Source organism: Dyadobacter ginsengisoli DSM 21015, assembly GCF_059568735.1.
In genome coordinates, this window is the sequence record NZ_JCANTY010000004.1 from 576,715 (window position 1) to 634,385 (window position 57,671).

The following is a 57,671-nucleotide window of genomic DNA, read 5'->3' on the forward strand; positions in this document are numbered from 1 at the left end:
CAGATCCGAGAAAGTGGGTCCCAGGTAGGATCCGCGCATCGCGTCCGCCTTCCAGGTAATGTTTCTCTCTTGTCCGAAAAAGATATGGTATGCGGCTTGAGCGGCACCCAATGCACCGCCGGCATCACCTGCTGCGGGCTGAATGAAAATATCTTTGAATATATTGGCTTTCTGCAATTTCCCGTTCGAAACGCAATTCAATGCAACCCCACCTGCCATGCATAGGTAATCGGCACCGGTAAGGCGTTTAGCTTCTTTCGCCATTCTCACCACCGCCTCTTCCGTAATATTTTGGATTGCAAGTCCCAGGTTACAATGAACAGCTTCCAGGGCATCCTCCGGTCTTCTGGTTTTAAAGCCGAACAGAGCCTCCCATTTATGCTCGTTCACCATTTTCAGGCCCGTTGCATAATCGAAATAATCCTGATCAAGCCACACCGATCCATCTTCCTTCAGATCGATGAGATCTTTCAGAATAATCTCCTCGTAACGCTTGATGTCGGGCGAAGTGGGGTCTCCGTACGGCGCGAGACCCATGAGTTTGTATTCTCCCGAATTCACCCTGAAGCCCAGGAAGTAGGTGAATGCCGAATAAAGGAGTCCCAGCGAATGCGGGAAACGAAGTTCTTTTAAAATACTGATATCTTTTCCTTCACCCAGGCAGATCGAAGCCGTGGCCCATTCACCCACACCATCGATGGTCAGAATTGCGGATTTCTCAAAAGGAGAAGGATAGAATGCACTCGCTGCGTGTGACAGGTGGTGCTCCGGGAAGAGCATTTTCACCTTTTTCTTCTTTTTATCGTAACCCAGCTTTTCGAGTTCCTCGTTAATCAATCTTTTGAGAAACATCTTTTCCTTGATCCAGACCGGCATGGCCGTCAGGAAGGATCTTACACCCCTTGGGGCAAAAGCGTAGTAGGTTTCAAGCAATCTTTCAAACTTAAGGAGCGGTTTGTCATAGAAAACAATCGCGTCGAGCTCGTTTAGAGAAAGTCCGCCGTATTCCAGACAAAATTTCACTGCATTAGAGGGAAAACCGGGATCGTGTTTTTTGCGGGTGAAGCGCTCTTCCTGGGCTGCCGCAACTATTTCTCCGTTGTCGATGAGAGCCGCGGCCGAATCATGATAGAAAGCCGAGATACCTAAAATTTTCATTAAAGCGTATTTATATAAATATGTATAGCTTTTCGACCTACACTGTTCAAAAGGCGTGCAAGTTAAGCATTTTGGGCAACCCTGCAATCGAACCCCGCTACCGAGCACCTTAGATTTGTTATCAAACGGCTCGAAATCAGTCAAATGTCAGCCAGGAATAATGAAATGTTAACACAGGGCCTAAATTCAACTACCCTAAATAACTAATTCTGAATCACTTCCAGGAAACGTGAGCCTTATTCCAGTAATTTATGCCGTACGATAAATTCGGTAATCTCATGTGCAAGGCGTTGTGCCCCAGGCCCGCTCAAATGGCAGACATCGCAAAACAGTTCCGGGTCTCTCGGCATCCGACGCTCCATGTCAAGAAATAACGTGTTGTGCTTGTTAACCAGCCCCTTTAAAACCTGGTTATGTATGGCTATACCTTTTTTGACATTCTCCGGCCTGCCCCACATCACGACAGGCGTAGCAACAAATCTGTTGCATCCCGCAAAATGCTGCATATCCTTTTCCTCACCGGTCAGCAAAACGTTTTCGGGAAAAAAGGATGCATAGCTCACCAGCAAAAGCTTGTCACCCCGCTTTTTGGCAATGGTTATAATCTCCTCCAAATTTCGGCGATAGGGTTCTTCTGTCTTGATATCCGAACCATATTGCGCGAACTGCGGGTCGACCTCCCCATGGCTAATGTAGACGCGATGTTCCAGGCGGTCTTTAACGTTACCCATCACCTTGTCGAGCACATAAGGTATTACTGTAATGTTAATCTCCGGATGAGATTGCAGAAGGTAGATATCGTGATACCAGCGCATGTGTGAATAATCCTGGCGAAAGTCTTGCGCCGGAACATTGTTAGCCCTGTTTTCGTTGATCGCTTCATAGTAAAGTACGAGGTCAAAGCGCTTCTCTCCTAGCAAACTGTATTTCAACGCATTGTCCCTGGAAGTATGACCAGCATCCGCCACATTATAAAAAGCGTACCGTGCTCTTTTTCCATAATGCTTTTGCAAAATCGTGTCCAGCCTGCTTTCCATATGTGTCCAAGCCGTACTTACCACTGAACCGCCCAGGATAAGCACATTTTTAACTTCACCTCCCCGTCGAATCTCATTGGAACTGACTTCCTTCATGTTAGCGTAAAACCCGGAATAAAGGTAGTCGGATGGCCGAAAGAATGGATAACCGAAGAACAGCAATCCCAGGCGAAGCAGAATCTCTGACACGATATAAAGGAAAAGAACAAAGATACCTGAGAAGATAAAAGAGCGTGATTTCATGAAGCAGGATGCCGATACAGATGGAACAGTCCCTTCAATATCACCTTCTGCTCATTTTTTTTGTTTTCTGATGAATAACCGGCTGATAAAATTACCCTTCGGGCACTGCTTATATGATCCTTGTAGGTTTGTGATTTTCGTCAAGCGCCACGAAAGTAAAAATCCCCGTCACCGCCTTCTCCCGGCTCTCTTCATACATCTTCTCTACAAAAATATCTACCCTGACCTTCATACTGGTATTACCAACGGTTTCAACGCGCCCCACGAGCTCAATAATGGTCCCGGCTGGGATTGGATGCGTAAAATCAATGCGGTCGGATGAAACGGTTACGCAGCGTAATCTCGAAAAGCGCGTTGCGGCAATAAATGCTACCTCGTCCATCATCGATAATGCGGTTCCCCCGAAGAGGGTGTCGTAGTGGTTGGTGTTATTGGGAAATACGGTTTTAAAAACGCGGGTTTCCGAAGCGGTAATTTTTTCTGCTACTGTCAAAACCTTAGAAAATAGTGATGAGAACTGGAATAATAATAAGTTGGGTGTGGCCATCTGCGACCACACCCAATTGCTATCCGGCAACTTCCACCGATTCGCGCAGCAAGTTAGCCGCAGAAATCATATTCCGCAAAGCGGCCTCCGTTTCCGGCCATTTCCGGGTTTTAAGCCCGCAGTCGGGATTTACCCACAAATTGCGGGCAGGGATGACCTTTAATGCCTTTTCCAGGAGCAGAACCATTTCCTCCACGGTGGGTACTCTCGGGGAATGGATGTCGTATACGCCCGGTCCTATTTCATTGGGATAGTTGAATGCAGCGAACGCGTCGAGGAGCTCCATTTGCGAACGCGAGGTTTCGATCGTGATCACGTCGGCGTCCAGGGCAGCGATAGAATCGATAATGTCATTAAACTCCGCGTAGCACATGTGCGTGTGGATCTGCGTCTGGTCCGCGACACCTGCCGCGCTCAGGCGGAAGGCGTCCACGGCCCATCGCAGATAGGTATTCCATGCGTGCTTACGCAAGGGAAGTCCCTCACGAATTGCCGGCTCGTCGATCTGGATCACACGGATACCAGCTTTCTCGAGGTCTACTACTTCGTCGCGGATAGCCAATGCGATCTGGAAAGCTGTATCTTTCTTTGGCTGATCATCCCGCACAAACGACCATTGAAGAATAGTGACGGGACCTGTCAGCATTCCTTTCACCAGTTTTTCGGAATTAGCTTGCGCAAACGACGACCATTTCACCGTCATCGCTTCAGGCCGCTCTACGTCACCATATATCACCGGCGGCTTTACGCAACGGCTGCCATAGCTCTGTACCCAACCATTCTGAGTAAAAACAAATCCCGACAAACGCTCTCCGAAGTACTCGACCATGTCGTTGCGTTCAAATTCGCCGTGCACCAGCACATCTATACCCAGCCGTTCCTGCCAGCGCAGAGAGTCTACTATCTCCTCCCGGATGCGTGCCTCGTATTCGTCTATTGACAAGGCGCCTTTTTTCAACTGCGCGCGGAGTTGCCGCACCTCGTCCGTTTGCGGAAATGAGCCGATCGTAGTCGAGGGGAATAGCGGTAATTTTAATTTTTCAAGCTGAATACTCTGGCGTACCGCAAAACCATTCGACCGCTCAAAGTCTTTTTCATGAATAGCTGCAACGCGCTGCTTTACTTGCGGTTTATGGATCAATGCAGAGGTACGGCGACTGTCAATAGCTTGCTGATTAACCACAAATGCCCGATCCAATTGCCATTCCGTTCCGGAAAGCCTCGCCAGAGTTGCCACTTCATTCAATTTTTGTTTCGCAAATGCCATCCAGTTTTTAATCTCGGGTGTCAGCACCTGCTCGTTTTTTTCGAGATCCAGATCGAACGGGCTATGCAACAAAGAGCAGGATGGTGCGATCATCACCCGGCTTTCTCCGAGCACATTCACAGCCTTTCTGATCAGCTCCAGTGATGGCCCGAAATCATTTTTCCAGATATTACGCCCATCCACTACTCCCAGAGACAGTTTTTTGGAAGAACCGATGAACGACGCGTTGTTCAGCATCACATCCAGGCTTTCCAGCCCCCTGGTGATATCGATATGCAATGCATCCACGGGTAAGCTCACAGTCACGTCCGCATTGTCCTCCAATGCCCCGAAATAGGTCGTAACCAATATTTGTAGGGAGGGTAATTCTTCACGGATCTGCTGGTAAGCACGCTCAAATGCAAGCCTATGCTTCTCCGACAGATCGAGTACTAATGCCGGCTCGTCCAGTTGCACCCATTTGGCCCCACGCGCGGCCAATTCTTTTAAAACAGATAGATAAACCGGTAAAAGGTTGTCCAGCAAATCGATTTTCTCAAACCCCTCTTCTTTTTCCTTCCCTAACAACAAATAAGTGACCGGGCCCAGAAAAACCGGCTTTGTGAGAATTCCTTTATGCAATGCATCCTCGAATTCGATAAGTGCTTTGTCGGAGTACCGCCTGAATTTTTGATCTTTCACAAACTCCGGTACCAGGTAATGGTAATTGGTATCAAACCATTTGGTCATTTCCATTGCCTTGATATCCAGGCCGTTCTTCTGGTATCCCCTCGCCATGGCAAAATACAGTTCAAGTTCTTTGTTCGATTTGCCGTCGAGCAGCTGGTGATAACGCCGGGGAATCGCTCCTACCATGAGGGACATATCCAAAACGTGGTCGTAAAGGGAGAAATCGTTCGATGGGATCAGCTCAATACCCGCACGCTGCTGGGTATCCCAGTTCTGGTGACGGATCTGCTGGGCTACCTTTTGCAACGCATCCCGATCGATAGTTCCGGCCCAGAATTGCTCATTGGCCTTTTTGAGTTCACGATGGCTCCCCACACGCGGATAGCCGAGGTTGTGTGACAACATAATTTTTGTGTTTAAAGAGTTTGAAAAAACCCTGTGAAAACACCCACCCATCCCGGCGACATCGCTGCCCCGGTACATCATACGCTCCCGTTCACCGCCCTGGCCGCAGAAAATGTGCAGACATGCCTCCCTGAATATATCCAGGAGCGCGGCTTCGGGGTTAAATATGTGGTAAATCAATACTTGGCCATTCCCCGATCGTGAGAGAATAGTCATTGAGGATGACGGCAAGTCTCCTGGCTTATATCATTTTTACCGCCCTTCTCGCTGTTTCGGCTTTCCTGAAAGCCTGACTGCAATGGGTCACGAGGGTAAAAAACCGCATCCATGTGATGCAGATACTTACAGTAGCACGACTGCCCGTGATTTGCACACGGTTCCTTTTTTCTTTTGCTGTATTTTGGCTGAGGGATCCAAAAGCAAAACCATCATCCCGATTGACGGGTGTTCACAAAGAACAGCTCAAATTTAAAAGGAATGGAGATTGGCCCGGAAATGGGCTATTGAATTAAGTGACGCGAAGAGAAATTAATGTTTTGGCAGGATAAAATATCTGTTTTTGAATCGAAACAGCCCCCTCAAAAGTGATTTTGATATCCCGATTTCGTGACCAGCTATGAAACCGGGGCAGCTGCGTCCCCGTCGAGGATAAATTCCGCATTCAAATGGTTTTGCAATACCGTAGCAGGAAAATCTCTGGAAACGGGGAATGCCATTGCCCGTTGAATGATTGCCGCTTTGGGCCTCCCGGAAGCGAGCAGGATCGCGGCTTTGGCTTCCAGAATATGTTTGATGCCCACCGTCAATCCCTTCGTAAGTTCAGTTGGCTGATGAAAATACTTTTGTCCTACTTCTTTGGTAATGGTTTCCAACTCCGAAATATGGGCATAAGTATCCCAGGAGGTACCCGGTTCATTCAACGCAAGATGTCCGTTCATCCCCACACCCAGCACGATCAGATCGAGACCACCCAGACTGGCCAGAGCCTTATTAACACGATCGCATTCATCCTGCGGGTTCAACGCCCTTCCATTAAAAAATATGATTTGACTGTCGCGAAGGCCAATCGGTTTCAAAAAATCCCTGTCCAGCAGGTCCCGGCAACTCCCGTCGTCGCCTGCTCCCATTCCTATCCACTCGTCGAGTCCGATAAATGTGCATTGTGAAAAATCAACCCGGCCGTTATGGTGTGCCGCCACCAGCGCTTGGAACATCCCTTTGGGCGTACTTCCCGATGGGAAACATACGACCGCGCGAGGCTTGTTGATCAACAAAGCGATTACACGTTCCGCAGCCGCAAAGCTCATCGTAGTATAATCCGGGTAGATACTGATTTTAGGAGTCATAATAAAGGCGGTATTCGGGATCAGGTCTCACCAATCTAAACATTCTTTTCCCGTCCTTAAACATTTGTCCTTAAAAAACACCAAAAACTGCAAGTCCGCCCCTAACTTTACCGCTTAGTACGCATTGTTCAATTACATTATCATTCTACTTAAAAATGGAATACCGTATAGAAAAAGACACCATGGGCGAAGTGCAGGTTCCTGCCCATGTATACTGGGGTGCCCAGACGCAACGCTCGATCCAGAACTTCCCTATCGCCCAGGATATCAACAAGATGCCTAAAGAAATTATCAAGGCATTTGCATACCTGAAAAAAGCCGCAGCCATCACCAACTATGAGGCCGGTACGCTCCCGAAAGAGAAAAGCGACCTGATCGGGCAGGTATGCGACGAAATCCTGGCTGGCCAGCTCGACGACCAATTTCCGCTCGTGGTATGGCAAACCGGCTCGGGAACACAGTCCAACATGAACTGCAATGAAGTAATCGCCTATCGTGGACATGTATTGCAAGGCGGGGACCTGGCCGACAAAGCCAAATTCCTCCACCCGAACGATGACGTTAACAAGTCGCAGTCATCCAACGACACCTATCCGACCGCTATGCACATTGCAGCTTATAAAATCCTGGTGGATATAACGATCCCCGGCATTACGAAGCTGCGCGACACATTGAAGGCCAAAGCGCAAGCGTTCAAGAATGTGGTTAAAATCGGCCGTACACACTTTATGGACGCCACGCCGCTGACTCTGGGACAGGAATTTTCGGGCTATGCTTCCCAGCTGGATCACGGCTTGAAAGCGATCCAAAATACCCTCGCGCACCTTTCGGAGCTCGCATTGGGCGGAACCGCAGTGGGAACAGGCATTAACACACCTCCCGGATACTCTGAAAACGTGGCGAGGCACATCGCCACACTCACGGCGCTGCCATTTATCACAGCCGAAAACAAATTCGAAGCGCTCGCGGCACACGATGCGATCGTAGAAGCCCATGGCGCATTGAAAACCGTAGCTGTAAGTCTGATGAAGATCGGAAACGACATCCGTATGCTCTCATCGGGGCCACGCTCGGGAATCGGCGAAATCCACATTCCGGATAATGAGCCAGGTAGCTCCATCATGCCGGGAAAGGTAAATCCAACCCAATGCGAAGCGATGACCATGGTCGCAGCGCAGGTAATGGGTAACGATGTAGCGATCAGCATAGGAGGCTCCAACGGCCATTTCGAATTAAATGTGTTCAAACCACTGATGGCCTATAACTTCCTGCATTCGGCACGTCTGATCGGCGATGTCTGCGTTTCATTCAATGACAATTGTGCAGTAGGCATCGAACCGCTGCACGACAATATTAAGAAGCATGTGAATAATTCGCTGATGCTTGTAACTGCATTGAATACTAAAATCGGTTATTACAAAGCGGCAGAAATAGCGCAAACTGCACACAAAAACGGCTCTACCCTGAAAGAAACGGCCGTGGCACTCGGTTATCTGACGCCAGACGAGTTTGATGCGTGGGTAAAACCGGAAGATATGGTTGGAGAGATTAATTAATTGACACCCAATCCTTATAACTTGGCAAATGCTCCGCGGTGACGCGGGGCATTTACTTTTAAACATCGGCCGCCATGAACATCAAAAATGAACTGCTGGCAGATCCTTTTCAATCCAAACGTAAAGCGACCGAGGTGGCCAATTACGCCTGCACCTCGCCGGAGGCATTCAGGCAACTGATGCACTGCTTTCTGTCCGACGAGACCCGCCTCGCGCAGCGCGCTGCGTATAGCGTAAGTATTGCGGCCCATTCTCACTCTGAACTGATCGAGCCATATATCGGTGTGCTGATCAGCCAACTTAAGCGCACAGACATCCATGACGCCGTGATCCGGAACAGCGCACGCATTTTACAGGATTCGAATATCCCCGACGAATTCCACGGCGAGTTGATGGATGCCAGCTTTGAATTAATACAAAATCGCCAGGTTCCGATTGCGATCCGCGCATTCTGCCTGACTATTCTTTATAACCTGTCCGGTGTGTATCCCGAGATCAAAAAGGAATTGCGGGTGATCATCGAAGAATTAATAGATTACGAAAAACCTGCATTCCGGTCGAGAGGTAAGAAAATTCTGATGTTGATTTAAGTAACCAGCGCTTCATCAATTCCCTTGGAGGAAAACTTCTTCCTTTACGAAAACAACCGGATGTACCTTCTGGCAAAAGCGGCATTTTCGTGGTCTGGTGAAGGGAAAATCCAGTTAATTCGTCTTACCTTGCTTCTTTAAACAAAACCTATCGATGATCATATACTGCCATTCCTTACTCGATGAAACGCTCAATGCGAAACTGAGCGAAGCCTTATCGCCCCGGCATCAGATCTTTTTCCGCACGGAGACAGCCAGTAATGAAGAGCTAAAATCCTGGTTTGCAAGCGCCAACTATATTCTCGGCAACCCACCGGTGGCATGGTTCGACCAAACTCCCCCGCAATTGCAGTTCTGGCAACTCGACTCCGCCGGATTTGATCAATATTCGACCGTGCCACTACCTGGCCCTATTCGTGCGGCCAACATGGGCGATTGGTTCGCACGCCCTTGCGCGGAGTCCATCGTAGGAGGCATACTGGCATTGTATCGTGGCCTGGATCGCCTCACCCTTCTCAAGCAAAAAACGGAGTGGATCGGAACACCGCTCAGAGCGGAATTAAAAATCCTCTATAAACAGAATGTGATCGTGCTGGGAGCAGGAACCATCGGGCAATCGGTGAATGCAATCCTGAAAGGACTGGGTTGCATTACGCACCTTATGGCACGCACTTCACAGGAGGCTGACCTCCGCAGTATAGAAGACCTTTTCAATGAACTACCGCACGCCGACCTTGTGATCAACACTTTACCGGGCACAGCACATCACTTTGTAAATGCAGAATTCCTTTCAGCGATGAAGGATCAGAGTGTATACGCAAGTGTAGGCCGCGGCAGTACCACGGATGAAGAAGCGTTGATCGCAGCATTACGATCAGGAAAACTGGACGGAGCGGTATTAGATGTTACCGAAATAGAGCCGTTGCCTGCCGATAGTCCGTTGTGGGGAATGGATAATGTGATCCTGACTCAACATACCGGCGGCGGACACAAAAATGAGCACATGGGTAAAGTAGATTTATTTCTCAACAACATTTTTGCAATGGAAAACGGCGGCGCCATCGCCAATGAAGTGAACCTTGTAAAAGGATATTAATAACCGAAACTAAAAATGCTAGCAACAGAAGCTGATATCGCAGAGGGTATCCAGGATAAATATTTTTTAAAATTTGGTACCGGTAGCCGTGAGCAGGTGCGCGTATTCCGTTCACCGGGAAGGATTAACCTCATCGGAGAGCATACCGACTATAATAATGGCTTTGTACTGCCTGCCAGTGTGGATAAGGCGGTTTACTTCGTCATCGCTCCCCGGGAGGATGATCAGGTGATCCTCTACGCAGCCGACCTGAACCAGACGTACTCTTTTACATTAGACGACCTTTCCAAACCTGAAAAGTCGTGGTCGCATTATCAGATTGGTATTGTAGATCAAATCCAGAAAAAAGGATTGCAGATAGGCGGCTTTCAGGCCGCATTCGGAGGTAATGTGCCGGTTGGCGCCGGACTTTCCTCATCGGCGGCACTCGAATGCTGCCTGCTGTTTGCATTGAATGAAATATACGGGCTCAACCTGGACCGTTTAGGCATCGTCAAAATGTCTCAAAAGGCCGAGAATGAATATGTAGGCGTGCAATGTGGTATCATGGACCAATTTGCTTCGGCATTTGGAAAAGAAGAGTCGGTAATCCGCCTCGACTGCCGCTCGCTGGAATATGAGTACTTCCCCTTTCCGATGGACGATTACCTGATCGTCCTTTGCGATACCAGCGTAAAACATTCCCTGGCCAGCTCCGAGTACAATACCCGCCGCCAGGAATGCGAAAAAGGCACGGCTATTCTGCAACAATACGATCCCCATGTTCTGAGCCTTCGGGATGCTACCCCTGCCCTGGTAGAAACACATAAAGACGAGATGGGCGATGTGGTGTACCGTCGCTGCAAATTCATTACCGAGGAGATTCAGCGTGTACAGGACGCCTGCGACCTGCTGGTTCAGGGTAATCTGCCGGATTTTGGCAAAAAAATGTATGAAACCCATTTCGGCCTACAAAACGAGTACGAAGTGAGCTGCCCGGAACTCGACTTTCTGGTCGCGCAAACGGCGGATGACGACACCGTGTTGGGCGCTCGGATGATGGGTGGTGGTTTTGGTGGCTGCACGATCAATTTGGTGAGAAAGGAAGAAGTCGAGGCTTTTGAGATAAAAATGAAGCAAGCTTACCAAGAAAAATATCAGATCGACCTGCCCTGCTATCGCGTAAAAATCACCGATGGTACCGAGGAAGTCGCTTTGGCGTAACCTGACCATTTATACAAACTCTTAACCTTTGACTATGAGAAGAATCCCTTTTTTACTCACCGCACTGACCGGACTGTTCCTTTTCAGCTGCTCAAAAACCAAGAATGACGAAAAAATGATCAGTACTATTTCCAAAGAGGCATTTGGCCAACTTCCCGATGGGCAGACTGCCGACCTGTACACACTTACCAATGCCAACGGCATGACGGTCAACATTACCAACTATGGCGGGATCGTCACCAAACTCACAGCGCCTGATAAGAAGGGTGAATGGGCGGACGTCGTCCTGGGTTTTGATTCACTGGCACCTTATCTGAGCGGACATCCTTTCTTCGGTGCGTTGGTAGGGCGTTATGGCAACCGCATTGCCAAGGGGAAATTCAAACTGGACGGCCAGGAATATTCACTGGCTATCAACAACGGTCCGAACGCATTGCATGGCGGAACAAAAGGTTTTGATAAAGTACTCTGGAAAGCCACCGAGGTCAAAGGCGATTCGACTGTGGGGTTACAGCTTGAATACACCAGCAAAGACATGGAAGAAGGTTACCCCGGCAACCTGACAGTGAAAGTGGTTTACACATTGGATAATGACAATGCATTGACCATCGATTATACCGCCAACACCGACAAGGCAACCGTTATTAACCTCACCAACCACTCCTATTTCAACCTCACCGGGCTGAAAAGGGACATATTGGATCATGAAGTAACCATTTTGTCCGACAGCATTGTACCCGTCGATACCACATTAATACCAACCGGAAAGCTGCGGGCAGTAGAAGGAACGCCATTCGATTTCCGGAAGGCCACCAAAGTCGGTGCTGGCATAGACAAAACGGAAGACGAGCAGATCAAGGCCGGCGGTGGTTACGACCATTGCTGGGTCATCAAGCGGAGTGAACCGGGCCTGATACCATTTGCAACCGTGAAAGATCCGGAAAGCGGCCGTGTAATGGAAGTATCCACGACAGAACCGGGCGTGCAGCTCTATACCGGCAATTTCCTCGACGGCAAACTGACTGGCAAAAACGCGACCTATTCGAAACGTTTTGGCCTTTGCCTCGAAACCGAGCACTATCCGGATTCACCGAATCAGCCCCAATTCCCGACCACTACATTGAAGCCGGGCGACACGTATCATACGACAACGAAGTACAGGTTCTCGGCAAAGTAAATAGCTTTGCCATTCGATTAGACGGGTGTTACCGGCTGCTATTGGCCGGCAACACCCGTATTTTTGTCAAACTGTATGCTAGCCAGCCAGCGTTGAATATCCCTTACCAGGCATCCTCATCCTTCATACAACAAGTATCGCGGTCGCAGGCCTTTCGCAAAATTCAAAATCGAATGAGATAATGTCGTCTGGGAAAGGCCTGCGACGTCATTTTCCCGGTTGAACAGGCCCATTCGGGAAAGATTGATTGATTGTAGCGGGTTTTGCCTAATTTTGCCGTATTATTTTTTAAACATCCGGATAACGATCCGCATTTGCACATTCCCAATGCTTACTAAAACCGTAAAAATCAGCAACGTTACCAACCTTTCCGATGCGCGTTACTGCGCCGGAATGGGTGTCGAAATGCTCGGTTTTTCCATTGACGAAGATTCGCCTCATTACATATCTCCTAAAAAATTTGAAGATATCTGCTCATGGCTGGCTGGTGTCACACTGGTAGCCGAGACGGGGAAGACGGATCCGGATGCAATCCTGCGTGCGCTCGCGGAGTATCCTGTGCACGCTATACAGGTCAATGACCCGGGAATGCTGAATTACCTGCGTGGAGAATTGAACCTGCCATTGCTGCTGCGGGTTAGCGTGGACCTCTACGACGCCGAAGAGATCATTCCGATTCTAAGCCGCTACGAGGGAGAAGTCACTCACTTCCTGCTGGAAAGTGATGAAAATGCCGAACTATCTGAGGCCTGGATGCAGGTTTTGAGCAAAATAGATCCGGAATATCCCATCCTGATCGGGTTTGGCCTCGATAACGAGTATACCGTCACCGCCCTGACCGAACTATTCCCGCATGTAGGCATCGCATTGCGCGGAAGCGAAGAAATCCGGCCTGGCTACAAGGATTTTGGCTCGATGATGGACATTCTGGAAGCATTGGAAGAGCAATAGCCCCTTTTTTCATCCATTTTAAATACATTCTCCTCAAAAATATCCGTTTAACACGCCCTTCCGCCGATAATAATTTTCCGGTTTACAGTATCTTGCATTACCTACTACCTTTGATTACAAATAAACACTAAACTAATCATGGAAAAGAAATTGCATCGTATACCTGACCAGGCAGTTTTTGGAGGAGTTTGCGCGGGAATCGCTCATTATCTGCAAATTGACGTGGTAATCGTACGCGTGATCTTTGTCGTTATGGCGCTGCCGATACTGCCTCCCGGCTTTGGGATGACGGGATTGTTGTACATTATCCTCTGGGCAGTGCTGCCGATTGGTTCGGCAGGGGACGTGTACACCGCACACACTACATTCAGCGCGGAACCCTCCAGGTCATCCGAGCCGCTCGATAAAAAAAGAGCCGATCAAACGATGATGATCCTCGGTGGCGTGCTGATTTTCTTTGGTGCCTTGATGCTGATCGATGATTTCCCGGTTTGGTACCAGTTTAAAAAATACTTCTGGCCCATCGCTCTGATTGCCATCGGAGCTTTTCTGATCCTTCGCCAGCGCGACAAGCAGCAAGAAAACAATTCGACCGTGTACCCGACAACGCCTCCGCCCGCGGAACCGGTGGCTCCTGGTCCCGACCCGGAGCCGTACACGCCTTTCTCTCCTGCTTCTTCAACAGGGACGCATTTCCCGGAAGACCCTGAATTGAAAAAACCCGACCATGGTGATGACGATGTTATCAAAGTCAACTAACCTTCCCGGATTTACCAAAAACCATATAGCCATGAATTTCAAAAACATTTTCTGGGGTGTAATCCTCATCGTCATCGGTTCGCTGTTCCTGGTGGAAGAACTGACTGCCTTCGATTTCGGGCGCTTCTTCTGGCCGATTATCCTGATAGTAACCGGTGGGTTGCTGCTGTTGCGCAACTTCCTGAATTCCGACAGTGCTAACCGATCAAACATCTAAGATCATGAAAAACTCGCGTGGTATCGTTTGGGGTGGTTTACTGATCATTCTTGGGATGATCTGGCTGCTCAGGAGTATGAATTTACTGAATATCGACTGGGATGCGATACTCCCCTACTGGCCTGTGCTCCTGATACTTGCAGGGGCCTTATTGCTGGCAACAGGCAACCAGCGAGGCTCTGGCGGCGTAGTCGCATTGCTCATCACACTGGCTGTCCTTGGCGGTGTCGTTAATAAAACGCACGAGGCATTTGACAATCATGGCGACAACTGGCATTTCGGATGGGACGACAATGATGATGACCACGAATACGGCTATCATCACGAAGATCATGACGATGGTGATCAAAACGACCAGGACGATGACCGGGACGACGACTACGAGAACGATCGTCGTGGCAACCGGCCGATCAACGGCTCATACAATTATGAAATGGCGGATTTTATCCAGAAAGCCAATTTCAACCTCGAAGGCGGCGCCGGCTCATTCTCTCTGAATGGCAATACAGCCAAGCTTTTCGAAGCGGATACTAAAAGTACGATGGTCGGTTTCCGGTCGAATACTTCGGTGAACAAGCTGGACAATTCGGCGACGGTTACTTTAAAAATGGAGGAAGGCAATGTCAAAATCAAAAACGGTGAGATTTCGAATCAGGCGAACATTCATTTGAATGAAAGGCCCGTCTGGAACATCGATCTCGGTATCGGTGCCGGCAAGGGAGATTTTGATTTTAGTAACTATAAAGTTGAAAAACTGAAAGTAAGCACCGGTGTCGCTGACATGGATATCCGGCTCGGCGATAAAATGCCGACTACTAACGTGGATATCGAAGCTGGCGTAGCATCGGTAACCCTCGAAATACCAACGTCCGTTGGCTGTGAAATGCACATGGATGGTGCGCTGAATGCCAAGAGTATGCAAGATCTCGACAAGGTGGGCGACGGGCTGTACCGCTCGGCAAATTTCAGCACCGCCGCAAAAAAAGTGATTATACGCTACGAAGGCGGTCTCACCAGCATCAATATCAAACGATACTAGGGCAACCGATTCTATCCGTTCAAAAAAGAATATCTTTGCAACCATTGCAGAGATATTCTTTTTTATGTTCAAAACCACACTAAACCTGCTGCTGGCCGCACTACCGGCGTTTCAAAGCAGCGCCCAGTCCTCCCGGCCGCTTCCGGCCATCGAACAGAAAATGGTTGATAAAGGACTTGTCGATATACAAAAGTTGGATCCCGAAATTTTGGTAGAACTCAAATATTCAACTACCGACAATTTCATAGGCAGAGATGTGTACGGCGACCTTACCCGCGCCTACCTGCAACCGGAAATGGCCAAAAGGCTTGCCAGCGCGAATGCGCTCCTGAGGCGATTGAAACCTGGTTATAAGCTGCTCGTTTACGACGCTGCTCGTCCTAACTCGGCACAATATGATCTTTGGAATGCACTGGATGGCCTCAAAATCCCTCCACGTAGTAAGACCCAGTACGTGGCCGATCCCAAAATCGGTTCCAATCACAATTTCGGATGTGCAGTGGATCTCACTATTACGGACGAAAAAGGCACCTCCCTGGATATGGGCACCCAATTCGACTTTTTTGGGCCTTTGGCATATCCGCGTTCGGAACAGGAAATGCTAAAGAAAGGAAAGCTGACGGTCAAACAGATCGAAAACCGTCAGCTTTTACGAAAAGTGATGACCCAGGTGGGATTCAAGGTCAATACCACGGAATGGTGGCATTTCGATGGCATGTCGAAAGCGCAGGCCCGGGCTAAATATGGAATGATCCCCTAAGAAAACTAGTCAGCGCGGACACTACTCCCACCAGAAACCTCCTTTTCGACCTTGGGGTTGCCACGATAACGTACACTGCTCGCACCACTCGCCTTCACATCCAGCAGGCGTGTAACCCACACGTTCGCATGACTGGCTCCCGAAATATCCAGATCGGATTCTTCGGCTGACAAATCAAACGCATTCAGTTGTGATGCGCCCGAAGCTTCACCGTCCAGAAATTTCATTTTACCATACACACTAAGCTCGGACGCTCCATTGATATCAAATTTCAATGTGGTGCCCGAACCATCGAAATTGCATTTAGATGCACCCGAAAGGTCAATCTCAATGCTGGGTAAATTTTCGAAATTACCGATCGTCGCGTTGACGGCTCCTGAAAAATCTACCGAAGCGAGATCCGGCATTGTAATATCGATATCCATTCTACGACGGCTCTTCCATGAATTATTATAACGAGCAGTCAGTTTTCCGTCTTGTACAAAAATATTCAGATCGTCAAGGTCATTCCGCTCACCGGTCGCGGAAACCTCAAAAGAAGGGCCTGGCGTTACATGTACATAAAATGCATTCCCCATTTCGAGCTCGTCAAAGTTGCGAAAATCGAATGTACGGGTCGTTTCACCTCTTGGCGGGATGTCTTCATCTTTGTTAATGCAAACACAGGACTGAGAAATCGCGACAATACTGAGTGTTAGGGATAGTTTAAGGAAGAATTGTTTCATGGCTAAAAGATTTTTGGGACTATGACAACTCTCCCCTTAGTCCCCCCTATGAATAAAAAATATTTTTTATTCATAGGGGTAATGCAGCCGGTAGTTGTCATGTTCAAAAGGAAATTCAAACGTGTCAACGACCGCTCTTCTATATCAGGAACCGCTAATCGAAAGAGATTATCTATTTTTGACCGAAAATCAAAAACAGATAACGGTGTACTCTTCCGACCCAGAAATAGTCAGCGCAATACGGCGGGGCGATGAACAGGCCTTTGAGCGGACCTTCCGTACCTACTATCCACGGCTGTGCAATTACGCCTGCACGATGCTCAAAGACGAAGAAGAATCGGAAGAAGTCGTTCAGACCGTCTTCCTGACTATCTGGGAAAAGCGGGAAGACCTTGAAATCACGCTCTCATTGAAATCCTATTTGTACAGGGCCGTACACAACCATTGTCTCAATCGTTTCAAACATTCCACCGTGCGGGAGGCGCACAAAGACTATACACTGAACTTCACAAGCCAGTCTTACGATTCGGTGACGGAGGTGATCCATGCTAGTGAATTGGAAGAGCGCATTGAACGGGCAGTAAGTACATTACCCGAACAATGCCAGAAAGCATTCAGATTAAGCCGCTTTGAGGAGTTGAAATATCAGGAAATAGCAGATCAGTTGGGTATATCCATCAAAACGGTTGAAAACCAGATCGGGAAGGCGCTGAAAATACTACGGACAGAACTGGCAGACTATCTGCCTGTTACGCTGTGGCTTTGTTGTACCATTGTTGAACAGTTAATCAGATCGTAACCATGAACTCATCTCATGCAAACATATCGGAGGAACTGTTAGCACGTTACCTGGCAGACACCGCCTCGGAATCCGAACGAAATGAAGTAGAAGCATGGCTGGCCGAATCGGAAGACAATGCCCGCGAACTGGCCACTTACCGGGTGATCTGGGATCACACAGCATCCATGCCGAAAACGCGCATGACCATAGACACGGACGCGGCGTGGAACAAAATGAAGGCTAAAATGGGTGAGCGTCCGGCCCCAGCCGCGAAACCGGAGGCCAGGACCATCGACTTCCGGCCTGGGGTCCGCAAACGCCGCTTACCGGTAACGGTTTGGGCAGCGGCAATGATTGCCGTCCTGGTGATGGCATTCGGATGGTTTTTCCTGATTTCCGAGAAAACACCCGGGTCACTGAACATCGCGACCACAAACAATACCACAGAGCAAATCCTGCCGGACGGAACCAAAGTGTTTCTCAACTATAATTCAACGCTGACTTATCCCGAGCATTTTAGTGGCGATCTCCGGACAGTTTCCCTGCACGGAGAAGCATTTTTTGATGTAAAACCCGATGCCTCCCACCCGTTTGTGATTCAGGCCAATGGCACCGAAATCCGGGTTCTGGGAACTTCTTTCAATGTAAAAGCTTACAAGGAGGCTCCTGTACGGGTGGATGTCGCGACCGGGAAGGTACGCGTAAGCAAAGATTCCCACCGCGTGGATCTCGTTAAAGGACAAAGTGCAGAAGTACTTCCCGACTCAATCAGAAGCCTGCAAGCCAACCTAAACATCATGAGCTATCGCACACAGGTGTACGACTTCAATGCTGCGGATCTGGAAGATGTTGTCAATTCGATTCGCGACGGGTACCATGTGGATGTTCGCCTCTCCAGTGACAAAATAGCGCAATGCAGACTGACCATCCGTTTCGAAAAAGAACCTGTGGATGCGACGCTGTCGGTCATCGCGGAAACACTCGATCTCAGTCTTCGCAAAGATGGTAAAGTGTACTGGCTGGACGGAAAAGGCTGTCAATAGTAACTACAAGATATCCTGCTTTGAAACTGAAACACTACAGGTCTGCTTTTTGGTGTATATGCCTTTGTCTGCTTGCGGGCCATACAGAGGCGCAGGAATTACTGGAAAGACGCATTACGATCAAGGTAACGAATCTACCGCTGGACGAAACGCTCCAGAAGATCGGTGACCTGGGCAATTTCAGCTTCTCATACAGCCCCGATCAGATCGATGCCAAAACAAGGGTATCGATTCAGGCAAGCAATCTCAGTGTCAGAGAAATACTTACAACCATTTTTAAAGACAAGGTCACATTCAAGGAAAGGCGCAAGTACATCATCCTTCAAAAAAACACGACAACTGAACAGCCTCAAAAACCTGAAAATTTTGACCTTAACGGTTACATTATTGATAACAAAACAGGTAAAAGGCTTGCCAATGCGAGTATTTACGAATCCGTAACACTGGCTTCGGCCGTCAGTAATCAATACGGCTATTACAAAATTCGGCTGCCGGCAGCACGGCCTTCACTCCGTCTGGAAGTAAGAAAGGAAGATTATATCGGCAAATCCATCCCCATTCCCATACGGAAGGATACGTATTTTCAGATTTCACTCAATCCGGATACACTGAAACCCATTTCCGGTAAAATGGCTTCAAGGAGTTCGGTGCAAGTGGATTCATTGCATCACAAAGTAGCCATTCCACAATTCCAGGTCGCCGCCAAAGAAACTGCCCCACAGGATAGCATCATTACCGATAGCACCACCAGTCAGCGCCTCGCGGGTATGCCTGATTACCCAAAGCTGCGGAGAACCTATCGAAACGTTCAGAATAAATTCGTTTCTGCATTTGCTTCGGCCAAGCAGGCCATTCACACGCGAAACATCCAGGACACGCTGTACAGTCCTTTTCAGGCTTCCATACTTCCTTTTTTAGGAACCAATCATGGGCTGAGCGGGAATATCATAAATGACTATTCCATCAACCTGATCGCCGGGTATTCGCTCGGTGTCGCCAAACTGGAAGTGGGTAGCTTAATAAACGTAGTGAGAGGGAACGTAACGGGTTTCCAGCTCGGCGGCGTTGCAAACGTCGTCGGGAACAACGTAGCAGGCTTTCAGTACGCGAATGTACTGAACATGACACTGGGTAATGTGAACGGATTCCAGGGAACCAACTTTATTAACTATATCGGTCGAGATCTTACGGGTTTTCAGGTGGCGGGTGTTGGCAATGTGGTGGTCGGCACACTTCGGGGCTACCAGCTGTCGGCCGGGTACAACTATGCGCACACTGTAAAAGAAGGGCATCAGATCGGCTTTGTGAATTATGCTGACTCCACTGCTAAAATCCCTTTCGGCTTGTTCAGCTGGGTGCATAGTAACGGTTACCGGCGTTACGAGTTTTCTACAGATGAATTCAATTATTTCAATACCGCATTTAAGACGGGCGTCAGCCGGTTCTATAATATTTTCAACCTGGGGTTCAACGGGCTGGCTGCTGACAAGCCACTCATTACCATCGGTTACGGTTTAGGAACCGCTCAGAATCTGGGCAGAGGTTGGATGGCCAATGCCGACCTCACGGGAAGCTTTGTCATTCCCGATCACGAATCCGCCGAAGCTTTGGGACAGGGTTTGTTCAAATTTGCATTGGGTATGGAAAAGAAATTCGGCTCCCGATTTGCTCTTTTCGTGGGTCCATCGGTAAACATGTTTACCTCCAAAGACTCAGGTGTTATCAATGCAGCTGAAAACAAAGGGTTCTCTCCCATCTGGATCGGAAGAAAGCCCGACAATACAACCAAGATCTATGGTTGGGTCGGGTTCCAGGCAGGAATCAGGTTTTGCAATAAGATCTGAGCCGATCTGCCACTTAAAATCCGATGCGTTTCCTCCCGCTCTGCACGGCTGCACCATTCACGTAAGACCTGAGTTCCATCAATTCTTTTTCGAATCCGCCCGACAGAATCGGGAAGCGGCACCACGAGCGAGGGTCAAGGTTACGGTCGTCCAGGTGAAATGAAGGTGCATAGCGTTCACGTTTCCATTGGTTCCGGCTCCATAGCTTGAAAAACCGTTCAGTCCACCCCAACAGTTGCTCCGCACTGTAAGTATCTTTGTACCGCACATACAAACGCCGGTATGATTCCACCGGCGACTTTTTGTCCCTGATCGCCAGTCCTTCCAGGTCGTTGAGAAACTCATAAGGCATTAAATCAGCCTCATCCGTTTGCGTTTGTGCCAATGGCCGCAACTCAGCTGTCGGTTGCAGGCTATTCACCTTTTTCAAACCTTCTATCCGGATATGTCTTCCCTTCACTTCACAGCCTACCGTTTCAAGCCAGCGGAGCCATTGCCGCAGATAATATTTGTCGATGCCTGCCAAGGGACTGATACTTCCCGACGTGTCGCCGTCCATCGTGGCATACCCCACTGCCGCTTCCGAACGGTTAGAAGTCGCCAGCAACAGATGGTTAGCTATATTGGTCAGTAACCACACGCCCGGAGCGCGTACCCGCGCCTGGATATTTTGCAATGCGATATCATCTTTCTCCCATGTGAGCTTTCTTCCTATCTGCCCTTCTATCAAATCCTTATAGGTTTCGACCAATCCGTTGATGTTCACATTGTAAAATGTAGAGCCGATTGATTCCGCCAGCGATTGTGCGGATTCGAGTGTGTCGACAGAACTGTTCTCCGTTCCCTGATAAATATTATGGATCAGCACTTTGGCTAGTTCTTCCTCCGTTTTGGCCGATTGAATATCCCTGATGTATGAAAGCTTCTGTTTGAAACGATCCATACCGATGCTTTCGTCAGCCAGCCGGATCATCAGCCCGCACAGCGCGGTACATGCACAGGAGTCGGCACCGCCGGATAATGATATCGTGTAGCCATTTGACCTGCTTTTTCGAAGGTAATCAAACAATGCAAGGCATTCTGCACGCGCAAACTCCTCTTCTTTCAATGCGCCTCCTTTTTCAAAGGGTTCAATATCCGGCACCTGCGTTAAGACAGGCTCTATTTCTGGGAAATCAAACCGCGCCGAAATACGCCAGGTCCTCTCCTTGGCCGGGACTGCAATTTTACTTTGCACCTGGCTCAACCGCGTGTATTCCGTATCAATTACCGCTGTCGTAATCACGTAGTCTTCATAGCTGAATCTGGGGCTCGACGCCAACAAGTCACCATTGGAGGCAATCATAGCATCACCATCATAAATGGCCCTCCCCGCCTCGTTACCCAGCAAATTGGTATAGATATAACTGCAAGAAAATGACCTGGAGGCGTCTACTACCAGCTTTTCCCGCACCATAAATTTATTGAATGCGAAATGGCTTGCGCTTGGATTGAGAATGATGTCTACGCCCCGTTCATAATGTCGTCTGGCCGGACGGTTGGCTACCCACCCGTCTTCACAAATTTCAAAGGCTATTTTTACTCCGTGAGAACCTCCCAGGACCGGCCCGGGGGCAACATCAAAGATCAGGTCTCCGATCGGATAAAACATCTGATTCACTTCAATACTCTCCACCACACCCGGTTGCCAGGGTTTAAACCAACGCGCCTCATAATGAATACCGTTGTTCGCCAGATTTTGTTTGCAGTAAAAACCGACGATCTGCTTGTTGGCGATCAGACAGGCTGTATTGTACAAGCTACCGTTATGCCTCATTGGCAAACCCACAGCCACAATCATTCCCGCTGTTTCGTCGGCTATTTCCAACAGGCAACGCTGCGACTGCTCCACCATATCCGGAGCAAAGAAGTAATCGTCGCAACCATATCCTGAAATACACAGTTCGGGCAAACACAGCAGGCTAACCTGCTGCTTTCTGGCCTCTGCGATTGCATCGATAATATTTCTGGTATTGGCCTCCCAGGCCATGGGTGTCTGGTTTACGACTCCGGAAGCAACTTTGATCAATGGCATGGATCGGATATGTTTTTCTGACGCGCTCTATCTTCGTTCTAAATCAAGACAGGCAACTTAATAAAAAAAAGCCTTTTTCGAAGCGCTTATGTTTTTTCCTATTTTTGTCAACAACTAATTTAAAGAACAGATTCCTCTTGCAATTTCCCTCATTCATCGCCAAACGGATTCGCCATAACGAAGCAGGATCATTTTCTGCAACGGTTTCACGGATCGGTGTGGCCAGTATCGCGATTGGTATTGCGGTGGGGATTATCGCTTTCGCTGTTCTGCTGGGTTTCAAGCAAACTATCCAGCAAAAAATATTCCTTTTTGGCGCGCATATCAATGTCAATGCGTTTTCCCAGGGCAACACCTATGAGGAAGGCCCTTTGCCTTCCAAAAACCCGGTTACAGAGGTGCTCCCAGGCATTCCTGAAGTGAAACGCTGGCAAGCGGTGGCCCACAAATCGGGTATTCTTAAAACACCCGACGAAATTAAAGGCGTTATCTTGAAAGGCGTTGGAAAGGATTATGATTGGGAAACTTTCAGAAGCAACCTTGTGGACGGTAAGCTTATCGAGCGCAATGATTCCTCTTCCATCCGTTACGGGTATTCTTCACAGATCCTGATCAGCAAAAAGATCGCGTCCCAGTTACGGCTCAAGACCGGTGATGAAGTGATCATGTACTCGCTGCAAAATCCGCCGCGACCTCGTAAACTCATTATCAATGGAATTTACGAAACGGAAATGGAGGAGTTTGACAACAACCTCATTATCGGAGACATCGGTCTCGTACAACGGCTCAATGGCTGGGGTGCCGATTCGGTCGGTACTTATGAAATCTATCTTAAAGATTTCCGGGACCTCGACATGGTTACGCACGAGTTACGCCGTGTATTGCCACCCGGTTTGTATCTTCAAAAGGTGACCAGCCTTTTTCCGCAAATTTTCGACTGGCTCATCCTGCTGGACCGCAATACAGCTGTTTTCCTCACGCTGATCCTTTTTGTAGCCTGCTTCAATATGATTTCGATCCTGCTGGTGATGATCATGGAAAGAACGCCGCTGATCGGCCTGTTAAAAACATTAGGAAGCCCTAACCGCCAAATCAGAATGATCTTTTTCCGCGTGGGTCTGGATATGGTGAGGAAAGGCCTCCTGATCGGCAATGTCGCCGGCCTGTTTCTTTGCTGGCTGCAGTATCAGTTCAAACTCATTCCCCTCGATCCGGTCAATTATTACATGGACACTGTTCCCATTGTATTTGACTGGGGAATTTTTGCGTTGGTCAATGTAATAACGGTGATCATCACTGCACTGATTCTCTTAATCCCCACCCTGATCATTACCCGCATTCAACCCATTAAGGCTTTGCTCTTCAAGAAATAGCCGGTTACCGGGTAATCAGTCTGGTCAGCAGTCTCAGATCCGTTGTAAAATCAACCGGAGGAAGAAATTCTACTTTACCGAAATCGCCCGCAAGCGGGTTTAATATGATGTTCCGTTCAGTTGGGACAATTGCAGAAGGAACTGTAAAAGCAATAATGGAAGGGTCACTCAATATCTGTTCGCCAATCCACTGAGTGTAAGTAATGTCATCTGTCCAGTTCTTTTTAAGCAGATTTTCGTCTGTGTGGAATAGCAGCTTGGCATCATCCGGAACCCGGATCCGTAACAAAGCCAGTCGCTCCATATTCTCCCGGTACTCGGCATGAACAAATTTTTCAAGCAAAGCGAGCGAAAGATGCGTACTGGCATAAATACACGGCAATCCCACTGAATTCCACCGTCCGCCAAACAACTTTGCGCCCGAACCTGTCAAATCACCTATATACGCCCTGGCTGCGATGCGGTAGGCGGTCATATATAAACACCATGTTCCATACGCCCGAGCTCATTACAGATCAGCTTTACTCCCCAGAACGACCTCAAAGTCGAAAAATCCTGCACCTCTCCCAAAACCTCCCGGGATGTCCGCAACCATGCCTCCAGCGATTTGGAATTACCAAATACAAGCAGACCAAGATCGGCCATATTTTCGAGCTGATAAAGATGCTCGGCATACAATCCCTCGAAGTGCTTTCCATCTTTCAGATATCTATGCAGGGTTCTGTCGCTGATATGGAGAATATCAGCCCATTCAAGCTGTGTAAATGGCAGTTTCTCGATAAGGCTTTGAAACCTTGAAACGGGAAATTCTCCGATTTTCTTCCTTGCCATATACAAAACTTCCGGCTCTGCAGCGATACGTAAAGGAATGGTTTCTTCCGGTATCTGATATAAGATCTTTTTCATACTTACCGAACTTTGTCTTGTCAAGATACGACTTTTTTCAGCAATAGTTTAAGCACTTTACTAGGCTCTGGTTGCCTCTTACCAAATGGCTTTGTTCAGTAATTCAGCGGCTCTAAAAAGTGTCTCATCGTTCTTAGCAAAACAAAAACGCAATGTTTTGTAATCCGTCTCGTGTGCGTAAAATGCCGAAACCGGGATCGATGCCACGCCCGCTTCTCTCGTCAGCCGCTCCGCCAAAGCCAGGTCATTTTCATCGGACAAATTCGCGTAGGACACATTCTGAAAAAAGCTTCCTTCCGAAGGCTTCATCAAAAAACCGATGTCCCTGATCGAGTCTATAAACAGGTTTCGCTTGCGCTCATAAAATGCCGACAGCTCCAGATAATGCGCCGGCTCTTCCAGGTATTCTGCCACGGCAAACTGGAACGGCGTCACAACGCTGAACACCAGAAACTGGTGGATCTTACGGAATTCGGCCGTCAGTTCGGCGGGAGCCAGGCAATAGCCCAGTTTCCAGCCCGTGGTATGAAATGTTTTACCAAACGAGCCACAGAGAAAGGTCCGCTCGGCCAATGCAGGAACCGATGCGATGGAAATGTGCTCCCGGCCATCGAAAACGATGTGTTCATAAACTTCGTCGCTAATGACAATCAAATCGTGCTGCTCTGCCAAAGCCGCCAGTTGCTGCAAATCACCCGCTTTCCACACTTTACCTGTGGGATTATGAGGTGTATTGATGATGATAGCGCTTGTCTTCTCTGTGATCCGGCTCCGTACAATGTCCCAGTCGATGGTTTCATACTGGGGGTCGAGCGTTACAAAAACGGGAATCCCGCCGCTCAGTTCAATGGCAGGCACATAGCTGTCGTAAGCAGGTTCGAATACAATCACCTCATCGCCAGGATACACCACGGCGCTGATCGCCACAAACAATGCTTCGGTAGCGCCACTGGTAATGGTAATTTCCGTAACCGGATGGTATTCCCTTCCCGATGCCGCAAATGTCTTGCGCGAAATGGCCTCTCGCAATGGTAATACGCCCGGCATGGGCGCGTATTGATTTTTGCCAGACCTTATATACTTATCCACCAATCGCTGCAAATCCGGCGCGCAATCAAACTCCGGGAATCCCTGAGCGAGGTTGAAAGCACGGTATTCTTCAGCCAGCGCCGACATCCTGGTAAAAATAGTAGTGCCTACATTCGGAAGTTTGGACCTCAGCCCCTTTTTCAATAACATATCCATTGATTTTTCAATACAAATACCGCATCAGCCATCGCCCAGCCAAATATAACAGATGACTGGCAAGCTCATGCGGTATCGGCAATTCTTACAGCTAGATTTGCATTACCGGCCCTGATAAACCGCCTTTAACACAGATTTGATATCAGGCGTATTGTCAAAGTTTTCGTCAACAAAAGAATATCCGATCCGCCTGTCTTTTCTCAGCACAAACAACGACGGCGTAAACACTTCCTCGGAAATGCCCGCGATACGGTCCCAGATCGGCGATGTTTCCGAAAACACGCCATATGACCTGGCTACATTGTAATTTTTGTCATGGTATATGGGTACATCAGGCCCAAGTTGCCTGGTAAGACGCAAGATCTCCTTTTGCGTCTCATTGGTGAGGATCAGCAGCTGACCGCCAAAAGCTTCAACCTGCGGGGCCAGCGATTTGACGGCCTCCAAATGCCGCGGTGCATAACTTCCCCAGCAATTGCAGTAGAAACTCAAAACCAAAGGTTTGAAACGCACAAGGTCTAAAACAGATTTTGTTTCATGGACTTCCGATAGGCCACTTAGTGATGTGACGGGAAGGCCATCTTCATTTCTGAGATAGAAAAGCGGGGCCATTTCACCGCTTCCCGGCGGCACTATTTGTTCCGCTGCTTCTTTTTTTCTGATCCGGAGAGTCGACACATTACCTACCTCGTCTTCAATTTCGTAGTACATCATTGCCAGGGGAGTTTCTGATTTGACCCAAATTTATTATTAATCTATATATCCTACAAATTTAATAGACTTATTTTTTAAGTAAGTGAATTAGTATAAAAATCAGTCATACACTTATAATGCTGATCCTAACCTTGATCTCTTATGAAATCCGTTACCCGGTTCACCATCTTTATCATCTTATTTTTTACGCAATCAGCGCTTCTCGCTCAAAGTATTCAATGGAAGGAAATATATCCGGGCATCTGGAAAGGTGTCGCCGGTAAACCCGACAGCTACGATCTGCTCAAGGCAGCGGACGTCACTCCTTCTCCTGCACTAAATGCCCTTGAGAAGGCCGCTTTTCCACTCGATAAGGCCAATATCTCCTTCCAGCTCAATGGAGGTAAAACGTATCTGCGTTTACCACTCGAAAGGAATGAACAACTCTACGGGTTTGGTCTGAATTTCCAGACTATCCATCAGCGTGGTCGTATCATGCAACTCCATGCCGATCATTACGGTAAGTCCGATAATGGGAGAACACACGCTCCCGTTCCGTTCTATGTATCGTCCCTCGGTTATGGTGTTTTTGTCAACTCAGCCAAGTATATCGATGTATATGCGGGTTCGGGAGTCAGAAAGGATAGTAAGAATCCGCCCAGGACCATGGACAGGAATACCGACAAAAACTGGGAAGCACATCCCTACTCCGATGCAGTGGAAATGCTCATTCCGTCAGAAGGCATTGAGATTTACGTCTTCGCCGGCCCTAAACCGTTGAATGCCATCGAGCGATTCAACCTGCTGAACGGGGGCGGTTGCCTGCCGCCGCGCTGGGGCCTCGGCTTTACGCAACGCGTACACCGGCTTTACACCGCCGATCAGGTAATGCAGGAGGCAAAAGCTTTCGAAGAAAAGGGCTACCCTCTCGATTTCATCGGCCTCGAACCGGGCTGGCAAACCAAATCATATCCCTGTACATTCGAATGGGACCGCTCCCGATTCCCCGATCCGGCTGGATTTATCAAAGGAATGGGTCAAATGGGTGTAAAAGTGAACCTATGGACCAATCCTTACGTGTCGCCCGATGCATCCATTTACAAAGCCATATCCCCTTACACGGGCACGCATACGGTCTGGAACGGCCTTGTACCAGACCTATCCATGCCACAGGCCCAAAAGATCCTGTTCGACCAGTTTGACAAAGAGCATGTAAAAATCGGGGTGAGCGGATATAAGATCGACGAGGTAGACGGCTTTGATTCCTACCTCTGGCCCGATGTCGCAACATTTCCCTCCGGACATTCTTCCGAACAAATCAGACAGACTTACGGGCTGCTCGTCCAGAAGCACAGCTTCGAAGTTTTTCGTAAAAACAATTCCCGTACATACGGGCTCGTGCGTGCGTCCAACGCAGGAGGTTCGTCGTTCCCTTACGTAATCTACAATGACAATTACAGTCACGAAGATTTCATTACTGCCTTGATCAACAGCGGTTATGCCGGCGTGCTGTGGACGCCCGAAGTGCGTGCTTCGAAAACGGCGGAGGAATGGCTGAGGCGTTTTCAAACCGTTTGCTTCTCACCCATGGCGATGATCAATGCATGGGCGAGCAGCATGCAACCCTGGACCTTTCCTGAAGTAGCGCCACAAATCAAAGCCCTGGCACAGCTCAGGATGCAGATGATGCCGTACTGGTACTCCGAGTTTGCCAAATACCACTACAATGGCACCCCTCCTTTCCGCGGAATGAACCTGGAAGAAGGATTTGGAATGGACATCAAAAAGGAGAAAACAGAGCACAACCTGCAAGAGAACCCCTATGAAGAGGCGGTTACCAGAGAAGTGAAAGACCAGTACATGGCAGGAGCGTTTTTACTCGTAGCGCCGCTGTTCACCGGTCAGACTTCCCGCAAGGTGATCCTGCCGAAAGGGAAATGGTACGATTTCTACACCGGAAAGCTGGCGGGCGACGGTGAAGTAATTACGATTACGCCCGGTATAGATCGCATACCGGTTTTTGTAAAGGATGGCGGCATTATTCCAATGATGCCCACCATGCTCCACGCACCGAAGACTGGCGAGAAAACCGATCTCGAAGTCCGGCATTACGGACAGAAAATCGGAGATTACAAGTTGTATGATGATGACGGTGAATCATTTGCCTATGAAAAAGGCATCTTTTCCTGGCGCAACATCCGGGTAGAACGCCAGGCTGATGGCAAGCTCAAAGGCAGTATTTCTCAGGCAGAAGCCGGTAAGCCCAACACAGTAGGCAACGTTACGTGGCGATTCATGACGGAATAGCACTGATGCTATCGAGGTCCCGGAAGTCTGACGTAAAATTTCCGGGACTGAGCGGCTTTTTAGCCAACTCATCCGCAAGAAACTCGGGATAAACGCTGATCGACCCAAGGTCGTCCACGTCATGCCATTTGAAAAGCAATTCGTCATCTCCCTCCACACCAAAAAAATCGTCCTGGTCTGCCACGTCCCTAATCTCCATCAGGAAATAAAATCCGATTTCGTGATATCTGCTGCCATTGTAGTGGAAGAAATTCTCGGAAACCCACAGCATTTTACCGACTTCCACTTCCATTCCGGTTTCTTCGTGCATTTCACGCCGCAATGTGTCGCCGGAAAACTCAAAAAGTTCGGCCCGACCGCCGGGAAGCGTCCAGTAGTTATCCGAAGGAGTCTTATGCAGTAGCACCTTGCCATTCGCAATAGCCACGCCGGCTACCCTGTAATTGAACAAAGCACCATTAATAGGAAGGCTGATCATCCGTTTGCAGTTTTTTCGGCTAAACTACGGTTTTTCCAACAGACGAGGCCCGTATCGTCAATGCTGTTTTCAGCGAGCGGGTTTCGAACTTCTCATCCTTTTGTGGGTGTTCGATCAGCCTGATCAACAACTCGACGGCCTGCTGCCCCATTTCCATAGCGGGCTGCATGACGGTCGTCAAGGGAGGATTCAAAAGGTTTGCGACGCTGATATTGGTAAAGCCGACGATCGCAATTTCCTCGGGTACTCTGATACCCTTTCGCTGGAACACCGACATACATCCGGTCGTCAGCCGGTCACTGGCCGTAAAAATGGCATCCGGCGGCTCCGGTAGCGCAAGCATTTCCTCGATCGCAGCCTCATTTTCAGCTTCTATTTTTCCTCCGTACAAACAGTACTTGACATAAGACTCGTCAAACGGGATTCCGTAATCTTCCAGGGCTTTTTTATAACCTGCAAGACGTTCGGTCGTAATGGAAAGATAAATCGGGCTGGTTAAATGCGCGATCCGCTTCCGACCCGAAAGGATCAGGTGCTCGGTCGCTTCATAGCTTCCCGTAAAATTATCCGCAACCACCTTATGTGTTTCGATATCGTTGGGAACACGGTCCAGGAAAACAATCGGCAACCCCTTCCCCATCAGATCCTGAAAATGGACCAGATTCGTAGTCAGGCTCGCAAGCGAAACCAGCAGGCCGTCGACTTTCCTCGAAACAAGATAATTGGTATTCGCAACTTCCCGTTCATAGGAATCATGACTCTGGAAGATCACGACATGATAACCGAGATTATACGCAATGGACTCAATGCCATTGATGAGCTGGGAGAAAAAATGATTGGCAATCTCCGGAATAATCACCCCGATGGACTTGCTTTTGCTGTCTTTCAGACTCAATGCAATGGGATTGGGCCGGTAATTCATCCGCTCGGCATACTCCATTACCAGCTTCTTGGTCTCCGGATTAATCTCGTAACTGTTTCTCAGCGCGCGGGATACGGTGGAGGTAGAAAGATTGAGTGCTTTGGCAATATCCTTGATTGTGATTGCTTCCAATGGAAATATTTGTTTATTCCAATTTATTATTTGTTTTAAAATATCAAATTAACTCCGGAACTCGAAATCAAAACGAAGGTTTCTTTCACAAATCCATCAACGCCCGAGTTAACTGACAACGTTCCCGATAACGATTGCACAAAAAAAGACAATTCAGTATTTGATATTTCTGATTATTACGTCTAACATCGTTCGGTTGGGACCTATACAACCCGACGCTAAATATATCGGATACCCCGAAAAAGACAAATCAGAATCCATTAATGAATACCGTTAGTTTATTTGACCTTACCGGGAAAACTGCGTTGATTACCGGATGCAATCGCGGAATAGGAAAGGCAATGGCAGAAGCGCTTGCGGAAGCAGGTGCCGATATTATTGGTGTCGCTTCTTCACCCATGCCGGAAGATAGCAGCATTCATCAGTCTATTCAAAATACCGGCCGCGGATTCACAGCCTACCAGGCCGATCTGGGAATCCGCGAAAATCTTTATACGCTGATCCGCGATATCAAAGCCAACCATCCGGTGATCGATATCCTGATCAACAATGCAGGCATTATCCTGCGTGAACCCGCCGCCGAACATCCGGATGAATACTGGGACAAAGTTTTGAATATCAACCTCGATGCACCATACATCCTGTCTAGGGAGGTTGGAAGGGACATGATCGCACGCGGCGCTGGTAAAATCATTTTCACAGCATCCCTGCTGACTTTCCAGGGCGGTATCAATGTCCCCGGATATACGGCCTCTAAAAGTGCCATCGGCGGGCTTGTGAAAGCGTTGGCCAACGAATGGGCCGGAAAAGGTGTAAATGTCAATGCGATTGCGCCGGGTTACATCAATACGGATAATACCGAAGCACTCAGGAATGATCCCGTCAGGAGCAAATCCATTCTCGACCGTATTCCGGCGGGGAGATGGGGATTGCCCGAAGATTTCAAAGGACCTGCTCTTTTTCTGGCATCGAAAGCATCCGACTACATGCATGGCACCATCCTGACCGTCGACGGAGGGTGGATGGGCCGTTAAAAAGATATTTCATTTAGTATACCCATTATCAGTTGTCATCACTCATGCAGATCAGATTTGAAAGCAGCCGTAAAGAAGTCTCCCAAATGGATACGCAAACGTTACGGGAGAATTTTTTGGTAGATAATATTTTTAAAGATGGCGAAATCAATTTCGTATACAGTCATTACGACCGTGTGATCATAGGCGGTGCCATACCACTGACCACTCCGATTGCGTTGCCGGTATTTGACAGTCTGAAAGCCACCTTTTTTCTCGAAAGACGTGAAATTGGCATCATCAACATAGGTGGTGACGGAGAAGTCATCGCTGACGGTGAGCACTTTGCGATCAGTAAGCTGGGTTGCTTGTACCTAGGCAAAGGCACCCGCGAAGTTCTTTTCGCCAGTACCGATGCCGCAAACCCTGCCGCATTCTATTTGCTCTCTTCCCCTGCACACCAGGCATGCCCTACCCGGCTGTTTACGAAAGAAGATGCCGCGCCGACCACGGTTGGGAGTATGGAAACATCCAATCACCGCACCATCTACAAATACATTCACCTCGATGGCATACAAAGCTGCCAGCTGGTAATGGGTCTCACCGTGCTGCAACCAGGAAGTGTCTGGAATACCATGCCCTCGCATGTGCACGATCGCCGCATGGAGGCCTACTGCTACTTCGACGTGTCCGACAACCAGCGGGTGCTGCACCTGATGGGCGAACCGACGGAAACCCGTCACCTCTGGGTCGCCAACCGCCAGGCGGTCATTTCACCACCCTGGTCGATCCATTCGGGATGCGGGACTGCCAACTATGCATTCATTTGGGGAATGGCGGGAGAAAACAAGGACTACACGGATATGGATCCTGTACGCATAGCAGATCTCAAATAACATCTGTCATGAAAGATTCAGAAACAAAAGCATTCGTCACCGACAGCGAAATCGCTTGGGAAGACCTCGGCGGAGGATTAAGACGCAAGATCATGGCCTATGACGATAACCTGATGATGGTGAAAGTCGCATTTGAAAAAGGCGGTATCGGGGTTTTGCATAGCCATTATCACACGCAAATGAGCTATGTCGAGAGCGGTGAGTTTGAAATTACGATCGGTGCTAATCAGCAGGTGCTTCGGAAAGGCGATGTATATCATATCCCGCCACATGTCGTCCACGGCGCATTATGCCTCTCCGAAGGGGTGCTGATCGATATTTTTAATCCCATGCGCGAAGATTTTGTGCAACCCAGGCTATCCTGATCCCGTCCCTATGAAGATGTATCTACTTCGGTTTGTCTGCACATTATCCGTCATAGGTTGTTTTTGGTCAAAACCATCCTGCGCACAGGATCTGCCACTTTCCCGGCGAATGGCCGACTCCTTTATGGCCCGTCACAAAGACTCCATTCTGGTAGGCAAAAACACCGCGACCAAATGGGACTATGAGCAGGGGCTCATGCTTAAAGCTATCGAAAAAGTGTGGTACCGAACCGGAGAGGGTAAATATTTCGATTACCTGCGAAAAGATATAGATCAATACGTACGTCCCGACGGCAGTATCCGTACTTACCGGGCCGATGAGTTCAACATCGACAACATTCCTCCCGGCAGGGCATTGCTAACGCTGTATCAGCAGTCTTTGCCTGACAAAGACAAGTACAAAAAAGCAGCTGATCTCCTCTGGAAACAGCTGGAACAACAGCCTCGCACCAAAGAGGGTGGGTATTGGCATAAAAAGCGCTACCCCAACCAGATGTGGCTCGACGGGCTGTTCATGGGTGAGCCGTTCGCAGCCGAATACAGCCTCATTTTCAATCATCCCGACCATTTCGATGACATTGTCAAACAGTTCGCATTGATCGAGAAATATGCCGTGGACGAAAATACAGGTCTGGTTTATCACGCTTACGACGAAAGCAGGGAACAGCCATGGGCCGACAAGCAAACCGGCAGGTCTCCCAGCTTCTGGGCAAGAGCCATCGGCTGGTATGCCATCGCATTGGTGGACGTACTTGACTATTTACCCCCATCACATCCGGGCAGGCCGCAATTGATCGGTTACCTGCAAAGGCTTGCACCAGTATTGGCCAAATACCAGGATCCTGTATCCGGTGCCTGGTATCAGGTCATCGACCAGGGAACCAGGACAGGGAACTACCTCGAAGCCTCCGCTTCCTGCATGTTCGTATATGCATTAGCGAAGGGATCACGCCTGGGCTACCTTCCGTCGCATTTTTTGGATACGGCTAAAAAGGGTTACCGGGGCATTCTCCAAAATTTCCTTGAAAAAGACCCGGACGGGCTGCTCAGTCTGAATAAAACCGTGAGCGTAGGCGGCCTGGGCGGCACTCCTTACCGTGATGGCACCTATGCCTACTATCTCAGCGAGCCGATCCGGAAGAATGATCTGAAAGGAATCGGCCCGTTTATTTTCGCCAGTATTGAAATAGAAATTGCAGCGGAAAACACGGTAGGCAAAAACAAAACCGTAGGTCTCGACTACTATTTCAACCATGAGACCCGGAAAAACTTAAATGGCGACGCCGAGCAGTTCCACTATACCTGGGAAGACCGTATGCATTCGGGCTTCTGGCTTTGGGGCAACACATTCCGCGAACTGGGCGCACGTACTATTTCGATAGCGGAAGCACCGACTGAGTCCAGCCTGAAAGGCATCGACGTGTACATCATCGTCGATCCGGATACCAGAAAAGAAACCGCTAATCCCCACTTCATCGACCCCAAATCCATTGCGGCCATCGAAAAATGGGTAAAAGCAGGCGGGATACTGGTGCTCATGGCCAACGATACAGCCAACTGCGAGATCCCGCATTTCAATCAGCTCGCAGGGAAATTTGGCATACAATTCACTGCCAAAAACCGGAACATGGTGCAAGGCACACAATTCGAACAAGGCAGGATCATGATCCCGGTGGAAAGCAGGACCATATTTAAAACCGCTGAAAAGATCTATATCAAAGAGCTCTCACCACTCAGTCTGACACCACCGGCCAAACCTTTCCTGACCGATCAGGGTGACGTCATTTTAGGTATTTCCCAATATGGAAAAGGAACCGTTTTTGCTGTGGGCGATCCATGGCTTTATAATGAATATGTGGACGGACGCAGGATCGACACCAGTTTCGAAAATTTCGAAGCCGGAAAAGACCTCGCCGGTTGGTTGTTGAAACAGGTTGTAAAAAAGTAAATCTCAATGCTATGAGCAATCTCTTCCGGGAAAATCTACGTCAGCTCAGGCACCACCCCACCGTCACGGTGCCTGACGACTCTGTATTCCAGCTACCCGAAAAAGTGCTCCAATTCGGCACCGGGGCATTCCTTCGCGGGCTAGCAGACTATTTTATCGACAAAGCCAACCGCCAGGGCATCTTCAACGGGCGCATCGTGGTCGTCAAATCAACCGATGACGGCGACATCAAAGCCTTTGAACGGCAGAACAACCTTTACACCATTTGCTCCCGCGGGATCCAAGACGGTGAAGCTAAGGAGGAAAACATCATTTCCGCTGCGATCAGCAGGGTTTTGCCTGCAAAAACGCAATGGTCGCTCGTACTTGACCTTGCCAAAAACCCGGCCGTAAGTATCGTCATATCCAATACAACCGAAACCGGTATCCAACTCGTCCAGGACGACATTTACCAGTGGCCGCCTGTCTCATTCCCCGGCAAACTGCTTGCTTTTCTCTATGCGCGGTATGTGGCATTTGGTGGTAACCCCGACTACGGCGTGGTGATCATCCCAACCGAGCTCATTGCCGATAATGGCAAGAAACTTGAAGCGATTATCCTCGAACTCGCACACCGGAACGGGTTGGAGGCAGCATTCATCGACTGGATCGAACAATGCAATTTTTTCTGCAACTCGCTGGTCGACCGTATCGTACCGGGCAAACCCGACGACACGCGGTTAAAGGAACTGGAAGAAGAACTGGGTTACCGCGACGAACTATTGATCACGACCGAACATTACCATCTCTGGGCGATCGAAGGCGATGAAGAAATCCGCAAAAGAATTCCTTTCTACGGAATCGATCCGGGGCTGATCATCGAACCTGACATTCAGCTTTATCGTGAACTGAAATTACGTTTGCTCAACGGCGCACATACGCTGGGAGGCGGGCTCGCGCATTTGTGTGGCTTCAAAACTGTTGTGGAAGCAATGAACGACCCTTTTTTCTCGGCATTCATGGTTTGTCTGATGGAAAATGAGATTGCCCCGGCCATCCCCTATTCAATGCATCCCGATGTAGCACTCGCATTCAGCAGGCAGGTGGTGGAACGTTTCAAAAATCCGCATATTCTGCACAGATGGATGAATATCAACCAGAACTATTCGGCCAAGATACTTTCGCGCGTTATTCCTACCTACCTGAATTTCGAAAAACAGAATGGCTATCTTCCTGAATACATGACGTTTGGACTCGCTGTGTTTATTTACTATATGAAACCGGTGAGAAAAGAAGGTGACCACTACTTTGGAAAGGCAAACGAAAACCACTATCTCATTCAGGATCCGCGTGCCGCATACTTTCATCAAAAATGGCAGATGACTTCGATCCCGGAAATGGTGCAGGTAATTTTGAAAGAGCAGGGCCTCTGGGGACGAGATTTAAATAAAACCGGTACGTTTCATAGCTCCGTGACCACTTATCTCCGGGCACTGGTACAAAACGGCGCTTTGGAAACACTTAAATCGCTTTTGGAAAAACCCGTGTATGCATTGCCGCAATCCTAAAACCTTGATTTACAACTTATCAATTCTATATGGAAAATAAAATGACAGGCTATCGCTGGCGGGTGGTAGCGCTGCTGTTCTGCGCCACGACGATCAATTACCTCGACCGCCAGGTCCTTGGTCTGCTGAAACCAACCCTGGAAGCCGATTTTGGCTGGTCCGAGTCTGATTTCAGTCACATCGTCATGGCATTTCAGGCCGCCTACGCCATCTCACTGGTTGGTTTCGGCGCTATTATCGATAGGATAGGAACTAAGATCGGCTATGTCATTTCCGTCGTCGTATGGAGCATCGCGGCCATGTTGCACGCAGTTGCTACCGGTACTTTCAGTTTTGCACTCATGCGGGCTATTCTCGGCCTGGGTGAGGCGGGTAACTTTCCGGTAGCCATCAAAGCCACCGCGGAATGGTTTCCGAAGAAAGAACGGGCTTTGGCCACGGGGATCTTCAACTCCGGCGCGAATATCGGCGCCGTTGTGGCGCCTATTATGGTACCCTGGATCCTGGGCTCCTATGGCTGGCAGGAAGCATTTCTGATCACCGGCGCGCTGGGGTTTGTGTGGCTGATCTTCTGGTTGCGTTATTATGAAATACCATCAAAACAGCCACGGGTAAACCAGGCTGAATTCGACCACATTCATAGCGACAATGAACCGGATACGAGCAAAGAGGCGCCGGTCAAATGGCTTCAATTGTTCAAGGTACGCCAGACCTGGGCATTTTTCTTTGGAAAAATGCTCACAGATCCCATCTGGTGGTTCTTTCTGTATTGGCTCCCTTCCTACTTTGCGGAAGCCTTCAAACTGAATCTTTCCAAACCAAGCCCCGAGCTGGTGATCGTATACACCGCCACGACGATCGGCAGCATCGGCGGAGGCTATTTGTCGGGTTATTTCATTAAGAAAGGCTGGGCGGTTTTCAGGGCGAGAAAAACCTCTATGCTCATTTTTGCGATCCTGGTCATGCCCATAATGTTAGCGCAATACACTACTAATATCTGGCAGGCTGTGGTACTGATCAGTCTGGCGGCCGCCGCCCACCAGGCCTGGAGTGCAAATATTTTCACAACAGCCTCGGATATGTTTCCTAAAAAGGCTGTAAGTTCGGTCGTCGGAATTGGAGGAATGGCCGGATCAGTAGGTGGAATCCTGTTTCCTCTTTTGGTAGGGATCATTCTCGATAACTATAAGGCCGCCGGAAATATCGGAGGAGGTTACAATCTGATCTTCATCCTCTGCGGATGCGCATACATGCTCGCATGGGGCGTGATGCACCTGTTTTCACCCAAAATGGAGCGGGTTGATATCTAGGCAGCCGATGTGGAGAGCCCGGATACCGATTGACCAAGTACAACTAAATCCTAATTTTTAATCAATGAAAAAAAGTCTTTTAATCCTTGCGTTTTTCCTGATCGGTAATGCATTTGTATTCGCTCAAAGCGCTGACGAGAAGGCTATCGCCGCCACCGTCGAAAAACTGAAAACGGCCATCATCAGCGCCAATGAAGCCGAACTGAAAAAACTGACATCGCCAATGCTCTCCTACGGGCATTCCAACGGCCTTTTGGAAGATCAGAAAGAGTTTATCCGCGCGCTGGTGAGCGAAGAGTCTAAATTCACAAAAATAGATCTCACCGACCAGACCATCTCGGTTTCCGGCGATGTCGCACTGGTCCGCCATAAGCTCTTCGGAGATACCCACAACAAAGGAAAAGATCCCGCACAAGTAAAACTGGGCGTGCTGATGGTGTTCCAGAAAGCCAAAGGAAGCTGGGTGTTGCTGGGCAGGCAGGCCTTCAAACTATAAAATATCCGCAATCAGGATAGGAAAGGTTCGTGATGACATTCACGAACCTTTTTGTTATATAGCTGTGCCCGGTTTTATGGTGCTTAATTGATGTGATTGCCCTCTTTGATCATCTCGTTGATCCCTTCGGTAATTCAAGCCGTTAACTTCCAAGAAATTTCTTTCAGAACAATTGCGTAACAAAAAAGTTATGCATCATGCAGAGAGATATCAAAACTTAAATGATTTTACCCCTATCCGCCCGAAGTGATCCGGGAGTGCCTTACCAATCCCGAGATCCTGACCAAATGGAGCCCTATGAAAGATTTTAAATCGGATTTGAATGCCAGACACAACAGCCGCCTCGTCCGTCGCAGGGCTGGGACGGCATTATGTACCATAAAATTCTGGAAATCGAACCCAAAGACGAAGGAACAGAATTGCGTTTGGAGCACACCGGGTTTGCCGGCCCCAAAAACATCCTCACCAGCTTTATTATGGAAATGGGATGGAGAAAGATTGTCAACAAAAAGCTTAAAAAAGCTTTTGAAACACACCTCGCATGAGCACCGGAACTGTCGATTACTTCCAGGCCCTGGCAGATCCGGGCAGAAGGGAAATATTGATGATGGTCGCGAAGGAGAAACGCTCCATCAATGCGATTGCCGATAATTTTGATATCAGCAGACCTGCGGTTTCCAAACACATCAAAATCCTGCAAATGCAGGATTTATTAACATCGAAGAAAAAGGCCGGGAAAGATATTGCGTGTTAAATCCGGCTGGCTTCAATGAAGTCCGGCAATGGATCAACCTGTTTGAGGAATATTGGAAAGCACAATTCGAAAGTCTGGGAAATTACCTCGCCCACAATGTGGTCACTCCCGCCCAAAAATCCGGAAATGTCCCGCACACATAGGCCTCAATGCGCCGGTTTCTTGGGAACCGGCGCAGATGCGTGGTACTTCTTCTGGATGATTGCCGCATACTTGTCCATGAGCTCCACCACTTTGTCGCGGGATTTGGAACGTACGACCAATCCGACGTGATGCGGCTCCTCCATGCGCCAAACAATTTCCGGATCATTGAAAACCGACAGATCGGGCCATTCCTGGCGTGCCAGTGAAATGACAATGCCGGAATACTCTTTCCGGACAGATGGCAACTTGTAATTGTCGCCTTTTGCCTCGGCAGTTTCCATTTTAGCCCATTCCTTCCAGAGGTTAATCCCCGACGAAGCTTCCACCATTTCGGAGAGATTGGCTCCTCCTACGCGGGAGGAGGTTTCAAGAAAGTAATATTTGCCATCGTCGTGGCATCTGATTACTTCGGTATGTGAGGCACTGTGTTTTAAGCCGAAGGCTTTCAGCAAATCAACCGCCAGCGTTTGCAATGCATGTTCCTCCGAAGAGTCGAAGGGAACAGTAACAGACCTGAAAATACCACCCCCGTGCGCCACGTCAAAAGGAGGTGCCAGGTATTTGCTGTTCCAGGAAAAAATCACAATGCCATTATAGGAAATCGAGTCGACGTGGTAAACATCCCCGGGTTTGTATTGCTCCACCAGGTAGGCATGGCGTTTGTCGCCCAGTTCGTGGATCGTGTTCCATAATTCTTCCGTCGTATGCAGCTTTTGGATTCCCGTGGCCGACGCTTCGGATCTGGGTTTAATCATCCATGGTCCCGGATATTTTTCTATGAAACGGTTGATCTGATCATCATTGAACAGCGCTGAAAACCCGGGTACCAGGATCCCCGATTCTACCGCTTTGGTACGCATTGCCAGTTTGTCGCGGAAGTATCGGCCCGTCGTTTGTCCCATACCCGGAATCCGGAAGTACTCGCGAATATGTGCGGCCTTTTCCACATCGAAATCATCGAGCGCTACCACGCGGTCGATAGGCCTCGTACGCATTACGTAGGCGAGGCCGGTGATGATCTCATGCATATTATAGACACCATCCTCATCCTCCTCCACATAAAAAAATTCATCCACGGCCTCTCGGGCCCAGGGCTTGTGTTCCAGTTTCTTCGCGGTAATCATAAAAACCTTGTTGCCAGCGGCTTTGCAGGCTCTCAGAAAGTCGTTACCCTTGAAGTAGGTAGAAATGCAGAGAAAAGTCAGAGTATGGGTCATAAAATGTGATTTGGTGGACGCCAGCGTTATTTATCCCGGGAGGTTATCGCCAAAGCTTATAATCTCAAATCTAGCAAAAAGAACCATTTTGGCAAGAAAAGGCCGGGTTAAATTTCCGTTACACACGGTATTGCCGCATCTTTTACTTTTACATCCCCAATTTTGAAAGATAGGCGATCAGTAAACGGATCCCATAGGCTGTCCCTGCCCTTCCCGGAGCAAATTCTGTATCGCCGAAAGCCATCCCCGCAATGTCGAGATGCGCCCAGGCCGGATGCTTTTGCGTAAATACTTCGAGAAATTTAGCTGCGACGATTGCCCCGGCCAACGGCTTTCCATGGTAATTCTTCACATCTGCAATATCGGAACTAACCTCCTCGGCATATTCTTCCCAGACGGGGAGCCGCCAGAGCCGTTCGCCGGTGGCTTCTCCCGCCTCTGTAAGCGCACGGGCGAGTTCGTCGTTCGGAGTGAATAGCCCGGCTGCCTCGTAACCCAGGGTCTGAATGACACTGCCGGTCAATGTGGCGAGGTCGATCAGCACATCCGGTTGATAATGTTTAGTCGCATAATGCAGCCCGTCCGCCAGGATCAGTCTGCCTTCCGCATCGGTATCAATCACTTCAATGGTTTTGCCGGAGTAGGAACCTATGACATCCCCGGGTTTCACGGCAGCACCATCCACGCCATTTTCGGTAGCGGGAATAACCCCTATGATCCGGACAGGTAACTTCATTTGCGCCGCCAGTTCAATGGTGCCCAAAACCGCCGCCGCGCCGCCCATGTCGCTCTTCATGAGATGCATATTAGCGGAAGGTTTGATGGAGATTCCTCCCGTATCGAAGGTGACGCCCTTCCCTACCAACGCCACAGTTTTTTCATAACTTTCGGGCAGGTATTCGGAGACGATCATCACGGGCGGAACGGCACTCCCCCTGCTTACCGCCAGCAATGCTTGCATTCCCTGCTCTTCCAGGTCCTTTTTTTCCAGCACCTGCACCCGAAATCCATATTGATCGGCTGACTCTCTCGCCCATTCGGCCAGGGTTTCCGGCGTTTTGTGGCTCGACGGCGCATTCATCAGGTCCATGATCCGCATTTGGACGGTGGCAGTTGCCTGCGCATTATGGACGGCTTCTTCCAGGTCGGCACCGGGATCGGACAGCATGAAGAGCGTTCCGCTTTTGAAAAAATCACTAAACGGCTTCGGTTCTGTTTTATAGAGTTGGAGGTCATATCCGCCTAACATAATACCATTTACCGCATTGATAACCCACGCATTATCGCGCCCCCGTACATCCAGTACGATTTCCGCCGGCCAGCGATCCTTTCGCTTGAAAAACAATGACCGGAAGATCTTTATGACTGCGGGCAATTTGGGATCTTTCCCGAGTCCCAGCCACAATTCTTTCGAAGAATACCACCAGGCCTCTCCTTTTTCGGCTTTGAACATTTTCTGATGCTCCGGCTCCGATCCCTGTTCAAACGATCGGATGATCAATATGTCTTCGTTGGGTTCCTGAATGATCTGTATTTGCATGGGTATATGGACTGAATACTAAAAAAGCAAAGACAATATATGCCTTTGCTTTCAATAATGGGTCAATGTGTTGCTAATCCAAGCCGCCCCGACGGGTAGGCTTGCGTGGTTCGGGCCAGGTCGCCGGTACTCCTTTTGCATCCAACGGAAGGATACTTTTGTCGCGGGAAGTTCTCGCAGGATCTTCGCTGGCCTGGTAGGCCAGGACTGCAGCCAGAATAGCATTGCCCCGTACGTCGTCAAAAACGATCTTGTCATAAGTATCACGGTTGGTATGCCAGGTATAGGTACCATACGACCAGTTAAGCGAACTCAGCGAGAAAGCAGGCGCACCCGCCGCCACGAACGAGGCAAAATCAGAACCGCCTGCCCCGGGCGCACCGGGGAATTTGGTCTCGATCGGCATCCTGATCGGCTCCGGAACCTTGGACAACCAGCGGGTCAGGTATTCATACGCATTCAGGAAACCCTGTCCCGAAAGGTTAACCACCCTTCCCGTTCCATTGTCCTGATTAAAAACTGCCTGGATATTCTGCACGATCTCAGGATGGTCTTCCACGAAAGCACGGGAACCATTCAGGCCCTGCTCCTCGCTACCCCAATGCCCAACCAGGATTGTCCGTTTCGGGTTAGGGTAAACTTTTTTGAGTATACGCATCGCTTCCATCATAACGAGTGTGCCTGTACCGTTGTCGGTAGCGCCGCTTCCTCCATCCCAAGAGTCAAAATGTGCTGAAAGGATCACATACTCGTTGGGCTTCTCAGTTCCTTTGATTTCGCCAATGGTGTTGAATGTCGGGCTTACACCGGTTTCCTTCGCATCGGCCCGAACGCTGATCTTAGGCGTATGTCCCGATTCCGCCAGCCGGTACAGCAACCCGTAATCCTCCACAGAAATGTCGACGGTGGGCACAGTTTTCGTGTACGCGCCAAAAATCTTATTCGCTCCGAACCCTTTCGACCAATAGCACATCACCACACCCGCAGCTCCGGCCTTTTCCAGTGCCGGCGGTAGGGTACGGGTTGAATAGCCGACCTTTTTCAACCTGCCGTTCCATGCTTCCGTCTGGGCATCACGATCTTTCTTCATTTTCTCGAACGACTCCTTGGTTGCAAATTCCTGCCAGTTATAATCGGGCCGGCCAGTGGGCTGGTTCATGCTGATCATGACGAACTTACCTTTGGCAGTGGGCAGCCACTTCTGGAATGCAACAGAATCCGCCACATCCGGCAGAATCACTACCTCTGCTGTGACCGTCTTCCCGCCCGTCCCCGGGCTCCAGGCCAGTTGCATCCCTTCCAGCGACTTCACCCGGGGCGCAACCATGTCAATGTGCGAAACGCCGCGTTCCCATCCCCTCCATTCGCCCCATTTCTCATTCCTTGCTGTAATATTCCAGCCCTTGTACTTCGCAACAGCCCAATCGTGCGCCTGCTGCATTTGCGGCGACCCCACCAGCCTCGGACCGATCACATCCATCAATTCGTGTGCCAACTTTTCGAGCTGTGAGTTTTCCGTCGCTTCCTTGACAATACCTTCCACAACGGGGTCTTTACTTTGCCCTTTTGCAGCTATTCCCGGTAGTACGAGGCAAAGAATGAAAATCGAATAGATTTTTTTCATGTAATTGGTGGTTTAAGAATATATCCGTTTTCTAATGTAGGAAATAGCGATGAGGCTTTCCAATACGTCTTTAAAAATTCTAAATTGATATTTTAATTGTATCATTCCCGCATTTGATTGTCAGCAGGTGCTGGTTTACAGACCGATATGAAGAAAAAGGTCGTCGAATTCGTTTTTTTTGCCAACTATTTCGTGGGACTCCTGGCGGTTGCCCTTTCGCTCGAAACCGCTTTTCAGCTTAGCCTGCCTTTGAACTCGCCACTGTATTATCTGCTGATATTCTGTGCTGTTGTTTTTTATTATACCAAGGCATATTCCGGCCCCGTGCCGCCCAGCGTCTCCGCAAACCCGCGTACCGAGTGGTACAGGCAGCATTATCGCTTTGTTCGCATCAGCCAGGTTGTACTGCTGCTTGGCTGCGTAACCATGGGTATTGTTTACCTGATCCTTCATTTCGAAGGGATGCTACATCTTCCGGTATATTACTGGCTGATACTGGCCACTGTACCGATGGCGGCCATTCTATACTATGGCCTCCTGCCCGAATCGCTTATTTCACTCAATCTGCGCCGGACGGGCTGGCTCAAAGCATTTGTGATCGGATTTGTATGGGCCGGTTCCGTCAACCTCTTCCCGCTTACCGCCCTGCGCGTCGAAAAGAGCATTACTGTGGCCGAGCCGCTGCTGATGTTCTGGCTATTAATTAAAAACTGGATGTTCTGCACCGTCAATGCGATTATGTTCGATATGAAGGATTATGAGGACGATGCCAACATCGAACTGAAAACCTTTGCCGTTCGGATCGGACTACGCAACACCATTTATTACGTGCTTGTACCGCTGCTCCTGATCGGGGTGGTTTCGGTTCTGGCATTCGCCATTTACCGCGGGTTCGGGCTGGTAACGATCCTGTTCAACCTGACGCCGTTCGTTTGCCTGCTTGCGGTCGCTTTTGCATTGCATAAACCGAAACAGATCCTCTACTACCTGATCGTTATCGACGGGCTGCTATTGGTAAAAGCCGTCTGTGGCATCATCGGCAGCTTTTTTGTAAAACATCCTGTGGCATTGCATTAATAACCCGGATATGCTGAACAATTACGACCGCATTGCGGGCAGCTATGATAAACTGAGCAGGCTTGTCTTCGGGAAAGCGATCGTACGTGCACAACAGTCGCTGATACCGGTGATCGATTCACCCGCCAGCGTACTCATTGCGGGAGGTGGGACGGGTTGGATTCTGGAAGAAATAGCGCATGCGCATCCATCCGGGTTAAGCATCGACTATGTAGAAATCTCATCCAAAATGATTGATCGCGCCCGCAGCAGGAACTCCGGGAACAACCACGTGACATTCATCCATTCAGCCATTGAGGAATTTCATGCCGGATCCCCCTATGATTTTGTAGTAACCCCTTTTCTGTTTGACAACTTCAATTCCAAACGCGCGGAGACTGTTTTTCGGAAGCTCGATGCATTTCTCAAACCTGGCGGCCATTGGCTATTCACGGATTTTCACATAGAAAAAGGTTTGCACGGTTACTGGCAGAAAGCATTGCTGCGTGCGATGTATGTATTTTTCAAAACCGTCAGCGACGTAGAAGCGAGCCACCTGCCCGATATGAAGGCATTGTTCAATGCATCGGGCTACCTGATGGATACCGAAAGCTACCATTTCGGCGGATTCATTCACTCGGCCGCTTATCGTAAGGTTACGCCACAGCAGCCCGCCGCCTTCCAAAAATGAAACGCTCGTTGAAAACGACAATAGAAACGAGGATCAACGAATAAGCGATGATCTGAATACTGTTGATCGGCTCATGAAAGTAGAATAGCGCGATTGCAAAATTCATCAATGGATTGATATACAACAAAATACCCATTGTGGAAGAAGTCACGCCTTGTAATGCGTACAGATTCATGAACAGCGGAATGATCGTAAAAACCACCGCGATCAGGCTAATCAGCACATAAAAAGAAACTTCCGTTGGCAATGCCTCGCTGTATGAAGGATAGAACGGCAGTAGCAGCAATGCCGAGAATATGATCTGGATCGTCAGTACGAGGAACTTGTCGATCCCGGTGTTCTTACGCTGGCTAACCAGATAAAATGCATAGGACGCCGCGACGATCAGACTGTACAGAATGTCCGCGATGTTATTGAAGGACAACAACAGGCAGCTTACGACACTCAGGAGCACAGCGGTCCATTGCCATTTGCTAAGCTTTTCGTCCAAAACAAAGAACGCGATGACCGTCGTCATGATCGGGCAGACGAGATATGCGAAAGACGCGGCTTTAACACTGATATGGTTCATCACATAAATAAAGAAAAACCAGTTGGCGGTCAGCAACACGCCGCCGGCCAGTGTCAGCAGGGTCACCTGCGTTTGACGCTGCGGTGACATTGCTTTGAAGACACCGACACTTTCTTTCAAAACTTTCCTTCTTACAAAAACACTGACCACAGCCATGATCGCCGCGCACATAAAAACGCGGTAAAAGAGGATATCCAGGGACGGATAAGCCTTTAATGGTTTCAAGGCCAGGCTAAAAAAGCCCCAGATAACAAAAGATATGAAAGCAGTGAGGTAGTACTTGGAAAATTTCATCAGAAAGCCGCGTGATGTTGTGGTGGACTTCTGGGAAACAGCGAAAAAGCCCTGGCAGTTCTCCGGAAGGTTTCGCAATGTTCAAAATTAATAGCGGAAAGCAGTATACCCGGAACCTTACCTACCTTATTTGGCTTGATTAGTAAGGCAATATTTAATCTAGTATGACATTTTCTGATATCCGGCTGATAGCTACCGATATGGACGGTACGCTTTTGAATTCCAAACACGAAATCCACGAATCATTTTTCCCGGTTTTCCGAAAACTAAAAGACGAGGGGATCATTTTTGTCGCAGCCAGTGGACGTCAGTATTTCAACCTTGCCAAAACCCTTGATGCGGTAAAGGATGAAGTTATTTTTGCTGCCGAGAATGGCAGTTATGTCGTTTTCAAGGACGAGGAAATCCATATCCAGGCCATTGATCCTGAGGTTACAAGAGAGCTGATAGTGATTGCCAGGAAAGTCAAAAATACTTATCCCATCATTTGCGGGAAGAAAAAGGCTTATGTGGAAAACGACGAGCCTGAATTCATCAATCATCTCAAACTGTATTTCGAGCGGTACGAAGTAGTGGAAGACCTGCTCGAAATTCGCGACGACCAGTTCCTGAAATTCACGCTATGCGATCTCGCCGGTTCCGAAGTGAACAGCTACCCGCATTACAAAAAATACGAGGAAAGCCTGCAAGTGAAAGTTTCGGGGCCGATCTGGCTGGATATTTCGCATAAAAAAGCCAACAAAGGGCGTGCGATGGAGGTGTTACAGGAGAAGTTCAACATCACACCCGAACAGACGATGGTTTTCGGGGACTACCTGAACGACCTTGAAATGCTGCAAAAGGCGCATTACTCGTACGCAATGGCCAATGCGCACCCGGACATCAAAAAAATAGCCCGTTTCATCGCCAAAAGCAACGATGAAAACGGGGTCGTAGAAGTCCTTTCGGAAATCACGGAATAAGGCAGGGCCTTACTCCGTATATTTTTTGAAGATGGAAGTCGCGGTATGTCCTCCGAAGCCGAAGGTATTGTTCACCGCATAGTTTACGGTCTGGTTCACCGATTTACCCAGGATGATATTCATTCCTTCCGGAACATGTTCGTCCAGGTTTTCGGTATTGATCGTGCCCGGGATGATGTCTTTTTGCACCGCCAGCGCACAAACAATGCTTTCGATAGCGCCCGCCGCACCCAGGAGGTGGCCTGTCATGGACTTGGTTGCGCTGATCGCGACCGGGTGATCCCCAAAAACAGTTTTGATACCATTCAGCTCACTCATATCACCCAATCCTGTGGATGTCGCGTGGGCATTCACATACTCCACCTGCTCAGGCGTAATGCCTGCTTCATTCAAAGCTTTGGTCATACCCAATGCAGCACCCATTCCGTCCGGGGGAGTGCCTGTCAGGTGATAGGCATCTGCTGCCATACCCCCACCGACAATCTCGGCGTATATTTTTGCTCCTCTTGCTTTGGCATATTCCAGGTCTTCGAGAATCAATGCCGCGGCACCTTCGCCCATTACGAAGCCGTCTCGGTCTTTGTCGAACGGTCTTGAAGCTTTTTCCGGTGCATCATTTCTCTTCGAAAGCGCCTGTGCAGCGCTGAAACCACCTAACGCTGAATAAATGATCGCTGCTTCGGAGCCTCCCGCCACCATCACTTTAGCCTTGCCCATCCGGATCGTGTCGAATGCACTGATAACCGCCGTGTTGGAAGAAGCACAGGCCGATACCGTGCAATAGTTGGGCCCGTGCAGTTTATGACGGATCGAAATAACGCCAGCCGCGATATCGACGATCATTTTCGGAATAAAATACGGGTTAAAACGAGGTATTCCGCCGGAAGCATGGAATTCGAGAAGCTGGTCTTCGAATGTTCCCATCCCACCATTACCGGTCGCCCAGATCACGCCCATGTCGTAACGGTCCTTTACATCTATATTTGCAAAATCCAGCCCTGCATCCTTAATCGCAGTATCGGAAGCCGCAATCGCGTATTGCGTGTGCAGGTCATACTTTTTGATCTCCTTCTTTTCTATGTAGTCTTCCGGATTGAAGTTTCGCACTTCGCATCCGAATTGCGTCTTGAATTTGGATACATCCATCTTCGTAATGGTAGCAGCACCGCTTTTACCATTGACAATATTCTGCCAGAACTCTTCCACAGAATTCCCTAGCGGGGATATAACCCCCAGACCAGTCACTACTACTCTTTTCATACAATTTGATTATTTGATCGAAGACGTCGGGGGTATCTAGTCAAACCCCTGAGTCACTGCATCTTTGAACATGGCATCGACCAGTTTCTGAATTTTCGGGCCAACCAGCAAAATTACCGGTATGACCATCAGGTAAGCCATGCTCCAAGATTTGAGCCAAATCACCAAAAAATTGGCAACAAATCCAATATTTACGGAAATCAAAGTGAAGGAAATTATCCCCGTTGTGACAATTCCCATGATCATGGCGAAAGCGATTTTCTGTCTCATTTCTCTTTCTCACGTTATGCCGTTTCCAGCTGCGTACCAGGATTCATAGCCTGCAATGCGGCCGCCGGTGAGCTCAGGAAAAGCTTGAACACATCGGCTGTACGGCCTACCAACACCTCGTATACATCGTTTTCAAATGCGTGGACCAGTTCATCGGCTACCTGTTTCGGCGGTATGCCGTTTTCTCCGCCTATTTCGGCTGAGAAGTCTGTATTGACTAGTGGCGGCAATATTTCGAAAACCTTGATGCTGGTAGATTTACCCAGTGTGATCCGGAGTGACTGGGTGTAGGAATGCAAAGCGGCTTTGCTCGCTGCATATGTCGGCAGACTGTGATTCGGCACCAGGCCGGCGATACTCGAAACAGTTACAATAGCTGCCTCGTCCGCTTTCAGAAGCAATGGGGTAAGTTTCTGGTTCAGGCGGATGATCGAGAGGTAGTTCGTGACGATCTCCTCTTCTGCCAGTGACGCAGCGTCCGCCTCCCCATTCAGATAGTAATACGATGCCTTACCCGCATTGTTGATCACTACATTCAGTTCGGGAAACTCGTTTTCGAGGCGGGTTACCAGCTTTTCGGTATCTTCTTTGTTCACGACGTCGAAAACAATGGGCGTAACGTTAGTCAGCTGACTTGCAGCTTTCTGTAAACGCTCCTCGTTCCGTCCGGTGATGATAACGTGATTTCCTTTTTCAGAGAATGCTTTGGCCATTTCAAAACCAATACCGGCACTTCCACCGGTAATTAAGATTGTATTTCCAGTCGTTTTCATTGCTTTTCAGGTTATTTTATACCAATCGGTATTTTATTTGATAAAATTTTAACCGGCGTCGAACCGGCTATTTAAATGAGTTTTAAATCACGTGACAAATATATACCAATCAGTATATATTTACAAATAAATCTTATTAAATTTTGAGTCCTTGTCGTTTATATCAGGCAAAACAGCCTCGTTTTCATTCCAGGCCATTATCTTATATCCATTGGTCACAATGTTCACTTCGCAGTCACACGCCAGATTGTATTTCCCGAATCGTCATTGACCAGTAGTGAGCCATCGTCCATGACCGTCACATCTACCGGGCGGCCGTATACCTTTTTCTCACTCTCTACAAAACCTGTCAGGAAATCCTCTGGTTTACCGGATGGCTTTCCATTTTTAAATGGCACGAAAACAACTTTATAACCGGAAAGTGTCGACCTGTTCCAGGAGCCGTGCTGCCCTACAAAAGCTCCGTTCCGGTACTTCGCAGGAAATTGAGTTTTGTTATAGAAAGCAAGTCCCAGCGACGCGGTATGCGATCCTACCGGCACGTCGGGTACAATGGTCTTCGCAACGAGGTCGGGACGTTCTCCTTTCCGGCGAGGATCCTCATTTTGCCCGAAATAGGCATAAGGCCATCCATAGAAACCGCCTTCCTGCACACTTGTGATGTAATCGGGCACCAGGTCATCACCCAGTTTGTCTCTTTCATTCACGGCTGTCCACAGCACATTAGTCCCCGGAGCCCAATCCATTCCTACCGGATTACGCAAGCCGCTCGCAAAAATGCGCTCTCCCGTCCCATCCGGGTTCACTTCGAGGATATTGGCCCGTCGCTTTTCCTCATTGATACCATGGTCGGCGACGTTACTGGCCGAACCCACTGAAATGTATATTTTGCTGCCGCCCGCATTGGCCAGCAGATTTCGTGTCCAATGGTTGTTGTAACCGCCCGCCGGCAAGTCCACGATTTTTTCACCTTTGGAAGTAATTTTTGTTTCACCTGCCTTATAAGGATACCGGTAAAGCCCATTGGTATTGGCTACGTAGAAATAATTTCTCATGACAAGCATTCCAAGCGGCTTGTTGAGCTTTTCCATAAAAATCTCCCGCATTTCAGGTGTCCCGTCCTTGTTTACATCGCGCAGCACTGTGATCCTGTCCGCGCTCTTGCGGGTACCCGATTCGGCCACGAATATGTCGCCATTCGGCGCAATGTATGTCCAGCGGGGACTGTCGAGCTTGTCGGCAAACTTCGTTACTACAAAACCTTCCGGGGCCACCGGCATCTTACCCTCCGGCCAACCCACTTCCTGCGGCCTGTTTTCGACAGATTCCGTCGTAAAGGGAGCAGGGAGGACCAGGCTGTCGGTCACTGTAACAACAGAGTCCGCCCCACTGCGCCCAGCTTGCTCCTTTTCTTTATTGCCGCCGCCACAGCCCGTCAGGAAGCCGATCACCAGCGCAAACGTTATTGATAAGAGTTGATTCTTCATTTTTGATCGGGTGTTCATGCAAAAAGCTGGTTCAGGACTTTCAACCCTGATACCAGCTTTCACAATAATAATGCCAATTATTTCTACCCTCGATTACACCAGCCCCCGCTCTTTCAGAACGGCCTGCTCATCTCCCGTGATGTACGCAAAAACTTTAAGCACTCCGTTCAGATTTTGCAGGAAATAGATCACGCTAAATTCAATCGAGTCGCTATGGCCGTCTTTTTCATAGAAAGACTCCCAATATACCTCCACCATATAATGCAGTTCATTGAGCTCGGTGATATCCAGCTGCCTGATCTCCATTCTGGTGATCCCGATTGAGCGATAGAAGTCGTACCCCTTGGGGACAGCTCCCAGAAAGTCCTGGTCGTTTTTTCCCCCTGATACGCCCACCGGACTTGCTTCTACGAAAAAGTCGGCAAACGCCCGGACAGTCTCCTCCGCCACTGCATTTCCGGCCAGTCCCCGGGCAAATCTTTTTTCGTAGTCGGAAAAGAATTGTTCTATCTGATCATTGATATCCGCCATGTTTGTCGATGCATTGGTAAGGAAATCGATGCCGGAAAGAACCATGCCATTCCCGGACTGCTATCGTCAGAAAGTTACCGGAACCTCCACGACGGTTGTCTCCCAACCCAGGTACATCTTAGCTGCTTTGTCGGATGATTTTTCGAATACGATCGAGAAGTTTTCGATGGGAGCTTCGGCCTTCTTCACGGGCGCAGTAACACGCAAAACGTCGTTGCCTTCCTTGTATTTGTAAGCACCCCAATAATCCAGGTCCGAACTAAGGATGATGGTCCACTCCTTCTCGGTCGGAATCGCAAACATCGAATAGGTACCTGCCTTTACTTTTTTCCCGCCAAAAGTCGCATCCTGGTAAAATTTGATCTCCGTAGATTCATCGGCACCAAGCCGCCACACTTTGCCATATGGCTCCTTTTTACCGAAAATTTCGCGGCCTTGCAGATACGGACGGCTGTATGAAACTTTGACCAGCGCTTTTTCTCCGTCTTTGCGGTCATGGGCAAAATGGTCGGGGAAATACGCTATATCACGTGGGCTTTTGTCGAGCCCGCGGAATTTTTGTGCATTCGCTCCGAATGCTATCACAGTCATTAAAAGTGCCAGAAAAATGTTCTTTTTCATAAAGTGGTTTTTTGTTAAGATTTGAATGCTAATGATATAAAAAATAGCCGGGATTGTGCGTCCCGGCTGTGTTAAGTTTTATCAAAAAAAGCCTTATCACTTTACAACTTCATATGTCGGTACGTTTCCATTGTCTTGAAACCTGTCGAAGAATGGCACCCCGTTATAGGATGCCCTGTCGATAGTAATTATTCCTCGGCCAAGGGTATATTGCGCCGTAATGGTGTCGGTACTGCCATCTTCAAATTCAAGAAAAGTAGTTATCCAATCACCTGCATTGGAATCTAATCTTGGCATGTCAAGAAAAAGTTTGAGGTGATACCATGATCTGATAGGGTATTTTTCAATTACATACCCCAAAGGTGCACTCATCCATGGATCATAATAGAGTTTTTTGACACCGTTTCTTATACAATATACTTTAAAATCCCCGTAGAACCGGGAAGGTTTGGGTCTAACAAATCAGTTCCAGCTTCATTCTTCACGCCTATCGCAACCAGCGAAGACACATGAATACCGGCAATCTGCTCGTCCATTGCCTCATCTTTTTCATCCTTACAACTTAAAGCTAGCAGGATAAAGGCAACTGTTCCAAAATAAATGATCATGTTTTTCATGGCGATTTATTAAGTTTTTTTTAATACCTGCTACCATTGCGAGATTTGTAAAGTAATTCCCAACTTTGTAGGGATCAGCTTCCGTTGGAACGTAAAATGCATTGTACTCACTACCATATCCCCAATTCATATAAAATAAACGCGCATTTGAAGAAGTGCATGATATGCATTGATAATAGCCGTCGCAAACCCACGCATGTCTACCAAAACCGCCATATACACCACCCTAAATCACAGGCCTGCCAAAATTGACTATTTCACTTTCAACCGTATTGGCATTAAATGTATTTAACCAGGTCACGGAGGGCGAATCACCAAATGTACTCTTCAAAGCCGAAGGCACAGAAGACAGATAAGCGTATGATCCTGTACAGTCGTACATCATATTTACGCTATTGGCAGCGGAGCGCATTAGAAAAGCGGTTTCGGGTGAGAATGGCCCCATATTACCCCACTGAAAGTTATTCGGGTGCTTGTAGTAGTTCATCACTTCCGCCATTGCGGTTGCCACGCAGCCAGTATACATTCGACCATTGGGCATTCCCGAACAGCTATACTGCAATTGCTGTGGCATATTGGCATTCCACTGTGTTCCCTGGCCCCATGTCGCAGTATTCAACGTTACATAGATTTGGGAGTCCTCGCACCCGGGATCGCCAGGTTGATCCAAGACCCTTCCTCCTGCATCTTTCCTGCGTTCAACCAGCTGTTTTATCGCAGCTGTATTTTGTAATCTTTCCCATTCGGCGCTGATACCCGGATCGGGTGCTGCATTTGTAGACCGCAACCGTTGTATCGATTCCGCGTAGCTATTCATAAGCTCTTTCACTCCCGCAGGTAAGTCATGGTCAACAGGAAAATCATTTGTATCGGAAAACGCTAAAACTGGTCAGGCCCTTTCTTCGGCGGATACAATTACGAATCCGCCATCATAATATGTAATTACATGGTATAACGCATTTCGCTGCGTATCACTGAATGTTTTTATTCTTTTTACATTCTCTTCTTTACTACCCGTTCTTGCATTAGTATTTGAGGCCTTACTATTATTACTATTCGAAAACAGCGCACCGAGTTTGTTTGATATTAGCAATGCATGATCCTGCCTTATTTCATTTGGAGAGGCCGAACTATTAGCGAAATTTACATTTTCCGGCTGCCGGCAGGATATAACAACCAGAAAAATCACAAAAAATACAGTTAACTTTTTTCATAACGTTAATTAAATTGATTTGTGAATGAGCAATAATACCACAACCAATTAATTAACCTTATTCCCAAAAAGCCAAATGATGCTACGGACTAATTAATTGTATAAAAGGTCATAGTCTAAGGACAAAATGTTTCAAAAATGCGAGACCAGTTACTGAAATAATATTTCGATTACGCCTGGCCTGAAATATTACAACAGTAATGGCTGAAACCAATCTTATCATGCAATTGCCTTGCCATTCAAAACCGGTCGTGGGTCTTTCGTATTGCCGATAATCGCAAGGCTTCGTTTAAACTCAACCTGCAACTGATCCCCTTCGAATTTACATCGTACCGTTTCGTAATGCGCGGTCTCGATGAACCGCCAGGTCATTTCAAAGGTGCTGTCGTCGATCCAGGCACCGTTACCGGCAATCTTCGTTTTCTTCTCGCCTGGTACAGGCGTTAAAACCAGTTTGAGTGGCATTGTGGACAAGTCCGTCAGGCCAATCTTCCAGTTGCCCAGGCCATTCACCACCAAGTGCTCCCCTTTATCGTCCGCAATTCTGAACAGACACCAGCCTTTATCAAACTCAAATGAAATTTTATTGATTTTCAAATCATTGTCAGCAATCATAAAACGCTTGCCATTCATTTTCGCCGCAAGTTCGGAGGCGGGCTTCCCGGGCGTGAGCGGCAACGCAAGAGCGGTCAGTTTTTTCTGCATTTGGACAGGCACTTCTTTATCTGCCGGCACACCGGCCGCCTTGACTGTCGGTAAGATGTGGTTCCAGACATGGTTCAGGATCGCCTGCATATCTCCTGTTTCGCTGGTAATGGCCACCACCATGTCCTCCCTGGGCATTACGATACAATATTGCCCGAAAGCGCCGTCACCACGATATGCACCGTTCCGGCACCGCCAGAACTGATAGCCATAGCCTTGTTGCCAGTCGTCATCTTCCGGCTTGCGGTTACTACCCTTCGACATAATGTGAGAGCGCGTGGCCTCTTCGACCCAGGCTGCGGGAAGTATTCGTCTCCCATTGTATTCCCCTTTTTGCAAATAAAGCTGGCCGAACTTCGCAATATCCTCGGTTTTTACGCGTAAACCCCAGCCACCGGTGTTGATTCCCTTCGGGTCCACCTCCCAATCGACGTCATCGATGGCCAGTGGCTCAAAAAGTCTTGGCTTAAGATATTCCAGCAAAGTCTGCCCGGTCAGTTTCTGGATAATGGCCGAAAGCATGTAGGTGGCGCCGCTATTATACACAAAGAATGTCCCCGGTTCATGTTCAACCGGCTGTGCCAGAAAGGATTTCACCCAATTGTCGCTCCCGGATTCCCGTAGTTTTCCGGTTGTATCCTTGTCATGACCAGTAGCCATGCTCAGCAAATCCTTCACCCGCATGGCCGCGAGGTTGGGACTTATAGAAGCCGGTTTCTCTGCCGGGAAAAACGAAATCACTTTATCGTCGACTTTGAGCCTGCCTTCCGCAACCGCCAGGCCAATTGCCGTGGAAGTGAAGCTTTTGCTCAGAGAATACAAGGTGTGTTTCAAATCGGCGGCATACGGAGCCCACCAACCTTCTGCGACCACTTTCCCCTGCCTGAGAATCATCAAACTATGCAGATTAAGCCGATCGTTCTCGACTGCATTGGCAAAATCCAGGATACCTTTGGCCGACATCCCCTGCGACTCCGGCGAACTGCGTGGCAATTGCCCGTAACCGATGGATGATGCCCAGGCTGAGGCCGGAATGGCGCTGATTACGCCTAATTGCAAAACACCTGTTCCGAGCTGTCGAAGAAATTCCCTGCGATTGTATGACATGGTCAATGTAAATGACTGGTGATTGAAAGTTTCCTGGAAGCGGTCCCGGGTTGGCGGCATTTGAAGAGGTAGTCCTATCTTTGCACCGATCATTAAACATTGACCGCATGCCGGAGAACGCAACTTCCTTTCAATCGCTTGGCTTATCCGAGCCATTATTAAAAACCATTGCTGAACAGAATTATACTCAACCCTACCCCATTCAGCAAGCCGCCATTCCGGCGATTTTGAAAGGAAACGACGTGCTGGGCATTGCCAAAACAGGGTCCGGTAAAACGGCAGGCTTTGTACTGCCTATATTAGAATTATTTCAAAACCAGCCACCTGCAAAGAACCGGCATATTACGGCCCTTGTGCTGGTGCCTACCCGCGAGCTGGCGGTGCAGATCGGCGTAGTTTTCCAGACATTTGGCGAGCGGCTGCCCCGTAAGGTCAAAACGTTAGCGGTGTACGGCGGTGTATCGATCAACCCTCAGATGATCGCCCTACAAAATGTCGAAATTCTCGTAGCTACGCCCGGACGTTTACTCGAACTGATCTCTTACAAAGCGCTCAGTCTGACAGAAACACGCATTCTTGTGCTTGATGAGGCAGATAAGATGCTCAACATGGGTTTTGCGGACGAAATGCGGGATATCTTTTTTTTGCTGCCAAAAAAACGGCAAAGTATCCTGTTCTCCGCGACCCTTGGCGACGAGGTGGACAAAATCAACAAGGATCAGCTAAGAAACCCACTGAGGATCGAAATCGTGGAAGAAGAACAAAACCTCGATCTGATCAAACAAACGGCTTATTACGTCGATCCCGACCGGAAAGGCCCTTTATTGAGATTTCTTATCAAAACCATGGAAATGCAGCAGGTTTTGGTGTTCGTATCCGCAACCAGGACCGCAGATAACCTCGTTGAAAAGTTAAAAAAGAATGGCATTGACGCCATGGCGATGCACAGCAAAAAAAGCCAGGGTGCACGCACCGAGGCTTTGAATAAGTTTAAATCCGGGAAATTGAATGTACTGGTGGCCACCGATCTGGCTTCAAGAGGGATCGACATCCAGTTTTTACCTTATGTCATCAACTTTGAGCTGCCAAGATCTCCGAAAGACTATGTGCACCGGATCGGGCGCACAGGGCGTGCGGAAAATCCGGGCGAGGCATTATCCCTGATATGCCCGGAAGACGTCCACCATTTCAAAATCATCCAGAAAAAGATGGGAAAGCGGGTTGAAATGATGGAGTCTTACGACATTGAGCTGAAAGGCTACTAAGCCTATTTCCCCTTCTTGGCAGCCAACTCGACGATGTCCTTCTTGCTTCCTTTCCAGAAAGCGATTTTTCTACGGTTATAGGTGTAGGTAACCGCAACCGAGTCGCCCCAGCTGATGACGGCAGGATAGGAATACTCATCTTCTTTCTTTCCCGTAGCTATATCGAGTTTATCGGTCCAGTTCTGTCCATCGTCATAGGACAATATCAGCGAAAGCGGTGAACGTGAACCCCAGTTATTATCGTCCGGATTATATGCCAGCACTAATGTACCGTCAGCCAGTTTAGCCAGGTCTATACCACTGTTGGGATTGGGTAAGCTGGTTTTCCGGATCGTCGACCATGTTTTGCCATTATCCTTAGAGTCGCTGCGACCGATCACACCACCCGTCGTACGCACGAGCATATGCACCTGACCCGGCTCCGATTCCCAGAGCGTGGGCTGAATGGCACCTTTTCCCTTAATTTCTGTCGTATCTATTTTGAAGTACGGACTCGCGGTCCATGTTTTTCCCTTGTCGGTACTTCTGTCAACAAAAACTTCCCAGCGTTTCACCTCGTTGGACGCACCGGCAAGCCAGTCTCCATTCGAGAGTTCAATTAACTTGTCTTTCACCGGTCCGCGTCCGCCCTTGTCGCCCTTCACGAGTTCGTACGCTTCCGACCAGGTTTCCCCGTTATCGGACGACGTTTTCACCCAGGTTTCCCATTGTGCAATTTCCTTACCTACTTTGAAATACAGGATTACCTTTCCGTCAGCGGTTTTCTGTAAAACAGGGTTCCAATGCGCATCTTCACGGATTTTCGCAACCTCTTTCGGTTCGCTCCAATGCCCCGGCTGGCCTTTTGAAAG

58 protein-coding genes and 1 riboswitch (2 of these 59 only partly in view) are annotated in these 57,671 nt (G+C 48.7%); of the genes, 29 read left to right on the top strand and 29 right to left on the bottom strand.

What is annotated here, in order from left to right:
- The 4 genes from BP71_RS17475 to metE form a co-directional block, all read right to left on the bottom strand.
- Positions 1 to 1,158: the 5' portion of a carbamoyltransferase family protein gene (locus BP71_RS17475; protein WP_496381458.1), read on the bottom strand. Its footprint begins 708 nt before the window's first position; 1,158 of the gene's 1,866 nt are visible here — the first part of the coding sequence; it begins with the start codon at positions 1,156 to 1,158; its stop codon lies beyond the left edge, outside the window.
- Between the two features lie 236 nt (positions 1,159 to 1,394).
- A complete protein-coding gene (locus BP71_RS17480; protein ID WP_496381460.1) occupies positions 1,395 to 2,438 on the bottom strand; it encodes a hypothetical protein in 1,044 nt (347 codons plus the stop codon).
- A gap of 109 nt (positions 2,439 to 2,547) precedes the next feature.
- A complete protein-coding gene (locus BP71_RS17485) occupies positions 2,548 to 2,931 on the bottom strand; it encodes an acyl-CoA thioesterase (RefSeq protein WP_496381462.1) in 384 nt (127 codons plus the stop codon).
- Positions 2,932 to 3,004: 73 nt separating this feature from the next.
- A complete protein-coding gene (metE, locus tag BP71_RS17490) occupies positions 3,005 to 5,326 on the bottom strand; it encodes a 5-methyltetrahydropteroyltriglutamate--homocysteine S-methyltransferase (protein WP_496381464.1) in 2,322 nt (773 codons plus the stop codon).
- Positions 5,327 to 5,359: 33 nt separating this feature from the next.
- Here metE and BP71_RS17495 point away from each other — a divergent pair, with 33 nt between their 5' ends.
- Positions 5,360 to 5,530 carry a hypothetical protein gene (locus BP71_RS17495; RefSeq protein ID WP_496381466.1) on the top strand — a complete coding sequence of 57 codons (171 nt, stop codon included), beginning with the start codon at positions 5,360 to 5,362 and terminating at the stop codon, positions 5,528 to 5,530.
- Positions 5,531 to 5,535: 5 nt separating this feature from the next.
- Positions 5,536 to 5,771, bottom strand: a riboswitch (cobalamin riboswitch).
- 169 nt (positions 5,772 to 5,940) lie between these two features.
- Here the strand turns inward: BP71_RS17495 and BP71_RS17500 are convergent.
- Positions 5,941 to 6,672, bottom strand: coding sequence for a 6-phosphogluconolactonase (locus tag BP71_RS17500; RefSeq protein WP_496381468.1), 732 nt, complete (start codon positions 6,670 to 6,672; stop codon positions 5,941 to 5,943).
- Positions 6,673 to 6,827: 155 nt separating this feature from the next.
- Between BP71_RS17500 and fumC the strand changes: the two genes are divergently transcribed.
- From fumC to BP71_RS17550, 10 genes are all read left to right on the top strand, one after another.
- Positions 6,828 to 8,228, top strand: a complete 1,401-nt coding sequence (gene fumC / locus BP71_RS17505) for a class II fumarate hydratase (protein WP_496381470.1) — start codon at positions 6,828 to 6,830, stop codon at positions 8,226 to 8,228.
- A gap of 74 nt (positions 8,229 to 8,302) precedes the next feature.
- Positions 8,303 to 8,818: a HEAT-like fold family protein gene (locus BP71_RS17510; protein WP_496381472.1), complete on the top strand. Its 516-nt coding sequence runs from the start codon at positions 8,303 to 8,305 to the stop codon at positions 8,816 to 8,818.
- 154 nt (positions 8,819 to 8,972) lie between these two features.
- On the top strand, positions 8,973 to 9,914 hold the full coding sequence (locus BP71_RS17515; protein WP_496381474.1) for a D-2-hydroxyacid dehydrogenase: 942 nt from the start codon (positions 8,973 to 8,975) through the stop codon (positions 9,912 to 9,914).
- A gap of 15 nt (positions 9,915 to 9,929) precedes the next feature.
- The gene (galK, locus tag BP71_RS17520) at positions 9,930 to 11,117 is read left to right on the top strand and encodes a galactokinase (RefSeq protein WP_496381476.1); all 1,188 of its coding nucleotides are present in this window, start codon (positions 9,930 to 9,932) and stop codon (positions 11,115 to 11,117) included.
- Positions 11,118 to 11,151: 34 nt separating this feature from the next.
- A complete protein-coding gene (locus BP71_RS17525; protein WP_496381478.1) occupies positions 11,152 to 12,294 on the top strand; it encodes an aldose epimerase family protein in 1,143 nt (380 codons plus the stop codon).
- A gap of 327 nt (positions 12,295 to 12,621) precedes the next feature.
- Entirely contained in the window at positions 12,622 to 13,245 is a 624-nt protein-coding gene (locus BP71_RS17530; RefSeq protein WP_496381480.1) for a hypothetical protein, read from the top strand.
- 138 nt (positions 13,246 to 13,383) lie between these two features.
- Complete coding sequence (locus BP71_RS17535; protein ID WP_496381482.1) at positions 13,384 to 14,004, top strand: PspC domain-containing protein; 621 nt, start codon at positions 13,384 to 13,386, stop codon at positions 14,002 to 14,004.
- Positions 14,005 to 14,035: 31 nt separating this feature from the next.
- Positions 14,036 to 14,221 carry a LiaI-LiaF-like domain-containing protein gene (locus BP71_RS17540; RefSeq protein ID WP_496381484.1) on the top strand — a complete coding sequence of 62 codons (186 nt, stop codon included), beginning with the start codon at positions 14,036 to 14,038 and terminating at the stop codon, positions 14,219 to 14,221.
- 4 nt (positions 14,222 to 14,225) lie between these two features.
- Positions 14,226 to 15,260: a toast rack family protein gene (locus tag BP71_RS17545; RefSeq protein ID WP_496381486.1), complete on the top strand. Its 1,035-nt coding sequence runs from the start codon at positions 14,226 to 14,228 to the stop codon at positions 15,258 to 15,260.
- Between the two features lie 64 nt (positions 15,261 to 15,324).
- Positions 15,325 to 16,020, top strand: coding sequence for a M15 family metallopeptidase (locus BP71_RS17550; protein ID WP_496381488.1), 696 nt, complete (start codon positions 15,325 to 15,327; stop codon positions 16,018 to 16,020).
- 5 nt (positions 16,021 to 16,025) lie between these two features.
- Here BP71_RS17550 and BP71_RS17555 read toward each other — a convergent pair whose 3' ends face one another.
- Entirely contained in the window at positions 16,026 to 16,745 is a 720-nt protein-coding gene (locus BP71_RS17555; RefSeq protein WP_496381490.1) for a head GIN domain-containing protein, read from the bottom strand.
- Between the two features lie 178 nt (positions 16,746 to 16,923).
- Between BP71_RS17555 and BP71_RS17560 the strand changes: the two genes are divergently transcribed.
- Genes BP71_RS17560 through BP71_RS17570 form a run of 3 tightly spaced genes read left to right on the top strand, consistent with a single transcriptional unit; the run spans position 16,924 to position 20,413 of the window.
- The gene (locus tag BP71_RS17560; RefSeq protein WP_496381492.1) at positions 16,924 to 17,544 is read left to right on the top strand and encodes an RNA polymerase sigma-70 factor; all 621 of its coding nucleotides are present in this window, start codon (positions 16,924 to 16,926) and stop codon (positions 17,542 to 17,544) included.
- A 2-nt stretch (positions 17,545 to 17,546) separates the two neighbouring features.
- Positions 17,547 to 18,569 (top strand): FecR domain-containing protein, encoded by a 1,023-nt coding sequence (locus tag BP71_RS17565; RefSeq protein ID WP_496381494.1) that lies wholly within the window; start codon positions 17,547 to 17,549, stop codon positions 18,567 to 18,569.
- 20 nt (positions 18,570 to 18,589) lie between these two features.
- Positions 18,590 to 20,413: an STN and carboxypeptidase regulatory-like domain-containing protein gene (locus BP71_RS17570; RefSeq protein ID WP_496381496.1), complete on the top strand. Its 1,824-nt coding sequence runs from the start codon at positions 18,590 to 18,592 to the stop codon at positions 20,411 to 20,413.
- Between the two features lie 13 nt (positions 20,414 to 20,426).
- On the opposite strand, the gene nadE is transcribed toward BP71_RS17570, so the two are convergent.
- Complete coding sequence (gene nadE, locus BP71_RS17575) at positions 20,427 to 22,487, bottom strand: NAD(+) synthase (protein ID WP_496381498.1); 2,061 nt, start codon at positions 22,485 to 22,487, stop codon at positions 20,427 to 20,429.
- A gap of 137 nt (positions 22,488 to 22,624) precedes the next feature.
- Between nadE and BP71_RS17580 the strand changes: the two genes are divergently transcribed.
- Complete coding sequence (locus BP71_RS17580; RefSeq protein ID WP_496381500.1) at positions 22,625 to 23,860, top strand: ABC transporter permease; 1,236 nt, start codon at positions 22,625 to 22,627, stop codon at positions 23,858 to 23,860.
- Positions 23,861 to 23,864: 4 nt separating this feature from the next.
- Here BP71_RS17580 and BP71_RS17585 read toward each other — a convergent pair whose 3' ends face one another.
- The 4 genes from BP71_RS17585 to BP71_RS17600 all read right to left on the bottom strand — a co-directional run bounded on the left by BP71_RS17585 (position 23,865) and on the right by BP71_RS17600 (position 26,725).
- Entirely contained in the window at positions 23,865 to 24,335 is a 471-nt protein-coding gene (locus BP71_RS17585) for an RES family NAD+ phosphorylase (protein WP_496381502.1), read from the bottom strand.
- On the bottom strand, positions 24,332 to 24,766 hold the full coding sequence (locus BP71_RS17590) for a hypothetical protein (RefSeq protein ID WP_496381504.1): 435 nt from the start codon (positions 24,764 to 24,766) through the stop codon (positions 24,332 to 24,334). Before BP71_RS17590 ends, BP71_RS17585 begins: the two co-directional genes overlap by 4 nt.
- Positions 24,767 to 24,844: 78 nt before the next feature.
- Positions 24,845 to 26,005, bottom strand: coding sequence for a methionine aminotransferase (locus BP71_RS17595; RefSeq protein ID WP_496381506.1), 1,161 nt, complete (start codon positions 26,003 to 26,005; stop codon positions 24,845 to 24,847).
- Positions 26,006 to 26,113: 108 nt separating this feature from the next.
- Positions 26,114 to 26,725, bottom strand: a complete 612-nt coding sequence (locus BP71_RS17600) for a peroxiredoxin family protein (RefSeq protein ID WP_496381508.1) — start codon at positions 26,723 to 26,725, stop codon at positions 26,114 to 26,116.
- Positions 26,726 to 26,866: 141 nt separating this feature from the next.
- Here BP71_RS17600 and BP71_RS17605 point away from each other — a divergent pair, with 141 nt between their 5' ends.
- Entirely contained in the window at positions 26,867 to 29,011 is a 2,145-nt protein-coding gene (locus BP71_RS17605) for a glycoside hydrolase family 31 protein (RefSeq protein ID WP_496381510.1), read from the top strand.
- Here the strand turns inward: BP71_RS17605 and BP71_RS17610 are convergent.
- Positions 28,998 to 29,489, bottom strand: coding sequence for an NUDIX hydrolase (locus tag BP71_RS17610; RefSeq protein WP_496381512.1), 492 nt, complete (start codon positions 29,487 to 29,489; stop codon positions 28,998 to 29,000). The two genes, BP71_RS17605 and BP71_RS17610, sit on opposite strands and share 14 nt — an antisense overlap.
- 19 nt (positions 29,490 to 29,508) lie before the next feature.
- Entirely contained in the window at positions 29,509 to 30,543 is a 1,035-nt protein-coding gene (locus BP71_RS17615; protein WP_496381514.1) for a LacI family DNA-binding transcriptional regulator, read from the bottom strand.
- Positions 30,544 to 30,806: 263 nt separating this feature from the next.
- Between BP71_RS17615 and BP71_RS17620 the strand changes: the two genes are divergently transcribed.
- The 9 genes from BP71_RS17620 to BP71_RS17660 all read left to right on the top strand — a co-directional run bounded on the left by BP71_RS17620 (position 30,807) and on the right by BP71_RS17660 (position 38,872).
- The gene (locus BP71_RS17620) at positions 30,807 to 31,577 is read left to right on the top strand and encodes an SDR family NAD(P)-dependent oxidoreductase (RefSeq protein WP_496381516.1); all 771 of its coding nucleotides are present in this window, start codon (positions 30,807 to 30,809) and stop codon (positions 31,575 to 31,577) included.
- Between the two features lie 44 nt (positions 31,578 to 31,621).
- Positions 31,622 to 32,452, top strand: a complete 831-nt coding sequence (gene kduI / locus BP71_RS17625) for a 5-dehydro-4-deoxy-D-glucuronate isomerase (protein ID WP_496381518.1) — start codon at positions 31,622 to 31,624, stop codon at positions 32,450 to 32,452.
- 8 nt (positions 32,453 to 32,460) lie between these two features.
- Complete coding sequence (locus tag BP71_RS17630; protein WP_496381520.1) at positions 32,461 to 32,817, top strand: cupin domain-containing protein; 357 nt, start codon at positions 32,461 to 32,463, stop codon at positions 32,815 to 32,817.
- Between the two features lie 109 nt (positions 32,818 to 32,926).
- On the top strand, positions 32,927 to 34,765 hold the full coding sequence (locus BP71_RS17635) for a glycoside hydrolase family 88 protein (protein WP_496381522.1): 1,839 nt from the start codon (positions 32,927 to 32,929) through the stop codon (positions 34,763 to 34,765).
- 11 nt (positions 34,766 to 34,776) lie between these two features.
- Positions 34,777 to 36,312: a tagaturonate reductase gene (locus tag BP71_RS17640; RefSeq protein ID WP_496381524.1), complete on the top strand. Its 1,536-nt coding sequence runs from the start codon at positions 34,777 to 34,779 to the stop codon at positions 36,310 to 36,312.
- A gap of 29 nt (positions 36,313 to 36,341) precedes the next feature.
- On the top strand, positions 36,342 to 37,622 hold the full coding sequence (locus BP71_RS17645; protein WP_496381526.1) for an MFS transporter: 1,281 nt from the start codon (positions 36,342 to 36,344) through the stop codon (positions 37,620 to 37,622).
- A gap of 64 nt (positions 37,623 to 37,686) precedes the next feature.
- On the top strand, positions 37,687 to 38,118 hold the full coding sequence (locus tag BP71_RS17650; RefSeq protein WP_496381528.1) for a nuclear transport factor 2 family protein: 432 nt from the start codon (positions 37,687 to 37,689) through the stop codon (positions 38,116 to 38,118).
- 371 nt (positions 38,119 to 38,489) lie between these two features.
- Positions 38,490 to 38,663, top strand: coding sequence for an SRPBCC domain-containing protein (locus BP71_RS17655; protein WP_496381530.1), 174 nt, complete (start codon positions 38,490 to 38,492; stop codon positions 38,661 to 38,663).
- Entirely contained in the window at positions 38,660 to 38,872 is a 213-nt protein-coding gene (locus BP71_RS17660) for a metalloregulator ArsR/SmtB family transcription factor (protein ID WP_496381532.1), read from the top strand. Before BP71_RS17655 ends, BP71_RS17660 begins: the two co-directional genes overlap by 4 nt.
- 146 nt (positions 38,873 to 39,018) lie before the next feature.
- Here BP71_RS17660 and BP71_RS17665 read toward each other — a convergent pair whose 3' ends face one another.
- From BP71_RS17665 to BP71_RS17675, 3 genes are all read right to left on the bottom strand, one after another.
- Positions 39,019 to 40,233 (bottom strand): ATP-grasp domain-containing protein, encoded by a 1,215-nt coding sequence (locus tag BP71_RS17665; RefSeq protein ID WP_496381534.1) that lies wholly within the window; start codon positions 40,231 to 40,233, stop codon positions 39,019 to 39,021.
- Between the two features lie 148 nt (positions 40,234 to 40,381).
- Positions 40,382 to 41,773 carry a leucyl aminopeptidase family protein gene (locus BP71_RS17670; RefSeq protein ID WP_496381536.1) on the bottom strand — a complete coding sequence of 464 codons (1,392 nt, stop codon included), beginning with the start codon at positions 41,771 to 41,773 and terminating at the stop codon, positions 40,382 to 40,384.
- Positions 41,774 to 41,846: 73 nt separating this feature from the next.
- Positions 41,847 to 43,397, bottom strand: a complete 1,551-nt coding sequence (locus BP71_RS17675; RefSeq protein ID WP_496381538.1) for a M20/M25/M40 family metallo-hydrolase — start codon at positions 43,395 to 43,397, stop codon at positions 41,847 to 41,849.
- A 147-nt stretch (positions 43,398 to 43,544) separates the two neighbouring features.
- Here BP71_RS17675 and BP71_RS17680 point away from each other — a divergent pair, with 147 nt between their 5' ends.
- Both BP71_RS17680 and BP71_RS17685 read left to right on the top strand, forming a co-directional pair.
- A complete protein-coding gene (locus BP71_RS17680) occupies positions 43,545 to 44,474 on the top strand; it encodes a UbiA family prenyltransferase (RefSeq protein WP_496381540.1) in 930 nt (309 codons plus the stop codon).
- A 10-nt stretch (positions 44,475 to 44,484) separates the two neighbouring features.
- Entirely contained in the window at positions 44,485 to 45,144 is a 660-nt protein-coding gene (locus BP71_RS17685) for a class I SAM-dependent methyltransferase (protein WP_496381542.1), read from the top strand.
- Here BP71_RS17685 and BP71_RS17690 read toward each other — a convergent pair.
- Entirely contained in the window at positions 45,110 to 46,009 is a 900-nt protein-coding gene (locus BP71_RS17690) for an EamA family transporter (RefSeq protein WP_496381544.1), read from the bottom strand. The two genes, BP71_RS17685 and BP71_RS17690, sit on opposite strands and share 35 nt — an antisense overlap.
- 164 nt (positions 46,010 to 46,173) lie before the next feature.
- Here BP71_RS17690 and BP71_RS17695 point away from each other — a divergent pair, with 164 nt between their 5' ends.
- On the top strand, positions 46,174 to 46,971 hold the full coding sequence (locus tag BP71_RS17695; RefSeq protein ID WP_496381546.1) for an HAD family hydrolase: 798 nt from the start codon (positions 46,174 to 46,176) through the stop codon (positions 46,969 to 46,971).
- Positions 46,972 to 46,980: 9 nt separating this feature from the next.
- On the opposite strand, the gene fabF is transcribed toward BP71_RS17695, so the two are convergent.
- From fabF to BP71_RS17750, 11 genes are all read right to left on the bottom strand, one after another.
- Complete coding sequence (gene fabF / locus BP71_RS17700; RefSeq protein WP_496381548.1) at positions 46,981 to 48,231, bottom strand: beta-ketoacyl-ACP synthase II; 1,251 nt, start codon at positions 48,229 to 48,231, stop codon at positions 46,981 to 46,983.
- A gap of 36 nt (positions 48,232 to 48,267) precedes the next feature.
- Positions 48,268 to 48,501, bottom strand: a complete 234-nt coding sequence (locus tag BP71_RS17705; RefSeq protein ID WP_496381550.1) for a DUF2798 domain-containing protein — start codon at positions 48,499 to 48,501, stop codon at positions 48,268 to 48,270.
- Positions 48,502 to 48,515: 14 nt separating this feature from the next.
- Entirely contained in the window at positions 48,516 to 49,274 is a 759-nt protein-coding gene (locus tag BP71_RS17710) for an SDR family oxidoreductase (protein WP_496381552.1), read from the bottom strand.
- 224 nt (positions 49,275 to 49,498) lie between these two features.
- Complete coding sequence (locus BP71_RS17715; RefSeq protein ID WP_496381554.1) at positions 49,499 to 50,761, bottom strand: PQQ-dependent sugar dehydrogenase; 1,263 nt, start codon at positions 50,759 to 50,761, stop codon at positions 49,499 to 49,501.
- 93 nt (positions 50,762 to 50,854) lie between these two features.
- Positions 50,855 to 51,337, bottom strand: a complete 483-nt coding sequence (locus BP71_RS17720) for a DUF6841 family protein (protein WP_496381556.1) — start codon at positions 51,335 to 51,337, stop codon at positions 50,855 to 50,857.
- 21 nt (positions 51,338 to 51,358) lie between these two features.
- Positions 51,359 to 51,913, bottom strand: a complete 555-nt coding sequence (locus BP71_RS17725; protein ID WP_496381558.1) for a DUF2911 domain-containing protein — start codon at positions 51,911 to 51,913, stop codon at positions 51,359 to 51,361.
- Positions 51,914 to 52,009: 96 nt separating this feature from the next.
- Positions 52,010 to 52,210 carry a hypothetical protein gene (locus BP71_RS17730; protein WP_496381560.1) on the bottom strand — a complete coding sequence of 67 codons (201 nt, stop codon included), beginning with the start codon at positions 52,208 to 52,210 and terminating at the stop codon, positions 52,010 to 52,012.
- A gap of 110 nt (positions 52,211 to 52,320) precedes the next feature.
- Positions 52,321 to 52,530: a hypothetical protein gene (locus tag BP71_RS17735; RefSeq protein ID WP_496381562.1), complete on the bottom strand. Its 210-nt coding sequence runs from the start codon at positions 52,528 to 52,530 to the stop codon at positions 52,321 to 52,323.
- Positions 52,531 to 52,756: 226 nt separating this feature from the next.
- Complete coding sequence (locus BP71_RS17740; protein ID WP_496381564.1) at positions 52,757 to 53,359, bottom strand: C10 family peptidase; 603 nt, start codon at positions 53,357 to 53,359, stop codon at positions 52,757 to 52,759.
- A 60-nt stretch (positions 53,360 to 53,419) separates the two neighbouring features.
- The gene (locus BP71_RS17745; protein WP_496381566.1) at positions 53,420 to 53,719 is read right to left on the bottom strand and encodes a Spi family protease inhibitor; all 300 of its coding nucleotides are present in this window, start codon (positions 53,717 to 53,719) and stop codon (positions 53,420 to 53,422) included.
- A 243-nt stretch (positions 53,720 to 53,962) separates the two neighbouring features.
- Positions 53,963 to 55,615, bottom strand: a complete 1,653-nt coding sequence (locus BP71_RS17750; protein ID WP_496381568.1) for a serine hydrolase domain-containing protein — start codon at positions 55,613 to 55,615, stop codon at positions 53,963 to 53,965.
- Positions 55,616 to 55,662: 47 nt separating this feature from the next.
- Between BP71_RS17750 and BP71_RS17755 the strand changes: the two genes are divergently transcribed.
- Complete coding sequence (locus tag BP71_RS17755) at positions 55,663 to 56,820, top strand: DEAD/DEAH box helicase (protein WP_496381570.1); 1,158 nt, start codon at positions 55,663 to 55,665, stop codon at positions 56,818 to 56,820.
- Positions 56,821 to 56,822: 2 nt separating this feature from the next.
- Here BP71_RS17755 and BP71_RS17760 read toward each other — a convergent pair whose 3' ends face one another.
- A protein-coding gene (locus BP71_RS17760) for a sialidase family protein (protein ID WP_496381572.1) crosses the window boundary here: on the bottom strand, positions 56,823 to 57,671 show its 3' portion. Its footprint extends 264 nt past the window's final position; the window shows 849 of its 1,113 coding nt (coding positions 265–1,113); its start codon lies off the right edge, out of view; it ends in the stop codon at positions 56,823 to 56,825.

Excerpts from the sequence above, each read along its gene's own strand:
- BP71_RS17480 (WP_496381460.1), bottom strand. The coding sequence starts at position 2,438 with ATGAAATCACGCTCTTTTATCTTCTCAGGTATCTTTGTTCTTTTCCTT.
- metE (WP_496381464.1), bottom strand. The coding sequence starts at position 5,326 with ATGTTGTCACACAACCTCGGCTATCCGCGTGTGGGGAGCCATCGTGAA.
- BP71_RS17500 (WP_496381468.1), bottom strand. The coding sequence starts at position 6,672 with ATGACTCCTAAAATCAGTATCTACCCGGATTATACTACGATGAGCTTT.
- fumC (WP_496381470.1), top strand. The coding sequence starts at position 6,828 with ATGGAATACCGTATAGAAAAAGACACCATGGGCGAAGTGCAGGTTCCT.
- BP71_RS17510 (WP_496381472.1), top strand. The coding sequence starts at position 8,303 with ATGAACATCAAAAATGAACTGCTGGCAGATCCTTTTCAATCCAAACGT.
- BP71_RS17515 (WP_496381474.1), top strand. The coding sequence starts at position 8,973 with ATGATCATATACTGCCATTCCTTACTCGATGAAACGCTCAATGCGAAA.
- galK (WP_496381476.1), top strand. The coding sequence starts at position 9,930 with ATGCTAGCAACAGAAGCTGATATCGCAGAGGGTATCCAGGATAAATAT.
- BP71_RS17525 (WP_496381478.1), top strand. The coding sequence starts at position 11,152 with ATGAGAAGAATCCCTTTTTTACTCACCGCACTGACCGGACTGTTCCTT.
- BP71_RS17530 (WP_496381480.1), top strand. The coding sequence starts at position 12,622 with ATGCTTACTAAAACCGTAAAAATCAGCAACGTTACCAACCTTTCCGAT.
- BP71_RS17535 (WP_496381482.1), top strand. The coding sequence starts at position 13,384 with ATGGAAAAGAAATTGCATCGTATACCTGACCAGGCAGTTTTTGGAGGA.
- BP71_RS17540 (WP_496381484.1), top strand. The coding sequence starts at position 14,036 with ATGAATTTCAAAAACATTTTCTGGGGTGTAATCCTCATCGTCATCGGT.
- BP71_RS17545 (WP_496381486.1), top strand. The coding sequence starts at position 14,226 with ATGAAAAACTCGCGTGGTATCGTTTGGGGTGGTTTACTGATCATTCTT.
- BP71_RS17550 (WP_496381488.1), top strand. The coding sequence starts at position 15,325 with ATGTTCAAAACCACACTAAACCTGCTGCTGGCCGCACTACCGGCGTTT.
- BP71_RS17555 (WP_496381490.1), bottom strand. The coding sequence starts at position 16,745 with ATGAAACAATTCTTCCTTAAACTATCCCTAACACTCAGTATTGTCGCG.
- BP71_RS17565 (WP_496381494.1), top strand. The coding sequence starts at position 17,547 with ATGAACTCATCTCATGCAAACATATCGGAGGAACTGTTAGCACGTTAC.
- nadE (WP_496381498.1), bottom strand. The coding sequence starts at position 22,487 with ATGCCATTGATCAAAGTTGCTTCCGGAGTCGTAAACCAGACACCCATG.
- BP71_RS17585 (WP_496381502.1), bottom strand. The coding sequence starts at position 24,335 with ATGACCGCCTACCGCATCGCAGCCAGGGCGTATATAGGTGATTTGACA.
- BP71_RS17590 (WP_496381504.1), bottom strand. The coding sequence starts at position 24,766 with ATGAAAAAGATCTTATATCAGATACCGGAAGAAACCATTCCTTTACGT.
- BP71_RS17595 (WP_496381506.1), bottom strand. The coding sequence starts at position 26,005 with ATGTTATTGAAAAAGGGGCTGAGGTCCAAACTTCCGAATGTAGGCACT.
- BP71_RS17600 (WP_496381508.1), bottom strand. The coding sequence starts at position 26,725 with ATGATGTACTACGAAATTGAAGACGAGGTAGGTAATGTGTCGACTCTC.
- BP71_RS17605 (WP_496381510.1), top strand. The coding sequence starts at position 26,867 with ATGAAATCCGTTACCCGGTTCACCATCTTTATCATCTTATTTTTTACG.
- BP71_RS17610 (WP_496381512.1), bottom strand. The coding sequence starts at position 29,489 with ATGATCAGCCTTCCTATTAATGGTGCTTTGTTCAATTACAGGGTAGCC.
- BP71_RS17620 (WP_496381516.1), top strand. The coding sequence starts at position 30,807 with ATGAATACCGTTAGTTTATTTGACCTTACCGGGAAAACTGCGTTGATT.
- kduI (WP_496381518.1), top strand. The coding sequence starts at position 31,622 with ATGCAGATCAGATTTGAAAGCAGCCGTAAAGAAGTCTCCCAAATGGAT.
- BP71_RS17630 (WP_496381520.1), top strand. The coding sequence starts at position 32,461 with ATGAAAGATTCAGAAACAAAAGCATTCGTCACCGACAGCGAAATCGCT.
- BP71_RS17635 (WP_496381522.1), top strand. The coding sequence starts at position 32,927 with ATGGCCGACTCCTTTATGGCCCGTCACAAAGACTCCATTCTGGTAGGC.
- BP71_RS17640 (WP_496381524.1), top strand. The coding sequence starts at position 34,777 with ATGAGCAATCTCTTCCGGGAAAATCTACGTCAGCTCAGGCACCACCCC.
- BP71_RS17645 (WP_496381526.1), top strand. The coding sequence starts at position 36,342 with ATGGAAAATAAAATGACAGGCTATCGCTGGCGGGTGGTAGCGCTGCTG.
- BP71_RS17650 (WP_496381528.1), top strand. The coding sequence starts at position 37,687 with ATGAAAAAAAGTCTTTTAATCCTTGCGTTTTTCCTGATCGGTAATGCA.
- BP71_RS17655 (WP_496381530.1), top strand. The coding sequence starts at position 38,490 with ATGTACCATAAAATTCTGGAAATCGAACCCAAAGACGAAGGAACAGAA.
- BP71_RS17660 (WP_496381532.1), top strand. The coding sequence starts at position 38,660 with ATGAGCACCGGAACTGTCGATTACTTCCAGGCCCTGGCAGATCCGGGC.
- BP71_RS17665 (WP_496381534.1), bottom strand. The coding sequence starts at position 40,233 with ATGACCCATACTCTGACTTTTCTCTGCATTTCTACCTACTTCAAGGGT.
- BP71_RS17670 (WP_496381536.1), bottom strand. The coding sequence starts at position 41,773 with ATGCAAATACAGATCATTCAGGAACCCAACGAAGACATATTGATCATC.
- BP71_RS17675 (WP_496381538.1), bottom strand. The coding sequence starts at position 43,397 with ATGAAAAAAATCTATTCGATTTTCATTCTTTGCCTCGTACTACCGGGA.
- BP71_RS17680 (WP_496381540.1), top strand. The coding sequence starts at position 43,545 with ATGAAGAAAAAGGTCGTCGAATTCGTTTTTTTTGCCAACTATTTCGTG.
- BP71_RS17685 (WP_496381542.1), top strand. The coding sequence starts at position 44,485 with ATGCTGAACAATTACGACCGCATTGCGGGCAGCTATGATAAACTGAGC.
- BP71_RS17690 (WP_496381544.1), bottom strand. The coding sequence starts at position 46,009 with ATGAAATTTTCCAAGTACTACCTCACTGCTTTCATATCTTTTGTTATC.
- BP71_RS17695 (WP_496381546.1), top strand. The coding sequence starts at position 46,174 with ATGACATTTTCTGATATCCGGCTGATAGCTACCGATATGGACGGTACG.
- fabF (WP_496381548.1), bottom strand. The coding sequence starts at position 48,231 with ATGAAAAGAGTAGTAGTGACTGGTCTGGGGGTTATATCCCCGCTAGGG.
- BP71_RS17705 (WP_496381550.1), bottom strand. The coding sequence starts at position 48,501 with ATGAGACAGAAAATCGCTTTCGCCATGATCATGGGAATTGTCACAACG.
- BP71_RS17710 (WP_496381552.1), bottom strand. The coding sequence starts at position 49,274 with ATGAAAACGACTGGAAATACAATCTTAATTACCGGTGGAAGTGCCGGT.
- BP71_RS17715 (WP_496381554.1), bottom strand. The coding sequence starts at position 50,761 with ATGAAGAATCAACTCTTATCAATAACGTTTGCGCTGGTGATCGGCTTC.
- BP71_RS17720 (WP_496381556.1), bottom strand. The coding sequence starts at position 51,337 with ATGGTTCTTTCCGGCATCGATTTCCTTACCAATGCATCGACAAACATG.
- BP71_RS17725 (WP_496381558.1), bottom strand. The coding sequence starts at position 51,913 with ATGAAAAAGAACATTTTTCTGGCACTTTTAATGACTGTGATAGCATTC.
- BP71_RS17730 (WP_496381560.1), bottom strand. The coding sequence starts at position 52,210 with ATGCCAAGATTAGATTCCAATGCAGGTGATTGGATAACTACTTTTCTT.
- BP71_RS17735 (WP_496381562.1), bottom strand. The coding sequence starts at position 52,530 with ATGAAAAACATGATCATTTATTTTGGAACAGTTGCCTTTATCCTGCTA.
- BP71_RS17750 (WP_496381568.1), bottom strand. The coding sequence starts at position 55,615 with ATGCCGCCAACCCGGGACCGCTTCCAGGAAACTTTCAATCACCAGTCA.
- BP71_RS17755 (WP_496381570.1), top strand. The coding sequence starts at position 55,663 with ATGCCGGAGAACGCAACTTCCTTTCAATCGCTTGGCTTATCCGAGCCA.